The following is a 55053-nucleotide window of genomic DNA, read 5'->3' on the forward strand; positions in this document are numbered from 1 at the left end:
CGCGATCGTCAGCGTCAGCCCGAAGAACGCGGCCGGCCTGATGTCGGCGCCGAGCACGTCGACGTACCCCAGGCCCGGGTTGCTGTCGGCCAGCTTGTCGAAGTCGGCCACGCACGTGCCGGAGGCGACGTTCGGGAAGTCCTTGGCGCAGGCCGCGGTCTTGGCGACCGGGATGAGGTACGGGCCGAGGAAGACCGAGATGATCGTGGTGTAGAAGGCGGAGTTGGCCCAGTCGTAGAAGTACCAGCCACGCTGCTCGCGCCTGCGGGCGGCGGGGGAGTCGTCGAGGGCCGCGGGGGGCGCGGGTACGGGCATGGTGTCGAGTCGCTCCTATGCGGCCGGGCGGCCCGGCCTGCAGGCTTAGGGGGCTTTCTTGGCTTCTTGGGGCTGGTGCGCCGGGCTCTCGGTGCTTGTTCGTGGTGCGGGGCCCGGCCCGTCGGGTCGAGTTACGCGGCCAGGCTGCCGGGGTGCCGTCGGCTGTGGCGCTCCAAGGTGGTGCGCAGGCCGGAGACGTTGTCGGTCATGCTTGACGCGCAGCTCATTTTCGCAGGTCGTGGTTGAAATCCGCGTATCGTGCCCATGACCATACAATGATCACCTTCCCGGCGAAAGGACTCAACCCATGACCCGCTGAGGCCGTGGAACCCTCAAGAAGGTACAGGGCAACGGCAAGCAGCGTCCCCACGCCGCCACGGCCTGCCGCCATGAGTGGCGGCTCCAGCGCCAGGGCGAGAACGGCCGGCAGGGAGGGCGCCGCGCACTTGACGTATCCCTGGGCAAAGCCGTTACCCGCCAGGTCCTCGTCATCCGACAGCCAAAGGGACGGTCATTGATCCCAAACGGTGACCGGTCTTGGGTCGCCTGTCAGCGAGCGTGGATACGGCTTCGCTTCGGCCTTGCGCGGTCACTCCAGTGGACGCTTGCGTTGGGCCGGCAGTTTCCCTCTCTCGTCCCAGTAGGGCCGCACCCGACCGATGTTCTCCAGACGACGCAGGATGGGGTAGACGGTGTCGGGCCCGGGCCCGGTCGCCTGGCAGATCTGGAGTCCGTACGTGGGCATGTCCCGGGCTGCGGACGTTCCGGATCGGGGATGCCGTCGTTGCTCCGGTATCGAGTACGGCCGAAGCGTGTCCGGGCGTCTCGTGGGTGGGCCTTGAGCCCGGGGGTGCGGTGACCGGACTCTTGGTGATCACCTTGTGCGCCCGGCTAACGACCTGTGGCCCAGGGCATCACCTCGGCGACCAGGGCCTTGCTCCATGGCCGGGCGAGAGAGCGCAACTCCTCGCAGCCTGCGGCGCCGAGCGCGGTGTACGGTGCCATCCCCATCCGATCCGTCGCGTCTTCGATCTCCTCACGCCACTTGCGGCCTTCCTCGGTGAGAGACCCCTCGAAGAGCCAGCCACGCTCCTCCAGGCCCTGTACGGCGGCAGCCCAGTCGGCCTCGGGCCACCCCCGTGTACTCCGGAGCGTCTCGGACGCGACGGCGCCGGTGGCGGCGTGGGTGACGAGGGCTTCGATGCCGCTCAGGCCGGCGGCCAGGAGCGCGGCGAGATGGCCGTCGCCGCGATACTCGCGCAGCAGGGTCTGGGCGTGCCAGAGCGCCAGGTGGGGAGCCTCCGGCCAGGGCAGTGCCGCGTGCGCGGCATACAGCGGCCGCCCGCTGAGCTCGCCCGCGACGGTATCCGCCGCCTTGCGGGCCAGCGCCGCTGCCCGCGACATCTCCGGGGTGCCCACTGCGTCGCCCAGTACGCGGCGCAGCGTGGCATCGACCGATTCGAGCCGGGCGGCCAGGATGTCGGAGGGGGAGGCGATCTGCCAGGCGGCCGGGATCGCCTGCCGTACCAGATCAGGGTTGAAGTTGTAGAAGGTCGCGATCACCACTTCAGCGGGAACCGGGCCGAGAGCGGCGGCCCGGGAGGCGAAGTACCCCATCCGGCCGCTCAGCCCGAGGCTCTTGTAGGCGGCTCCCGCCTCGGGAGAGAAGTAGATCATGCCGTGCAACGGCTCCAGGGTGCGCCAGGTCTGGCGTTCCAGGGTCATGCCAGCGAAAATACCGACCAGTCAGTATGGTGTCCATACTGATCACATTCGGCGCCGACTGCCCGGCAGGTGGCGACCGATGGCATCCGACTCTGGGCGTACACGCACGGAGAGGGGTTGCGGGCGACACGAACGCCACCCAACGAGGTGACGGTGGTTGGCGGTGTTGAGGTGGGCCGCATCGCGGTCAACGAGGTGACGGCGGACAAGCTGAGACTGTGCTCGCCTTGGTGACGCGCATCGTCGCGGGCAACCCAGTCGGGTCGCGCGTGAACTCAACGGCGTCGGGCTCGAAGCTTACGACGCTTCCAGCGTGCGGACGGGGCCGTGCCGTCGGCCTCAGGCGCGGTGTCGATCGTCGGCCGACCTGTCACGGGCGTCGTCGGTTGGCGCATCATCGTGAATTCCGGCAGGTCCGTTGATCCGGAGCTGAGGTTCATGGTTGGGAGTCGGCTCGAACGAGGATCTACGTCTCCCGATCCAGGCAATCCCCACAGTGGAACTCCGGCTGGGGATGGACCGGCGTCGGATGGCTGAGGTGAGGAGGCAGGATGGGCCGTGAGCTGTACGTGGGCGGGGGTGCCTGGCCTGGATCAGCGAAGCCACGCGTACAAGGCTCCCGTTATCGAGATGGCGCAGGCGAAGACGAACATGATCACGGAAATGGGCGTGGTGAACGTCCGATGGGGGTTTCGCCGTACGAGGCGGAGCGAGTCCATGTCCAGTGTGGCGGCGAGCCGATCCTGAATCTCCGCGATCGGCTGTAAGGCCAATCGGGCGAGACCGCGAAAGCGCCACCCTGCGAGTGACGCTGCAACGGAGACCAGGGCGGCTACCAGCCCAACGGCGCCGGCTACAGTGTCGAGCTTCGCCTGAAGGGCCGCGACGTAGGCGGCGGACATCACAGCGGTTGAGACCAGGTAGAAGTTCAGGACCTGGAGCCCTTGGCTGATGCGGTACTCATACCAGCGGGTGGCATGTTCGAGGGCGGCCACGAGCGACTCGTGATCATTTCGCCCCGGTGGCGGCGGTGGAGAGGCAAGGCGGCGGCCGGGTAGCCACTGAGCGATTGCGGACTGGACAGAGAAGATCGTCTTGCCCACCAGAACCCTCCGTTGAAGGTCGGCCCACTCCTCCAATCACAGCACATCACACCGTATAGAGGGGGCCGTGTCGTGCAGGTGAGCCGCTGCGGTACGGCCCGCGTTTCGGCGGGCTGGGCCGGCACGCCGGGTTCGGGAGCACGACGTCTCCAGCCTGAGGCTCACCTGCACAGGGCGTCCACCGATGACGGCCAACTGAGTTCGAGTGCGATCCGTGACCCGGGAAGCCTCGTCGAGCTACGACAACGCGCCGGATGGCGCGTCAGGCCGCCATTCCGTGGGGATGCCACTGCCCACGGCGGTCGAGGACGTGGCGGAGGCCGGTGATGTTGTCGGTCATGATGCCGTCCACGCCCAGGTCGAGCAGGTGTTCCATGCGTACGGGGTCGTTGACGGTCCACACGTGCACCTGCATGCCGATGGCGTGCGCCGTACGGACCAGACGCCGGGTGGTCACCCGTAGCCCGCGGAAGCCCACGGGCACCTGCGCGCACGGCACGCCGGAGCGCGACACGCGGGCCAGCAGGCGGCCGTAGCCGGAGGTGGACGCGGCGGCGCGCAGCGCGGCGACGCCGCGCGGGCCGAGCGCCGAGCACACCTCTCTGCCCATCGCCGCCCTGGCCAGCGTCAGGCGTTCGTCGGAGAAGGAGGTCAGGCAGATGCGGTCATAGGCGTTGGTACGCCGGATCGCCTCGGCCAGCGGCGCGATGGCGGAGGGCTCCTTCACGTCGATGTTGAAGCGGATCTCGGGCCAGGTGCCCAGCAGGTCCTCCAGCAGCGGGATCTCGTGAACCCCGCCGATGCGGGCCTGCCTGACCTCCTGGTAGGGCAACTCCGAGATGCGGCCGCGATGGTCGGTCACCCGGTCGAGCGTGTGGTCGTGGAAGGCGAGCAGCACGCCGTCGGAGGTGGCGTGCGCGTCGGTCTCCAGATAGGTGTAACCGAGCTCGACCGCCCGTTCGAAGGCCGCGACGGAGTTTTCCGCGCCCTCGGCGGCGCCTCCGCGGTGCGCGAAAGCCAGCGGGCCCGGATGGTCGAGAAAGGCGAATCGACGGCTCAGCACGTCCTGAGTATGCCTCTCGTGGGTGAACGGATCGGTTACGGTTCGGGGAGATTCTCCCACTCCTGGCGGCGGGCCTCGGCCAGCGCGATGGCGGCGGCCACCGCCACGTTGAACGAGCCCACCCGCCCGACCTGCGGGATGTAGCAGACGTTGTCGACGGCGTCGAGCAGGGCGGGGGAGCAGCCGTGGTCCTCGCTGCCGACCACCAGGCACACGTCGCGCCCCAACCCGGCGCGGTGCAGCGGCACGGCCTCGGCGGTCAGTTCGATGGCGTGCACGGTGTAGCCCGCCTCCTTGGCGGCCTTGACCGCCTCGGTGGCGGGGATCGGCTCGTGCCAGGTGACCAGGCGTTCGGTGCCGAGGGCGGTCTTGCCCGCCTTGGGGTTGGTCGGCGGGGTGGCGTTGCCCGCGAGCCAGATCTCGTCCACGCCGAACGCGGCGGCGCTGCGGAAGATCGAGCCGATGTTGAACGGGCCGGTGACCGACTCGACGATCAGGGCGAGCCGGTGCTCGGTGTTCCTGCGCCAGGTGCGGTTGAGCCGCTTGACGTCGGTGGGGCGCAGTTGCCTTCTCATCGGGTCACCTTCAGGATCCGGTAGGCGGCCCGGCTGGCCTCGCGGGAGGCGTGCCAGCCCTGCTCGCCGAGCCAGCGCTGCAGGGAGTCCGAGCCGAGGTGTTTCTGGACGACCAGGTAGGCGACGCCGTCGGGAGTGAGCCGCGTCAGCCACCTGGTGAGCATCTCGTGCAGGGCCTGCTTCCCAATACGGATCGCAGGATTAGACCAGATTGCCCGAAATTTCACATCATCTGGCACTTCATCGACATGTACTGACCGTACTTTGTAAAGGCCCGCGGCCTCGGCATTCCTGGCGGTCAGCTCCAGACTGCGCCGGTTCACATCGACGGCCCACACCGTCGCCTCGGGCGCCCTGGAGGCCATGGTCAGCGCGATCGGCCCGTACCCGCAGCCCAGATCGAGCAGATCGCCCTCCTGAGGCGGCGGGGGGACGGTCTCCAGCAGGACGCGCGTGCCCACGTCGACCCGTTCCGGCGAGAACACGCCGCTGTCGGTCTCCAGCCGCAGGTGCAGATCGGGCAGAACCAGGTCGACGGAGCCCGGCTTGCTCGCTGCCTTCGGCTGTTCGGAGAAGTAGTGGGCCACGTCGCAAAACGTTACCGGACCGGCCCGGATCCCCGACCCGCGCGGCGGTCCCGAGCATGATCATCGTACCGGTTCGGAACGCTCACCGGCCAACGCTCGGAGCAGGTGGGGCCACTGCCACTGCTTGGGGCAGGCGGGGCCGCTATTGCCACTGTTTGGGGACAGGTGGGCCACCGCAATGGGGGGCGGGGGTGGCGGGAGGCGACGTGCGGCCCTGAGCGTTGGTGCCCGCTCCCAGGCCCCTCCCCGCCCCGCTCTCTGCGCCCGGCCCTGGAAACCCGGTCTGGCTCCGCGCGCCCAGCTTTGCGAGGCCGGTCCGGCTCCCCGTACCGGGCCCGGGATTTGAGCTGTGGCTCTTTGTTTGTGGGTTGGACGGGCGCAGAGAGCCGGGGCGGAGTGGGTCAGTGGGCTGGGGTCAGGGCGCGTTTTCTGGAGGCGTAGACGTCGTCCACCAGGCCGTACGTGCGGGCCTGCTCCGCCGTGAAGATGTGGTCCCGCTCGATGTCCTTCCTGATCTCCAGGATCCCCCGGCCCGTGTGGCGGGACAGGATCTCCTCCTGCTGGTCGCGCATGCGCAGGATCTCCCTGGCGTGGATCTCCAGGTCGCTGCCCTGGCCGCGGCCGCCCTCCGCGTGGGGCTGGTGCAGCAGGATGCGGGAGTGGGGCAGGGCGGCGCGTTTGCCGGCCGCGCCGGCCGCCAGCAGGACCGCCGCGGCCGAGGAGGCCTCGCCGATGCAGACGGTGTGGATCTCCGGGCGGATGAACTGCATGGTGTCGTAAATGGCCGTCATCGCCGTGAACGAGCCGCCGGGGGAGTTGATGTAGATGTTGACGTCCTGGTCGGGGTCGATCGACTCGAGTGTGAGCAACTGCGCCATCACGTCGTTGGCCACGGTGTCGTCGATGGGGGTGCCGATGAAGACGATCCGGTCCTCGAAGAGCTTGTTGTACGGGGTCATCTCCTTGATGCCGTACGACGTGCGCTCCGTGAACGAGGGCAGCACATAGCGGCCGCTCATATCAGTTCATCCCTTCTGCGATGTGGTCGACGATGCCGTACTCCAGCGCCTCCTGGGCGGTGAACCAGCGGTCGCGGTCGGAGTCGGCCTGGATGCGCTCCAGCGGCTGGCCCGTGTGGTGGGCGATGATCTCGGCCATCCGGCGCTTGGTGTAGAGCATGTTGTCGGCCTGGATCTGGATGTCGCTGGCCGAGCCACCGATGCCGCCGAGCGGCTGGTGCATGACGACGCGGGAGTTGGGCAGGGCGTAGCGCTTGCCCTTGGCGCCCGCCGACAGCAGCACCTGCCCCATGGACGCCGCGAACCCCATCGCCACCGTCGCCACGTCGCACGGAATGAACTGCATCATGTCGTAGAGCGCCATCCCGGCGGTCACGGATCCGCCCGGCGAATTGATGTAAAGCGTTATGTCGCGGTGTGGGTCTTCGGCCGCCAGCAATAGAAGCTCCCCGCAGAGCCGGTTGCAAATCTCGTCGTCGACCTCCTGGCCGAGGACGACGATCCGCTCTTTCAGCAGGCGCTGGCTGAGCTGGTCTGGCCAGGCCGCACGCTGGGTCTCCGTCATGAGCGGTCGCCTTTCTGTGCTGGGCATTTCCGAGAAAAACGCTAGACCCGGCGGGCGGTAATTCTGGGATCATTTCGCTGGGGGCGCATTTCTCTAAGGGCGCATTCCACCGAGAGCGAATAATCATCGACATACAATCACGGATGTGAGAAGGAACCTGCCCCGCCGGTGGGCGTGCCTCATCCTGGGCGGCGCGCTGCTGATGCCGTACATGATGGCGGGCGTCCTGATCGCGGCCCAGTGGCAGGGCCAGAGCGCCAACCTGCTGCTGCCCATCCAGATCGGCGTGTTCGTGGCGGTGCTGCCGGTGGTGGCCGTGACCGGGCTGTTCCTGCCGATCCGGGCGCTGGAGGTGAACGCGGCGCAGGGGCTGCTCGGCGCGCACGTCGAGACCCCGCCCAGGCAGGCGGGCCGCACCTGGCAGGAGCGGCGCAGGACCGCCGCCTGGTTCACCCTGCACCTGGCGATCGGCGGGCTCGTCAGCGGCTCCACGCTGGCCATCGTGCCGTTCACGCTGGTCACGCTCGCGCTGCCGTTCGCCGGGCGGGGTACGCCGATCATCGGCGTCATCGTGGAGCCGGGATGGCCCGCGGCGCTGTGGACGCTGGGCGGGCTGGCGCTGCTGGGGGCGCTGGTGGCGACCGCGGCGGGCGCGGGCGAGCTGCTGGCCAGGCTGGCTCCCGTCCTGCTCGGCCCCACCCCGGCCGAACGCCTGGCCGCCGCCGAAGAGCACGCCCGTACGCTCGCCGAACGCAACCGGCTGGCCCGCGAGCTGCACGACTCGGTCGGGCACGCGCTCAGCGTCGTCACCCTGCAGGCCGCCGCCGCCGGACGGGTCCTCGACCGGGACCCGGACACCGCCAGGAAGGCCCTGGCCGCCATCGAGCAGTCGGCCCGTACCGCCCTGGAGGACCTCGACCACGTCCTGGGCGTGCTGCGTGAGGACGACCGGGCCGGCGGCGGTCGTACGGATGTTCCTCGGGGCGGTGGCGGCAGGCCCGCCGATCAGGGCGGCCGGGGGAGGGCGCCGCAGGCCACGCTGGCCGACCTCGACGAGCTCGTCGCCGCGTCGGGCGCTCAGGTGCGGCAGGAGGTGGGCGATCTGTCCGCCGTGCCCGCCGTGGTCTCCCGCGAGGCGTACCGCATCCTCCAGGAGGCGCTCACCAACGCCATCAAGCACGGCCACGGTCCCGTACGCCTGGCCGCCGCCGTGCGGGGCGACGACCTGAGGCTCGAGGTCACGAACCCGGGACAGGGGAACGGCGGCGGGCCCGGAGGCAGGGGCGTGACGGGCATGCGCGAGCGGGTACGGCTGCTGCGCGGCGAACTGGACGCCGGTCCCACTGAGGCCGGATGGAGTGTCACCGTCCGGCTGCCACTACGGTCGAGCCCATGACGCGCAGAGCCGCTACGGTCGAGTCCATGACGCTCAGAGTCGTGATCGCGGACGACGAGGATCTCATCCGGGCCGGGCTGCGGATCATCATCGACGCCGAGCCGGACCTGACCGTGGTCGGCGAGGCCGCGGACGGTGCCGCCGTCCTGCCCCTGGTCCGGCGCGAGCGGCCCGACGTCGTCCTCATGGACGTACGCATGCCCGCGCTCGACGGCATCCAGGCGACCGAGCGCCTGCTGGCCCTGGACGAGCCGCCGAAGGTGCTGGTGGTGACGACGTTCGAGAACGACGACTACGTCTATGACGCGCTCCGGGCCGGGGCCAGCGGGTTCCTGCTCAAGCGCACCAGGCCGGACGATCTGATCAAGGCGGTCAAGCTGGTCGCGGCGGGGGAGTCGCTGCTGTTCCCGGCCGCGATCCGGGCGCTGGCCGGGCGGCGTGTCCAGGATGGCTCCGGGCGGGTGGCCGGGATCGACCGGCTGACCGGGCGTGAGGGTGATGTGCTGCGGCTGATCACCAAGGGGCTGTCCAACAACGAGATCGCCGCCGAGCTGGTCGTCAGCCAGGAGACGGTCAAGACGCACGTCGGGAACGTGCTGGCCAAGCTGGGGGCTCGCGACCGGACCCAGGCTGTGATCGCGGCCTACGAGTCCGGCTTCGTCTCACCGCGCTGAGGCCCGCCCCGGTGACAGTCGCTCTCCCGCCATACGGGGCTGGGGTCCCTCGGGGGGAGCGGGAGGTGCCCGGCGCCGCGTGGGCTGGGGTCCCTTGAAGCGGAGTGGGGCGCCCGCGGTCCAGGGCCTGGGGCCCTTGGGAGCAGTGGGGGCCTGGTGGGTTTCCCGCCGTCCGAGGGTTGGGGTGTGCGGTGCGTCAGGGGTGGAGGCCGGCGCGGCGCAGGAGGTCGGATGCGGGCAGCAAGGTCGCCTCCGCGGCCGTCAGGCCCGTGGCGGCGAGGGCCCGGTCGACCAGGTGCAGCCCTACCGCATATCCCGCCATGTCGGGAATGCCGCGCGGCTCCTGCCCGAACTTGCGTGCCGCGCTGTCCCCCAGCACGTACGCCGGCGTGTTCCACATCCCCGCCAGCCCGAAGTCCGCCATGATCCGCTCGTACGCCACCTCGAACGCCTCCCCGCTCACCATCGACGACCACGGCCCCATGGCCCCGGCCCCCGACAGCTCCCGTACGAACGCCTCGGCCAGCCCCTCGGCCACCACGTGCTCGCCCACGGTCACGGTCGCCGGGTTCCACTCGACGTTGGCGTAGCGGACGTTGTGGTGGAACTCGTGCACGGCCAGCTGCGCGATCCGCCCGATCACCTCCTCCGACGGCCAGGCCAGCAGGTACAGCCAGCCGGGCGAGCCGCCCATGCCGTAGTAACCGCCGCTCACCTTCATCAGGTGCTCGTCGTCCGGATCGCCCATCACGAACATGACCTGCAGCGACTCGCCCTGCTTGGCCTCGCGCAGCCGGTCGGAGGCGCGCTCCAGCTCCCGCCGCACCTGCCCGAGCACGTCGGCGTCGATCATGCGCAGGACGGCGGGCAGGTAGCGCGGGTCGTCGGCGTCGACGCGGAAGCCGCCGCCCTGGTGGTGGAGGTCGACGAGGTCGCCGGGCATCGGGATGGCCGGGCGCATCGGCGCCAGCAGGTCCCGCAGCGCGGCGGGCCGCCGTTCGAGCGGCTCGCGCAGCAGGGCGGCCATCGACGTGAGGGTGTCGTGAACGATGAATTCCATAGCCGCGGACGATAAAGCCTCCTGTTGGGGGAGGCTCAAGCTAATTGAACAGCGGCGACTCCTCGCCCATCTCCTCGCCGGGCGTCTGGCCGGGGGTGGCCTGCCCGCTCTCCGACGGAGAGGGCGTCTTGGACGGCGATGGCCGCGGCTCGGGGCTGGCCGGCGTCGGCGGCGGCGTCGGCACGAACACCGTCGGCGGCAGTTGCCGCGGCTGCGGCTCGCTGTCACGCCTGCCGAGCAACATCAGCAGCAGGATCGCGATCACCAGCATGAGCAGCAGCACCAGCGCCAGCGCGGCCATCAGGACCCGCTTGCGGGTCTCGGTGAGCGGCCTGCGCTGCCGCGTCGGCCCGGGCAGCGCCGGGGCGCGGTCGGTCAGCCAGTACGGGACGAAGTCGGGCCCGTGCGCCTCCCCGATGAACGTCCCGCCCACCATGACGGGATCGAGGAACCGCTCGGCGCCAGGCCGGCCGGGCACGTACGGGACCGCCGCCCAGGGCGCGTGACCGCCGTCGAAGGCGAGCACCTCGGGCGTGTCGTCCAGCACCGCGCCCCGCGAGCGCCCCGAGCGCCCGAGCCAGCCGCGCAGCCCGGACCGCTCGCCCCTGGCCTCCCTGACCGCGGTCACGAACCGCTCGCGGGCGGCGGCGTCGAGCGCGGCCCCCCTGGTGAGCACGGCGAGCGACACCGCTCGCCCGTCGGGCCCCTGGCCCAGGTACACGAAACCCGCCGGGGCAGTGTGCAGACGGGCCTGGACCACGAATGGCCCCAGCCGGGGTGGATCGCCGTACTGCAGGGGACTTGCCACGTTTGCCATGAAAGCACAGACGTGGCGTCGTGCACGTTTGCGGCGCGTTTGGTGGAATGGCGTCATGAGCGTCGCCGAAGAGTTGCCAGGCGGAAACGATGCGGCACTGCTGCGTCAAAGTCTCGACGAGGTCCGGCGTGTCATCGTCGGCCAGGACCACATGGTCGAAAGACTCATCGTGGCCCTGCTGGCCCGTGGGCACTGCCTGCTCGAAGGAGTCCCAGGCGTCGCCAAGACCCTCGCCGCCTCCACCCTGGCCACTGTCGTGGGCGGCACGTTCGCCCGGATCCAGTTCACCCCCGACCTCGTGCCGAGCGACATCATCGGCACCCGCGTCTTCCACCCCTCCAACGAGAAGTTCGATGTCGAACTCGGCCCCGTGTTCGTCAACTTCCTGCTGGCCGACGAGATCAACCGCGCCCCCGCCAAGGTCCAGTCCGCGCTGCTGGAGGTGATGGCCGAGCGGCAGGTCACCCTCGCCGGTGTCACCCACCCGCTGCCCAGGCCGTTCATCGTGCTCGCCACCCAGAACCCGATCGAGTCCGAGGGCGTCTACCCGCTGCCCGAGGTGCAGCGCGACCGCTTCCTGTTCCGCGTACGGGTGCCCCACCCCACCGCGCACGAGGAGCTGGAGATCCTGCACCGGATGAGCGTCACGCCGCCGGTCCCCGAGCGCGTGCTCGACCCCGGCAAGCTGCTGACCCTGCAGGAGGCGGCCGAGCAGATCTCGGTGCACCAGCTCGTCGCCGACTACGTGGTGCGGCTGGTCATGACCACCCGCAGCCCCGCCGAGTACGGCCTGCCCGACCTCGCCGAGACCATCGAGATCGGCGTCAGCCCCCGGGCCACGCTGGGCCTGGTCTCGGCCGGGCGGGCGCTGGCCCTGCTGCGCGGCCGCGACTACCTGCTGCCCGACGACGTACGCGACGTGGCCGTGGACGTCATGTCGCACCGGCTCATGCTCACCTTCGACGCCCTGGCCGACGGCGTCGACCCCGAGCAGGTCGTCAAACAGATCCTGCAGGCCGTGCCCCCGCCCCTCGTCGTCTGGAACCAGAACCGGTGAGCGGCCTGTGAACACGGCGGAACAGGCGCTCAGGCGGCTGGAGCTGACGGTCACCCGGCGGCTGGACGGGCTGCTGCACGGCGCCCACCAGGGGCTGCTCCCCGGGCCGGGCAGCGAGGCCGGCGACAGCCGCGTGTACGTGCCCGGCGAGGACGACGTGCGCCGCATGGACTGGGCGGTCACCGCCCGCACGACCGTCCCGCACGTACGCGACCTGATCGCCGACCGCGAGCTGGAGACCTGGGCGCTGGCGGACCTTTCGCCCAGCATGGATTTCGGCACCGCCGACACCGACAAACGCGACCTCGTGGTGGCCGCGGTCGGGGCGATCGGGTTCCTGTCGAGCAGGATGGGCGACAGGTTCGGCGCGCTGGTGCTGCACGATGAGTACGTGCACCGCATGCCCGCCCGCACCGGCCGCCCGGCCCTCTACGGGCTGCTGCACTCGCTCATGGACGCCCCGCGCGGCCGGATCGTGCCCGACGCGCCCGACCTGGCCGAGGGCATCGACGTGCTGTCGGCCAGCCGCAGGCGGCGCGGCGTGCGGCTGATCGTCTCCGACTTCCTCGACGCCCGCCCCAGCCTCGACCCCGACGCCGAACGCCCCTGGGAGCGCCCCATCAGGCGGCTGGCGGCCCGCCACCAGGTGCTGGCGGTGGAGGTCATCGACCCGCGCGAGCTGGAGCTGCCCGACGTGGGGCGGGTCGCGTTCACCGACCCCGAGACCGGGAAAGTACGCGAAGTGCATCTTTCGCCCAAAGTTCGGCAAGCGTACGCGGAGGCGGCCGCCCTGCAGCGCGAGGGCACCCGCGTGGCGCTGCGCCGCGCCGGGATCGCGCACCTCGTGCTGCGCACCGACCGGGACTGGGTGTTCGACATCGCGCAGTTCGTCCTCCGCCAGCGCCGCATGAGCCATCTCGCCCACAGGAGACCTACGTGACATTCTTGGCCCCCGGCTGGCTTTGGCTGTTCCTGCTGGTGGGGCTGCTGGTGGCCGGGTACATCGTGTCGATGTTCGCCCGGCGCCGCTACACGGTGCGCTTCACGAACCTGGCCCTGCTCGACCTCGTCGCCCCCGCCGGCCCCGGCTGGCGCCGCCACGTCGCCCCCGCGCTGTTCCTCCTCATGATGGCGCTCCTGGTCGTCGGCGCCGCCAAACCCGCCGACCAGGTACGCGTGCCGCGCGACCGCGCCACCATCATGATCGCGCTGGACGTGTCGCTGTCCATGGACGCCGACGACGTCCAGCCCGACCGGATCAGCGCCGCCAAGGCCGCGGCGCAGGCGTTCGTCAAGGAGCTGCCGGACCGCTTCAACGTCGGCGTCGTGTCCTTCGCCCGCTCCGCCAACGTCGTCATCTCGCCCACCACCGACCATCAGGCCGTGATCACCGCCATCGGCACCCTCACCACGCGCCCGGGCACCGCGATCGGCGAGGCGGTCTTCAACGCGCTCGACTCGCTGCGCTCGTTCGACCAGCAGGCCGCCACCGACCCGCCGCCGGCCGCGGTCGTGCTGCTGTCCGACGGCGACAACACCTCGGGCAGGTCGGTGAACGAGGCCATCGACGCCGCCCAGCAGGCCCGCGTGCCGGTCTCCACGATCGCGTACGGCACCCAGGAGGGCACCGTCAACATCGACGGCCGGCCGGTGAACGTGCCGGTCAACAAGCAGACCCTGCAGTCGTTGTCCGACGGGACCAGCGGCCGGGCCTACACGGCCGAGTCCGGCAGCGAGCTGCGCGAGGTCTACGACCAGATCGGCACCTCGCTCGGCTACAAGCTGGTCAGCCAGGAGATCACCCAGTGGTTCATCGTGGCCGCGATCCTGGCCGGGCTGCTGGTGGCGGGCGCGGCGGTGCTGTTCGGCTCCCGGATCCCCTGACGTCACCCCTGCCCCCGAGCCGGTTGGTGTGCGACTTGTACACTCTTGGGGTTTCTTGGGGGAAATCGGGGGAGTGGCGTGCCGCTGGAGCAGGTCCTGGTGTTGCTGGTCGCGGCGGCAGGGGCGGGGTGGGTCGACGCCGTCGTGGGCGGGGGCGGGCTGGTGCAGCTCCCCGCGATCTTGATGACCGGGCTGCCCACCGTCGAGGCGATGGCCACCAACAAGCTGTCGTCCATCTTCGGCACCACCTCCGCGGCCGTCGCGTACGCCCGCTCCACCAAGATCGACCGGCAGGTGGCCCTCCCCGGCGCGGGGCTGGCGGTGCTGAGCGCCGGGCTCGGGGCGTCGGCGGCGGCGGCGATCTCGGCCGAGGTGCTGCGGCCCGCCGTCATGGTGGTGCTGCTCGGGGTGGCCGCGTTCGTGACGCTGCGGCCCGCGCTCGGGTCCGTGCCCGTGCCGCATCTGCGGACCAACGCCCGGGTGCTGGCCGCGGTGGCGGTGGCCGGGGTGGGGATCGCCTTCTACGACGGCATCATGGGGCCGGGCACGGGGATGTTCCTCATCGTCGCCTTCACCACCATCCTGGGGCTGGACTTCGTCTCGGCCTCCGCGTCCGCCAAGATCATCAACGTGGGCACGAACCTCGGGGCGCTGGTGGTCTTCGGGGTGCAGGGGCACCTGAACTGGGGGCTCGGGCTCGGCATGGCCGTGTGCAACGTGGCCGGCGCCCAGCTCGGCGCGCGGATGGCGCTCAAGCGGGGCACCGGCTTCGTGCGGATCGTGCTGCTGTGCGTCGTGGTGGCCCTGGTGGCCAGGCTGGCCTGGCAGCAGTTCGGCGGCTGACCGCGCGCTCTAGCCGAGCAGGGAGCGGACGTACTCGCCGATCGTCCGGGTGGGGCGGCCGATGAGGTCGCGCAGCGTGCCGGGGGTGTGGTCGAGCCAGCCGCGGGCGATGTTGACGTCCACGTCCGCCATCATCTCCGCGAACGGCCCGGGCAGCCCGGCGCCGGCCAGCACGCCCGCGTACTCGTCCTTCGGCAGGTCCTGGTAGACGACCTCCTTGCCGGTGACCGCGGCGATCTCGGCGGCCAGGTCGGCCCGGCTCCAGGTCGTGTCGCCGGACAGCTCGTACACCTTGCCGTCGTGGCCCTCGCCGGTCAGCACGGCGGCCGCGCCGGCGGCGTAGTCGGCGCGGGAGGCGGAGGCGGTCCGGCCGTCGCGGGCCGCGCCGTGCACGGCGCCGAGCTGCGGGGCGGCCGTGATCGCCGACTCGTAGACCTCGTTGTACCAGTTGTTGCGCAGGATCGTGTACGTCACCCCGGACGCCTTGATGTACTCCTCGGTCGCCCGGTGGTCGGCGGCCAGGATGGCCTCGGTGGTGTCGGCGCCGGGCGCGCTGGTGTAGACGAGCGTGGCCCCGGCCTCCTTGGCGGCGTCCACGACGGTGGAGTGCTGCTGCACGCGGTTGGGGTCGATGCCGGAGATGAGCAGCACCTTCGTGGCGCCCCGCAGCGCGCTCCTGACGGTCTCGGGCCGGTCGTAGTCGGCCTGGCGCACCTCGACGCCGAGGTCGGCGCCCTTCTCCGGGGTACGCGCGGCGGCGACGATCTGCTCGGCCGGGACGCGCTTCTTGAGGTCCTCGATCACCAGCCGGCCCAGCTGTCCGGTGGCCCCGGTCACCACGATCATGGTTTCTCCTATTCAGTACTGCCTCGATGGTTAGTACTTTCTATCAGAAAGTACTAACGAACGCGTACGCTGAATTCCATGGATGAGTTCGAAGAGCTGGTGGCCGATGTCTTCTCGCGCCGGTGCACCTCGCGCTCGGTGCTGGAGACGATCACCGGCCGCTGGGCGATCCTGGCGCTCGTGGCCCTGCACGAGGGGCCCTACCGCTTCAACGCGCTGCGCCGCCGAGTCGACGGGGTGAGCGAGAAGATGTTGTCCCAGACGCTCCACGCGCTCGAACGCGACGGCATGGTGCTGCGCGTGGCCGAGCCGTCGATCCCGCCCAAGGTCGAGTACAGCCTCACCGAGCTGGGCCGGGAGGCCGCCGAGCGGCTCGTCCCCCTCCTGGAGTGGGTGGAGGAGCGGATGCCCCAGGTGGTGACCTCCCGCGAGGAGTACGCCGCCCGCTGAACGGCCGCTCGCAGGCAGGAGGCTTTCCTAGAATGGGGCCATGCGCGCCAGCCGCCTGCTCTCGCTGCTCCTGCTCCTGCAGTCGCGCGGCCGCATGACCGCGCCGGAGCTGGCCGAGGAGCTGGAGGTGTCGGTCCGCACGGTCTACCGCGACGTGGAGGCGCTGTCGGCGGCCGGCGTGCCGGTCTACGCCGACCGGGGGCCCGCGGGCGGCTACCAGCTGCTCGACGGCTACCGCACCAGGCTCAACGGGCTGACCGCCGAGGAGGCGTCCTCGCTGTTCCTGGCGGGGCTGCCCGGCCCCGCGGCCGAGCTGGGGCTGGCCGAGGTGGCCGCCACCGCGGAGCTGAAGCTGCTGGCCGCGCTGCCGCCCGAGCCGCGCTCGTCCGCCTCGCGGATGCGCGAGCGGTTCCTGCTGGACGTGCCGAGCTGGTATCGCTCGGCCGACGACGTGCCGCACCTGAGCGAGGTGTCCGAGGCGGTGTGGGACCAGCGGCCGCTGCACATGACCTACCGGCGCTGGGGGCAGCAGGAGGTCGACCGGGTGATCCACCCGTACGGGCTGGTGCTCAAGGGCGGCTCCTGGTATCTGGTGGCCGCGCCGCCGGGCGGCGGTCCCCGCACCTACCGGGTGGCGCGGATCCTGACCCTGGAGACGCTGCCCGGCCGCTTCGCCTGGCCCGAGGGGTTCGACCTGGGCGAGTTCTGGCAGGGCTACGCCAAGGAGTTCCGCGAGCGGATGTACACCGCGGAGGCCCTCATCCGGCTCGCCCCCGGCCACGGCGAGCTGCTGGCGTACACGATGGGCCCCGACGTGGTCGGCGCCGCGCTGGCCGCGGCCGGCGAGCCCGATCCGGAGGGCTGGCTGACGCTGACGGTGCCCATCGAGTCACTCACGCACGCGCGCTGGCTGCTGCTGCGGATGGGGGCCGCCGTGGAGGTGCTGGGGCCGCCGGAGCTGCGGGCGCTGATGTGCGAGGCGGTCACCGAGCTGGGCAAGATGTACGGCTAGGGCCGCCGCCCGGGGCCGGTAAATCAGGCGACTTCGGGGCGCGGTTCTGCGAACATGCCGCGCATGTACCTTCTCGCTTTCGTGGGCGCGTGCGTCCTGGTGGCCATGGTGCCCGGGGTCAGCACGGCCATCATCCTGCGCCAGACGCTGCGCGCGGGCCGCGGCTCCGGCCTGGCCGCCACGCTGGGCAACGAGACCGGCATCCTGCTGTGGGGGCTGTCGGCCGCCTTCGGCCTGTCGGCGCTGCTGGTGGCCTCGCAGCTGGCCTATGACGTGATGCGCGTGGTCGGCGCCGTGGTGCTGGTCGTGATGGGCGCGCAGGCGCTGTGGCAGGCCCGCAAGGGCGCGCCGGCGGCCAGTGGTTCGGCCGGTGGTTCGGCCGGCGGCGAAGCCGAGGGGGCGGTGGTGCCGGGCTGGCGCGGGCCCTACCTGGCGGGCGTCGGGACGTGCCTGGCCAACCCGAAGGCGGCGGTGTTCGCGATGTCGTTCCTGCCGCAGTTCGTCCCGCAGGGGCAGAACGTGCCGGTCACGCTCGCGACGCTGGCCGTCGTGTGGGTGCTGGTGGACCTGGTCTGGTATGCGCTGCTCATCTGGGCGGTGGCCAAGGCCAAGGCGTGGCTGGACCGTCCCGCCGTACGGCGGCGGCTGGAGCAGATCTCCGGCGTGGTGCTGATCGGGCTGGGCGTGCGGCTGGTGGTGGACTCACGATGACGATCTGGTACGCCGAGCGCGGCGCGGGCGAGCCCGTGGTGCTGCTGCATTCGACGTCGGTCGACTCGGGCATGTGGGACGCGCAGGTGGAGGCCCTGTCCGAGCGCTTCCGCGTGATCACGGTGGACTTCCGCGGCTACGGGCGCAGCCCCTACCGGGCGGACGGCCCGTACAGCGACGGCGACGACGTCGCGCGGCTGCTGGCCGCGCTGGAGGTGAGCCGGGCGGCGCTGGTCGGCTCGTCGGGCGGGGGCCGGGTCGCGCTGGAGCTGGCGGCGGCCGGGCTCGCCGGCCGGCTGGTGCTGCTGAATCCCATCGCCGACCTGCCGCCCACCCCGGACCTGCGGGCTTACTGGGACGAGGAGGGGCGCCTGCTGGAGGCGGGCGACGTCGAGGGCGCGGCGGAGCTGAACGCGCGCACCCTGCTCGGGCCCGAGGCGTCGCGGGAGGCCTTCGGGCGCGTGGTGGAGATGCAGCGGCACGCGTTCGAGGTGCAGCTGGCCGCCGATCCGGAGCCGTCGCAGGTCGAGAAGGAGCTCGCGCCGGCGGAGATCGACGTGCCGGCGCTGGTCGTGGCCGGCGCGCACGACCTGCCGTACTTCCGGGCCAGTGCCCGCCACCTGGCGGGCGAGCTGCCGCGGGCGCGGCTGGTCGAGCTGGAGTGGGCCGGCCACCTGCCCGCCCTCGAACGTCCAGAGGAGATCAACCGGCTGCTCCTGGACTACCTTTAGGGGCATGACGAACGACCTGGCGACCCTCCTTCGGCAGGCGCAGGACGACGACCCGCTGCTGGCACTGCACGCCACGACCGCCCTGCGCCGTGAGATCGAGCGGCTGGAGGCCGTCCAGGTGCGCCGGGCCAGGGTGGCGGGGCTGGCCTGGGCGCAGATCGCCGTGGCGATCGGGGTGAGCAAGCAGGCCGTGCACAAGAAGTACGGCCGCCGCTAGCCCTTCCACCTGCCGGCGAACCAGCGCAGCGCGATGTTCCAGGAGTAGCCGCGCCGGATGCGCCCGGCCACGTCCGGGGGCAGCGTGTCCAGGCCGCGGTGCTCCAGCATCACCTCGGTGCCGCCCTCGACCGGGCTGAAGGCCACCTCGATCTCCATCCGGCCGCCCTCGTTGAGCAGGTCGGCCCAGACGAGGCGGCGCGGCGGCTCCCAGGCGAGGATCCTGCCGGTGTCGACGTGGCCGCCGTCGGACCACAGCTCGCGCAGGAAGCCGTCCTCGAAGCGGATGCCGACCGCGCGGTCCGGGTCGACCCAGCTGTGGCGGCCGCGCACGTACCAGCTGTCGATCTCGTCGGTGAAGATCCGGAACGCGGTCGCCGGGTCGACCGGCACGGTGACGCCGGCCCGGACCGAGCTCACCGGCCCCGCTCCACGTGGTCCTTGAACGAGCCGAGCTGCTCGGCCCAGAACGCCTGCACCTGGTCCAGCCACGCCTGCAGCGCCGCGAACGGCTCCTGGCGCAGCGTGTAGAGGCGCAGGCGGGCGTCGGCGCCGCCCGCCTCGGCCTGCACGAGACCGCCCGCCCGCAGCACGCGCAGGTGCCTGCTGAGGGCGGGGGCGCTCATCTGGACGGCCTGCGCCAGCTCGCCGGCCGGCCGCGGTCCTTCGCGCAGCAGGTCGATGACCTTGCGCCGGGTGGGGTCGGCGAGCGCGGCCAGCGTCGCGTCGATTTCGTTAACGTATGTGTTAATTGTTGCCTGCTTCCGTTAGGCTGTTAATCCTTAACGCTAGCGGCAATTATTGCGGAGGTTTGTACATGAGTGCCGAGCTGGGTTACTACACGCTGTCCGTGGCGGACCTGGACCGGGCGGCCGCCTACTACGGGGGGCTGTTCGGCTGGGAGTTCAGGCGCGAGCACGAGACGTACCTGCACGTCACGAACACGGCCGTGCCGATGGGGCTCGTCGCGCGCGGGCCCTCCTCGCAGCCGAACCTCTACTACCACGTCACCGACATCGACGCGGCCGTCGAACGCGTGCGGGAGCTGGGAGGCAGCGCCGGCACGGTGTACGACAGCAAGTCGGGGCGCGGCTGCGCGTGCGTCGACGACCAGGGCACGGAGATCAGCATCTGGCAGCCCGCCCCCGGGTTCGATTAGTCGGGGGCCTTGACGGTGGCGATGCCGAGGGTGCTGGTCATCGGCAGCAGCCCGGCCTCGAAGACCGCGCCGAGGAACGGCCCGGCGAGCCCGGCCAGCCGCTCGGCGCGCTCCTCGCCGAGCAGCCGCCACGGCTCGGCGGCCAGCGCGTCGGTCATCCGCTCGACCTGGTCGCGCAGCGCCAGCCCCTGCTCGGTGGCCTGCCCGTCGGGGCCGACCAGCCCGCGGGCGGCCAGCCGCTCCCGGGCGGCGTCCCACTCCTGCTCGCTCCAGCCGCGCCCGGCGAAGTTCGCCGCGGGGGCCGCGCCGATCGCGGCGAACGACACCAGCGACTCGCAACCGTCCAGCTCCGCGGCCTGCAGCGCGGCCAGGTGGCCGTCGCCGCGGTGCTCGCGCAGCACGGTGGCGGCCTGCCACAGGACCAGGTGCGGCTCGTCGGGCCAGGGCAGGTCCAGGTTGGCCGCGGCGAGCGGCCGTCCGGCCACGCTCACGCTCTCGGCGGCCCGCCTGGCCAGCTCCGCCGCCTCCGCCGCCTCGGCCGTCGTCACCCTGTCGCCCAGCAGGTGGCGGTACGTGCGGTCGACGGCGGTCATCCGGGCCTCCAGCACCTGCTCGGGCGGGGCGACCTCCCACACGGCGGGCACGTGCTCGGCGATCGTCCGCGGGCTGAAGCTGTAGTAGGCCGCGGCGGCGAAGTGGGCGCCGGCCCGCCCGAGCGGGGCCGTGCGGTAGGCGAAATAGCTCGGCCAGCGCGACTCCACGTCGTAACCGAGTGCGGCCGCCTCCTCGAACGCCTGGGGCGAGAAGTACAGCACCGCGTGGACCGGTTCGAGCTGGTGCCACATGCGGCGGGCAAGTCTGGACGGTGCGCTCATCGCAATCCCTCACTGTCTAGATAAACTATGCCAGTGACGATAGAGGCTTGGCGCATCACTGGTCAATCGCAAATAGACAGTTATGTCGGGAGGTGGGCGGAGCTGGCCGTCCTGCTGGTGAACGAGCTGGCCGTCACCCAGGCCCGGGGCCGCCCCGTGGAGCCGCCCGCCGACCGCCGGGCCGCGCTGGAGGCGGCGTTCGCCCAGCAGGGCTGGACCCCCAGCCGCGCGCTGACCGGCGCGGACGCCGACCGGCTCGCGGACGTGGCCGCCGAGCTCCACCCGGCCTTCGCCGGCGACGTCGCCGCGCTCAACGCGGCCCTCGCACGCCACGCGGCCGTGCCCAACCTGCACGGCGACCCGCCCGTCCTGGCCTTCCACGGGCCCGGCGCCGACCTGGTCGACGCCTGGGCGGCCGACGCCGGCACGGCCCTGGCCATGGTGATCGGCGTCGGCCAGAGCCGGCGGCTGCGGAGCTGCGAGGCGGACGGGTGCGAGCTGGTCTTCTTCGACGTCACCAGGAACGCCTCGCGCAGGTTCTGCGGCCTGTCCTGCCAGAACCGCGCCAAGGCCAGCGCCTACCGCGCCCGCCGCCGCGCCTGACCACGGGAGCCCGGCAGATGCTCCCGGCTCCCAGGGCGGGCGACCTGATTCTGTCGGTCGCGGCGGGCATGATGGCGGGCATGGCTTCATGGCAGGAGTTCGAGCGGCAGGCGCCGGAGCTGGCCGAGGTGGCGGGGCGGCTGCTGAAGGCGTACCGGCACAAGGTGCTGGCCACATTGCGCAAGGACGGCTCGCCCCGGGTCAGCGGCACCGAGACCATGTTCCGGGACGGCGAGCTGTGGACGGGGTCGATGCCGGGCGCGGTCAAGGCGTCCGATCTGCGGCGCGACCCGCGGATGGCGGTCCACGTCACCTCCCGCGACCCCGAGGGGGACGATCCGTCGTCGTGGGAGGGCGACGTGAAGCTGGCCGGGCGGGCCGTGGAGATCACCGACCGGGAGGTGCTGGCGTCGTTCGGGCTGCCGGGCGAGGAGTCGGACCTGTTCCGGATCGAGCTGACGGAGGTGGTGTGGACGCGGGTCGAGGGCGACGAGCTCGTCATGGACGCGTGGCGCGAAGGGGCGGGGGTGCGCCAGATCCGCCGCAAGTGAGCGGCCCACCCGGGCGGGGCTAGTGGACGGAGAAGCCGCCGTCCACGAAGAGCATCTGCCCGGTGACGAACGCGGAGGCGTCACCGGCCAGGAAGACCGCCGCGCCCGCGAAGTCCTCGGGCAGCCCGTTGCGGCCCACCATGTGACGGGCGGCGAGCGCTTCCACCCGGCCCGGGACGGCCTGGGCGGGCTCGGTCAGCGGGGTCAGCACGAAGCCGGGGATGATCGTGTTGACGCACACCCCGCGGGCCGACCACGCCTCGGCCTGGGAACGGGTCAGGCCCGCGACGGCGGCCTTGGCCGTGCCGTACGCGCCGCTGTCGCCGAAGGCGCTGATCGACTGCTGGGAGCCGAGGTTGATGATGCGGCCCCAGCCGCGGGCGGCCATCCTCGGGCCGAAGTGCTGGCCGAGGAGGTAGGGGGCGGTGAGGTTGACGGCGATGGTGCGCTCGTAGTCGTCGAGGGTGAGGTCGGCCATGGGCTTGCGGATGTTGTTGCCGGCGTCGTTGACGAGGATGTCGATGTCGCCCGCCGTGGCGCAGACCCGCTGGACGTCGTCGCGGTCGGCCAGGTCGGCGCTGATCCGCGAGGCGGTGACGCCGTGCTCGCGCAGGCGGGCGACGGCCCGGTCGAGCTCGCTCTCCCTGCGGGCCACCAGCACGACCTCGGCCCCGGCCCGGCCGATCGCCTCGGCGATGGCGTACCCGATGCCGGAGCTGCCGCCGGTCACCAGGGCGCGCCGGCCGTCGAGGGAGAACAGCTCCCGCAGATAGTCAGACATGCTCGGACAAGCTAGCACCCCGGGATGGGCGGCCCATCGCCCGGCTCGGCTGGGCGACGACCTGGTTTCTCCCGCTTGGACGCGGCAGATTGGCGGGCAGGACGGGATGGGGGAGAATGTGAGCCCGTTCACTCACTGGGAAGAGGCCTCGGGTGCGTCATGAGCCTGGATCCGACTCGCGCGTCCGGCGGCGGCGCCGGCACCCCGCTGAGCGCCGCGATCGGGGCCGCGCGGTGGATCAGGACGGCGGCCGCGGGTGACGCGCGGGCGCGGCACTGGGTGGCCAATCCCGACCCGCGGGGCCGCTCCGCGCTGACGCCCGAGCCCGCCTCCCTGTACGGCGGCGCGGCCGGCATCGTGCTGTTCTTCCTGGAGCTGGCCGCCGCGACCGGCCGGGAGGAGTACCTGGAGGACGCCCGCGCGGGCGTGCAGTACCTGGTCGAGGCCTGGCCCGGGGCCGGCGACGTGACGTTCCACCACGGGCTGAGCGGGATCGCGGTCGCGTTGTGCGAGGCCGGGTGGGTGCTCGGCGACGGTCTGGCCGAGGAGGCGGCCATGGCGGCGCTGGACCGGGTGGCGCGGGCGGCGCGGCCGATGGACGGCGGTCCCGGCTGGTCGGGGGACCCGGCGCAGCGGGGCGACGGCGGTGTCGTGCTCGCGCTGCTGCACGGCGCCTCGATGTTGAGGACGCCCTCGTACGGGGAGCTGGCGGCCGAGGCGGGGCTGCGGGCGGCGCGGCTGGCGGTGCCGGGGCACCGGTTCGGCGACTGCGCCGGCCTGCCGGCGGACGCGGTCACGCCGGGGTTCATGGCCGGCACGGCGGGGACGGCGTTCCTGCTGGCCCGCCTGTACGGGGTGAGCGGGGACACCCGGTTCCTGGAGGCGGCGCGCAGGGGCGCGAACTTCGTCCGCGGGGTCAGCGTGGTGAGCGGCCGGCGCGCACTGGTGCCGCATCACCTGCCGCAGGGGCGGGGGCTGCATTACCTGGGGTTCTGCTCGGGCTCCGCCGGGGTGGCGCGGATGTTCGTGGAGCTGTACCGGGCCGGGGGCGATCCGGCCGACCTGGAGTGGGCCGAGCGGCTGGCCACAGGGATCGTGACGAGCGGCGTGCCGGGCCGGCGGGTGCCCGGGCTGTGGGACACGGCCTGCCAGTGCTGCGGGCTGGCGGGGCTGGTGGAGCTGTTCGTCGGGTTGTGGGCGGTGACGGGGCGGGAGGCATACCTGAGCTTCGCCCGGACGCTGGGCGCGCATCTGGCGGGCAGGGCGAGCGGCGACGGCGGGCGGCTGCGGTGGTATCAGGCCTTCGACCGGGTACGTCCGGGAGAGGTCAGCGCGGACACCGGATACATGGCGGGCGCGGCGGGCATCGGCGCGGCGCTGCTGCATCTGGAGGCGGCGGCGCGGGGGCGGCGGGTGATCCTGCTGCCAGACAACCCGTTCCCGGCGATCCCGGCACCGGCGGGCACGCTGCCCGAATAGCACCTGGAAGACGGCAATGAGGAGATTGCGCGCACGCACGCGCGGCGTTAAGCTCGATTGCCCAATTTAGGCAAAGGCTCCACAATCCTCCAGTCAGGAGTATATCAGCAAATGGCTAATCGTCAAGATGGTCTTGCGGAAGCCCTTGACAGCGAACAGCGTACTGTGTCGTGGCTGTACGGCAGGCTCGACGTCGCCAGGGAGCAGGCCCAGGCGACACTGCGGGAGGTGTACGCCAGGGCCGGCGGCACCCGCCAGGCGATGGTCGAACGCGAGGCGTTGGCCTCGGAACAGGCCAGGAGGCTGGCCCAGCTGAACGCGGTCGAGCGGGGCCTGTGCTTCGGCCGCATCGACGACGGCGCGGGGCAGAGCACGTACATCGGCAGGATCGGGCTGCGTGACGAGGAGCACGAGTCGGTCCTCATCGACTGGCGGGCGCCGGCGGCGCGGCAGTTCTACCTGGCCACGGCCACCGACCCGGGCGGGCTGGTGCGCCGCAGGCACCTGCACCTGAAGGACCGCACGGTCGTCGGCATCGACGACGAGGTGTTCGACCTGGAGGGGATGAGCGACGGCGACCGGCGCGCGCTCGTCGGCGAGGCGGCGCTGCTGGCGGCGTTGCGCCGGGGCCGGACGGGCCGGATGGGCGACGTGGTGGCCACCATCCAGACCGAGCAGGACCGGGTGATCCGCGCCTCGCTGCAGGGCGCGCTGGTGGTGCAGGGCGGTCCGGGCACCGGCAAGACCGTGGCCGCGCTGCACCGGGCGGCGTACCTGCTCTACACCCACCGCGCCACGCTCGAACGGCGCGGCGTGCTGGTGGTGGGCCCCAACTCGATGTTCCTGCGCTACATCAGCCAGGTGCTGCCGGCGCTGGGGGAGACGCAGGTGGTCATGACCACGGTCGGGGAGATGTTCCCCGGGGTGCGGGCGAGGGCGGTCGACGCGCCGGCGACGGCGGTGGTCAAGGGCGACGTGCTGATGGCCGAGGTGGTGACCCGCGCGCTGGAGCTGCGCCAGCGCGCGCCCGAGGGCGACCTGGTGGTCGAGCTCGACGGCCTGAACCTGCGCGTGCCGCACGCGACGTGCGTACGGCTGCGCAACCGGGCGCGGGCGGTGCGGCTGCCGCACAACATGGCGCGCAAGCTGTACGTCACCGAGATGCTCAAGGAACTGGCCAGGGCCGAGACGCGGGCCCTGGAGGAGTCGCTGCACATCGAAGAGCTGGTCATCGAGGGCGAACCGGAGCTGGCGCAGCCGCTCGACCTGGAGGGCGACCTGGACGAGCTGGATCTGGAGCTGGCCTCGCAGCGGCTGTGGGGCGAGCCGGCGGTGCGGCGGGCCGTGGACGACCTGTGGCCGGAGCTGACGCCGCAAGAGCTGATCTCGCAGCTGCTGGCCTCGCCCGAGACGCTGTGGTCGGTGGCGCCGTCGGGGCTGGACTGGCAGGAATTGGTCCGCCCGGTGGACGCGCCGTGGACGGCCGGGGACGTGCCGCTGCTGGACGAGGCCGCCGAGCTGCTGGGCGAGGACGACTCGGAGCGCCGGGTCGTGGCCAGGCGGGAGTCCGAGGAGCAGGCGTCGGGGGAGCTGTACGCGATGGAGGTGCTGCAGACCACGGGGGTGCTGGAGGAGGGCATCTTCGACCGGGCCGACGTACTGGCCGGGCGGCACGCCGACGACGAGCTCGGGCTGACGACGGCCGACCGCGCGGCGGCGGACCGAACGTGGGCGTACGGGCACGTGATCGTGGACGAGGCGCAGGAGCTGTCGGCAATGGCGTGGCGGATGATCATGCGTCGGGTCCCGGCGAAGTCGCTGACCGTCGTGGGCGACCTGGCGCAGACGGGGTCGGCGGCCGGGGCGCGGTCGTGGGGGGAGGTGCTGGACCCGTACCTGGAGGGGCGCTGGCGCGAGGAGCGGCTGCTGGTCAACTACCGCACGCCGGTGGAGATCATGTCGGTGGCGGCGGACGTGCTGCGGGCCTTCGCGCCCGAACAGGAGCCGCCGGAGTCGGTACGCGAGGGCGGCTCACGGCCGCGCGCGGTGCGCCTGCCGGTGCCGGGGCTGCCGGGGCTGGTGGCCGCGGAGCTGGCCTCGATCGGCGAGGGCCGGGTGGGCGTGGTCACCTCGGACGCGCGGCACGCGGCGGTGGCCAGGCTGTTCCCCGAAGGCGACCTGGACGCGCCGGTGGCGGTGCTGACGGTGGGGCAGGCCAAGGGGCTGGAGTTCGACGCGGTCGTGGTGGTGGATCCGGCGGGGATCATGGGGCAGTCGCCGATGGGGGGTCAGGATCTGTACGTGGCGGTTACGCGGGCCACTCGGCGGCTGACGGTGGTTTATGAGGGGGAGTTGCCGGGGGTGTTGGCTCGGCTCACTTCGGAATCTACAACGTAAAGGCACCGGGGCCAGGTTCGCCTCGGCCCCGCACGTCGGCCCCGCACGTCGGCCCCGCACGTCGGCCCCGCGCGTCGGCCCCGCGCGTCGGCCAACAGGCGGGACCGTCGTCGGGGCGTGGTCGTGCACCCGGCGGAAGCGCCCACCGCGCCAGGGGAGAGCTTGCCGTCCCCGCAGAGGGGGTTCGCTCTCGGCTCTCCCCGTGCGGAAGGTTCCGCGGGGGGCTCGGCTGGAGGGCCGTCGACGGTGGGGTGGTGGAAACCCGTGGCGGGGGTCAGACGTTGTAGAGCTTGTCGGCCACCGCGCGGATCGTGCGGGTGATGTGGTCGAGGGAGCGAAGGGTCTCGGTGTCGAGGTGGTCCAGGATGCGGCGGTAGTGCTCGAGCCCGGCGTTCTGGAGCTCCTCGACCAGGGCGGCGCCGGCGGGGGAGAGCTCGGCGCGGCGGACGCGGCGGTCCTGGGGGTCCTCGTGGCGAGTGACGAGGCCGTGGGCGACGAGGCGGTCGACGAGGCCGGTGACGGTGCCGAGGCTGACGCTGAGGTGGTGGGCGAGCTCCTGCCCGGAGGCGGAGCCGTTGACGGCCAGGAGCATGACGACATGCAGTTGTCGCATCGTCAGATTGGAGGTGAACAGCGGGGACTGATGCTGGGCGAACAGTCGCCCCATGCCACGCTGTGTCTCGCTGATTCGACGGATCAGGTCTTCGCGTTCGTCGCTCACACTCACCTCTCGCTTCCTGAGAAGGTTATCAGGAAAGCTCAATCTGTCTAAATATTCGTTCAAGGCGAAGTGTTAGTCTGGGGCGAACTCTTGGAGGGGACGCCTATGACCGCATTCGCCCGGTTGAGCTTGGTCAACCGCAGCCTCGTGATATTGATCGCGCTCGTGCTCAGCGCGTTCGGCGCGTTCACGATTCCGCAGTTGAAGCAGCAACTGCTGCCATCTTTGAGCTTCCCTGGCGCGTTCGTGGTCGCGGCGTATCCAGGTGCCTCGCCTGAGATCGTCGAGGACCAGGTGACGAAGCCGATCGAGGACTCGTTCCAGGGCCTGGAAGGCATGGAGCAGATGACCTCGACCTCGAAGGAGGGCCTGGCGCAGATCCAGGTGGCCTTCGAGTACGGCACGGACGTCGAGTCCTCGCTGAACAAGATGCAGCAGGCCATCACCCGGGTCGCGCTCCCTGACGGGGTGGATCCGCAGGTCGTGGCGGGCAACACCGACGACATCCCGGTGGTCGTGCTCGCGGTGGGCGACGGCGGCGACGAGCGGGCGATGGCCGACAAGCTGCGCCGGATCATGGTGCCGGAGCTGCAGAGCGTGGAGGGCGTACGGGAGGCGTCCGTCACGGGCACCCGCGACGAGGTCGTGACGATCGAGCCGGACACCAAGAAGATGGCGAAGGCCGGGGTGTCGGCCGCGCAGATCCCCGACGTGCTGAAGGCGAACGGCACGCCGATCCCGGCGGGCGCGCTGACGGCCGACGGCAAGTCGCTCACGGTGCAGGTGGGCACGCGGGTCGACTCGGTGGCCAAGCTGAAGGACCTGTACCTGACCCCGGCCCAGCCGGCGGCCACCCAGCAGCAGCCCAGCCAGGCGCAGGCTCAGGCACGCCCGCAGACCGGTCAGGCCGGTCGGCCGGGCCAGTCCCAGGCGGCGCTCGCGCAGCAGCAGGTGGTCAAGCCCAAGCCGCTCAAGCCGGTCAAGCTGGGCGACGTCGCCGAGATCAAGCAGGGGCTGGCGGACGCGACGACGATCACCCGTACGGACGGCAAGACGAGTCTGGGCGTGTCGGTGACGATGGTGCCCGACGGCAACGCGGTGTCGATCTCGCACGACGTCCGTGAGAAGCTGCCCGAGCTGACCAAGGCGCTGGGCGACGGCTCGGACACGGCGGTGTCGGTGGTGTTCGACCAGGCGCCGTACGTGGAGGAGTCGATCCGGAGCCTGACCACGGAGGGCCTGCTGGGTCTGGCGTTCGCGGTGCTGGTCATCCTGGTGTTCCTGCTGTCGGTGCGTTCGACGCTGGTGACGGCGGTGTCGATCCCGCTGTCGGTGGTGATCGCGCTGATCGCGTTGTGGGCGGGCGACTACTCGCTGAACATGCTGACCCTGGGCGCGCTGACGATCGCCGTGGGCCGGGTGGTCGACGACTCGATCGTGGTGCTGGAGAACATCAAGCGACATCTCGGGTACGGCGAGGCCAAGCTGCAGGCGATCCTGGCGGCGGTCCGCGAGGTGTCGGGCGCGGTGACGGCCTCGACGCTGACGACGGTGGCGGTGTTCGCGCCGATCGCGATCGTGGGCGGCATGGTGGGCGAGCTGTTCCGGCCGTTCGCGATCACGGTGGCGGTGGCGCTGCTGGCCTCGCTGGTGGTGTCGCTGACGGTGGTGCCGGTGCTGGCGTACTGGTTCCTGAAGGCGCCGGACCTGACGCCGGAGCAGGCGCGCAAGCAGCGCGAGGAGGCCGAGGCCAAGGAGCTGCGCTCGCCGTTGCAGCGGGCCTATCTGCCGGTGCTGCGGTTCGCGACGCGGTTCAAGCTGGTGACGATCCTGATCGGCGTGGCGGTGTTCATCGGCACGATGGGCCTGGCCGGCGGGCTGCAGACGAACTTCCTGGACTCCTCTGGCCAGAACACGATCTCCCTGTCGCAGAAGATGCCGGTCGGTACGGACCTGGCGACCACGGACAAGGCCGCCAAGCAGGTCGAGGGCGTGCTGAAGGGCCTGGACGGCGTGGAGACGTACCAGGTGAACGTGGGTGGCGGCAACGCCATGCAGGGCGGCGCGGTCGGCGGCGGCGCGGACCGGGCGTCGTACTCGGTCACGGTCAAGGAGGGCGCAGACCCGGACAAGGTGCAGCAGCAGCTGCGCGAGCGGGTCGAAGGCCTGTCGGGGATCGGCGAGGTCACGGTGGGCGGCGCCGGCGGGGGCGGGTTCTCCTCCGACACGATCGACGTGATCGTGCAGGCGCCCGACGCCGAGACGCTGCGTACGGCGACCGACACGGTCAAGACCGCGATGGGCGAGGTGTCGGGGCTCACCGAGGTGTCCTCCAACATGGAGGCCAGCGCGCCGCGCGTCGAGGTCGTGGTGGATCGGCAGGAGGCCGCGGAGCGCGGCCTGTCTGAGGCGCAGGTGGGGCAGGCGGTGGCGCAGGCCTTCCGCGGCGCGCCGCTGGGCCAGATCAGCCTGGACGGCCGCTCCAGCGACCTGGTGCTGCGCGGCGCGGACGCGCCGGACGACATCAAGGCGATCAAGGACCTGAAGCTGCCGACGGCGGCGGGCATGGTGAAGCTGTCGACGGTGGCGGACGTCAAGGAGGTGGCCGGGCCGACGCAGGTGACGCGGATCGACGGCGAGCGTTCGGCCACGGTGTCGGCCAAGGCGGCCGACTCCGGCGACCTGGGCACCGTGACGCAGGCGCTGACGACCAAGATGGACGGTCTGACGCTGGCCGCGGGCGCCACCTATGAGATCGGCGGCGTGTCGGCCCAGCAGTCGGACGCGTTCTCCGACCTGGGGATGGCGATGCTCGCGGCGATCGCGATCGTCTTCCTGATCATGGTGGCGACGTTCCGCAGCTTCGTCCAGCCGCTGATCCTGCTGGTGTCGATCCCGTTCGCGGCCACGGGCGCGATCGGGCTGCTGGTGGGCACCGGCACCGCGCTGGGCGTGCCGGCGCTGATCGGCATGCTGATGCTGATCGGCATCGTGGTGACCAACGCCATCGTGCTCATCGACCTGATCAACCAGTATCGGGAACAGGGCATGGACGTGGTGGAGGCCGTCATCGAGGGCGGCCGGCGCAGGCTGCGGCCGATCCTGATGACGGCGGTGGCCACGATCTGCGCGCTGACGCCGATGGCTCTGGGGGTGACCGGCTCCGGCGGGTTCATCTCGCAGCCGCTGGCGATCGTGGTCATCGGCGGCCTGATCAGCTCGACGCTGCTGACCCTGGTGCTGGTACCGACGCTGTACACGATGGTGGAGCGGGCGAAGGAGCGGATGCGGCGCAAGCCGGCCGAGCCCAAGCACGAGGCGAAGGTCCTGACGCCGACCTCCTGACAGCGGTAGCGCCCTTGCCCGGCGGGGTCCACACCCCGCCGGGCAGGTGGCCGAACGGCGGCTGGATCACAGATCCTGACGTGTCCGGGAGGAGCTTCCAGCGCACGATCATGGCAGCCGTCTCTTGCGGTCAGAGCGATCCTCGTCTGGAAGTACTCCCGGTTCGGCCGTGAACCGGATGGGCAACCAAGCTCAACCCAGCCAGGCTCGAAGCGGCAGGCGGCGAACTGGTCTCGGCCGCGGAAGAGGTGGACGCCACCGCTGCGGTCGGTAAGTTCACCCGCGACATGCTGATGGAGCTCGCTGGCCCGACGCAACTTCTGAAGGTGTCGCTGCCGCGTTGCAGACCCGCGCCCCGGAGGCTGCAGCCCTGTACGAGGTCGCCGGCCCCGAGCTGGAGCAACTCGCCGAGATCACCACCCGCTTGGGCGAGGCCCTCTGTGTCAGTCGCGGGGGAGAGTCGGATGGCGAGTCCTGTGAGTGATTACGCCAGATGGCGTAGGTCGTGTGCGATGCGTGGCTTTCGAACGGCTATCGGAGCCGGCCTATCGCGACACCGACGGCCAGTGCGGCTCCTGTTGCCGCAACAGCGCACCATCGCCTTTTAGGTGATGAGGTCTTCGGAAGAGATATCGGGACTGCGGCTACGCGAGTGGCGTGTGCCAGTTCTTCATCCAAGATCCGAGGAAAGGTGCGGGTTCGGACATTGCGCTGATCGGCTCTGTAGCCTTCGCTGTGCTCCATCCAATGCCGCCTGCCCGCCTCTCCCTCGAAGAGGCCTGAAGCAAGCCGACGGATTTCTGCGTCATCCATCAGCCCGAAGTTGTGCATCGAGCGCCACTGCTCGAGCCAGAGGTTGGTAAGGATGCGAAGCCGGAGGGGCAGATCGTCCTCTGGGCCGCGCCACGGGGTCCCCTCGAACTGCACCAGCTTCGGATCGTCGATGACAAGCTTCGCGAGCTCCAGTTGCGTTAGGCGCCAGGTCTGCTCGCTCGCAAGGCGGACGCTGCGGGCCTGGATGAGCGTCGATACCATGACGCCGACCAGGGACAACGCTGTGAGCAGCGCGGCGACGGACCCGTACGCTTGCCCGATGTTGCTGAGAAGTACCCAATCCAGTCCGGGGATGGATTCTGCGAGAATGCTCGCGGCAAGAGGTGAGAGAAGTAGCAGTGTTCCGCCGAGGAGCGCGCCTGCCACGGCAGAGAGCGCGAGTGTCGTTCGCCGAGCCCTACGCGTCATGGGCTGTGTCTCCCTCGGTTGAACTTAGTGGGCCTTCATGTTCTCTCCGCTGGCCCCTCTTGTGGGGACAGAACGGTAGGCCACCTCGTAATCAGCACCTGCGAGCTGGCCGAGCTCGCGACGGAGGCCCGCCGTGCGGGGCGACTGGTCGCCCCATGTCGCGGGTGCTGTGCGAGTACGTGCGGATCGTGGGCGAATGGGTCGACGACGCCATAGAGGCCGTTGGACTTGTCATAGCTTGACAACCGTGTGTGCCCTCATGATCGGTTTGGGATTCGTGTAGATATGTCTGGTTTCCTCCTGTGTATACGATTCAGGCGACGCGCTGAGAGCGTCGCTCCCGCGTGAACGTGACGCCTCCCACACCTCGGTCTGAATACCCCCAGGAACCATCAGGTCTCAGATTCCTTGATCACGAGCTAGGCCCCTGGAGCCCTCTGTCTCCAGGGGCCTTTCGCATGCCCTCACCAGCGCCGAAAGGCCTCTCTCCGGCTTGGACAAGGGCCCTCGCCTGCTGACGTACCGCCTGCATCCAACCCTGCGGATCCGCATCGTAGAGCTCGCACTTCTCCTGCCAGAGGGCGAGTCCATCACGGATGTCGTCGAGCGAATGAACCCGTCCGCCTTCGCCGGAGGTTCCGTGCCATACGACGCCGGGACGGCTTGGATCACGACAAAGATCGAACCCATGCAGGTACTGCAGAGCCATGAGGACCAGGGGAGGGCAGTCGGCGGATGCTCCCTCGCCCTCCACCCAGGAAGCCGCCCATGCATGTACGGCCTCACGGGTCACGTCACCCGCTGCCAGCGCTCGCCATCGAGCAGCCACATCCTCACGGCTTGGCGGTGGCAGCGGAGTTTCGGGATCGCTCATGCGCCCACCATTTCAGCCATGCAAGCCATGGGGCCACACCGCTCAACCTCTTGATCACCCAGGGCAACCTGCTTCTGAAGCGGTTCGAGCTCGGCCAGCCGTACACCAGCGACCTGTACGGCCCGAGTTCATCCGGGCGATGCGCGAACTCGGTGCGTTCAGTGGGGACCGGGCCCTGGCCGGATCATCCGACCGGCACCCTCGGCGGCGAACTCGTCATCGGCCGGACCTTTGGCGTCTTCTCCGCCGAGATCGCGATCGGCACCGCCGGCGCAGATCACACGCTGGCCGCCCACCTGCGGGTGTGGCCGTTCGGGGCGCTGTACCTGCACACCAATCACCTCGGCGTATGACTGCAACGCCGCCTCATCCCCGAGTGCTTGACCTCCCGCGTGCTCAACCTCTCGATCGGCGAGTGGGAGATCCGCTGGCAGTGCCGGGCCGGAGAAGGCGAGTGGTCGCGCGATGACCCGTGGTGGATGCACGGCCGTATCAGCCTCGACCTGCTCCGGGTGCTGTTCGGTCCGAGGCGGTACTCCTACGAGACGGTGGACGGGCCAGTGCTCGGCTGGGTGGAAATGCCCGAGGGTGACACCCATCAGGTACAGCAGACCCTCCAACGCCAGCGGCTGGGCCGACCCCGCCTCAAGCGCGCGAAGTGGGCGTGAGTCGTGAAGTTGGACACCCCGAACGGCGGCATCCCCACCAAACCGCACAGCCAGAACCGCGTCACCAGCTCGGCCGTGAAGGTGTCCGATGAGGCGGTCGAGAGCCGGCCTTGGGACGTGCTCGCCTGTGCGCTCCTCGCTCGCAAACTGGGCGAGGACCGCACCCGTTATGGCTACCGCAGCGTGGAGACCGGACGAGGCGGCCATGGCTGACGTCTGATATCTGGGTCGCCACCCGTACGGCTGGCTGCTCGGCTTGCGAGGGTCACCGGGTGGGCGGCCCGCCTGAGAACTGCCAGAGTCTTCAGCGATCAGCTCAAAGGCTCTGGACCTCGGCCTGCCAGGCATCTATAAGAGCGGTGGGCGTGAAGTCTAGAGCGATGTTCGACTATCGCCAGATAGTAGGGCTATATCCGGTGAATACCACCTTACGATTGTCGCCGACATGCACTTGCGCGACCGCATAATAGCGATACTCGGCCTGGCTCATCCCGACGCGAATGGGGCCATGGTGGCCAGGATCGCAATAGTATGTGCCCGTTGGTGCGACCGGGTCTCCCCCTGGCCCGAAGATCCGCAATGTGATGTAGCAAAGGCTGCCACGATCGCCCAGACGGTTAACGTAAATGTCTGGGTAGGCCCATGCGCCGTCCCGGCTGACGCAGACTCCGATACTCCAACCGTTCTGGGTGGTGTCGCGGCAGCCGCCACCGCCGGCTGCGAGTGCTGGGCCGGCGGCAACAATGGTTGCTGGCACCACAAGCGCTATTCCCGTAGCCGCCGTGGCGATCCTGCGCGTGATGACAGAGAAGGCTCTGATCCTAGTCAACTTGAGCGACATCCCTTCTGGATCCGATCCGCTGTCATTGCGGTTCTTTTTGTGCATTGGAAACCCTCTTCCCTGGCAGGGTGCCGGGGGAGTTGGCAGCATCATCGTACGAGGGATAAGGGAAGGTAACACCCTTTGCACAGAGGCGAGAAGGTGCTGGCCACGGCGAATTTCAGCGCGCTACCCGGGGCACCCTCTATACCCTCTCAGCGATTGCCGCTCAGCTTGCCAGAAAAGTGCGCCGTACATATGTCCGTGCCGCAGCGCCCGCGCGCAGCTTTCGAAGCAACTCTCTGAGGGGTGCGGTGCGCGCCGAGATCACAGTTTCATCTCCGGTCAAGCGGAGTGTACGAGTTCTTCAACTCCAAGGGCTGTTCGATGTGCCGCTCGACGCCAGACTGGCCAGCTCGTGGAGAGTGCACCTGCCCATCGAGGTGCGGCCGTGGAACGTCGGCCTGCTCGTTGGCCCGTCCGGCGTAGGGAAGAGCCCGATCGCCCGCGAGCTCTGGCCGGACGCCCTTGTTGGCGCCCAGAGCCGGCGTGACCAGGCGCTGGTGGGCGACTTCCCCAAAGGCATGTCCATCAAGGACGTGGTTGAGCTTCTCAGTGCGGTCGGCTTGCCGTCGCCGCCGGCGTGGCGCAGGCCTTATGCGACGGGGAGGCGTTTCGTGCCGGGCTGGCCAGGGCAGGCGGCAGCTCGTCGCGGTGACATGCCACTACGACATGACTGATTGGCTGTAGCCGGACTGGTGTACGACGTCGACACTGCGGAGTTCTCGCGGAGGTCGGTTCAACCCCGGCCTCGGCTCCGGCTCGACGTCCACGAGGTCGACCGATCGATCTGGCGGATTTTAGCCGCCATCACTATCTGACATCCGAGCTGTACCGCGGAGCGCGGTGCTACGCCGGATATATCGCCGGAAACCCGGCCGGGTTCGTGTCGTACCGGCATTTTCGCCACCCGCACACCCGGAACCTGGAAATGGAGCATCGGCTGGTCGTTCTGCCCGTGCCGACGCTGTACACGATGGTGGAGCGGGCGAAGTAGCGGATGCGGCGCAAGCCGGCCGAGCCCAAGCACGAGGCGAAGGTCTTCACGCCGACGTCCTGACAGCGGTAGCGCCCTTGCCCGGCGGGGTCCACACCCCGCCGGGCAGGTGGCCGAACGGCTGTGGGAGAGTGATCGTTTACGGTAGGTAAGCGCGCGTCACTTGTTCCAGGCCACCAGGAACTCCGCCAACGAGATGCGCCCGTCCACGTCCCCATCGTGCTCGTCCGAGACCTTGAAGATCGAGTCGAGTTCGGCGTCGGTGACCTCCTCGCCGCGCGCGTTCATGGCGAGTGCGAACTCCGCGCGCGTGATATATCCGTCTCCGTCGCGGTCGAACTCCTGGAACGTGGCGGTTGAGTCGTCAAGATCCGGCATGGGTGACCTCTCATCGTGCGATTCATGCGACGTACGGACAAAGCAACATCGAAGCACGAGCTGGTACCCCACACGAGGATGACGGGCCCGAAGACGCCGCTCAGCCGAGGTCGGCGCAGATCACGCACCGGCTTCACCTCCCGCGTGATCAACCTCTCGATCGGCGACTGAGCGATCCGCCGGCAGTGGTGGGCCCGCGAGCACGAATGCTCCCGCGACGATCCCAGACCGTACAGCCGGAACGCGTCACCGGCTCGGCGGTGAGGGTGCCCCATGAGGCGAAGGCCCGTTCGTGACGCGGCCTACTGCTGGCAGCGTCCGAAGGTCACGACGAAGGTGCCCCCGTCCTTCAGCCCGACTTCGTCCCTGTGAGCGGATCGTCCCGTTGCCCAGTATCCGAAGTGCGTCATCGAGGGATCCAACACGATCTCTCGGTGACCCCGATCGCTGACGTTCACCCACCAGTTGACGGCCCGGCTCGGCGTACCCCTGCCTTGCGCGCCGGCGTAGGTGATCTCGGAGAAGGCCCACGAAGTGGGGTTCGGGCAATAGCCCGCGGCTCGGATGCGGGTCTCCGGCGTCGACTTGGTCGAGGGGTTGTTGTGGGTTCCTCGGCCGTCGTTCTTGTCCCACCACTGCAGGGCGGCGGATTCACGCGCATGTTTCTGTGCCGCACGGTCAAGGGGTGTCTTTGCGACCAGGGCCGGGAGCCCCTGCCTGGCGCGCTCAGCGTTGATGAGACACCCCACCGCCTGACTCATCCGTGAATTCGCCCCTACGGCGATCCTGCTTCTGGGATTGGTGACCTCGTTCCAAGGCGACTCGTTGGAGTAGCGCTGCAGGTTGAACGTGCTGTCACACGTTGGCGCCGCCGCCACCGGTGCGGCTGTGGTTCGTGTCGCGGCCTTGGCGAGCTGAGTCGGCGCCGTGGGCGCGAGCGCCACGACTATGAGAGCTCCTGCGGCGAGTCCGGCCTTTGGTTTCCGCACGGCGAGCTCCTTTCGTATGCGGGAGGCACATTGATTGCGTCCCGTGACTGACTGAGCTCAGGGCCGACGGTCGTCCAAGCGACCATCGGCCACCGCGCACTGTCCCCGTCAGGTCCAGGAGCATGCGGATTGTCCGGCGTATTTCCACAGGTCAGGATCGATTTTTTGTGGACCGTTGCATCCGCCCGCGGCTACCACAGACGAGCAATCTGTCAGAACTTCACCTGCTCGTGGTGCACCGATTTGAGCGCGCTCACCTGGCAGGCAGGATGACCGAGCACGACGCTGGGCGGGCGCTTTCGTAGGTCCGCACCCCTTGTTGGAGGAAAACCCATGCGCGGAGAGTCCATCGGCTACTCCAAACCCGCGGGTCACCGCGGCCACCCTCTTGTCTCGGTGTGCTCGCGGTCCTGAACGTTCTGCAGGCGATCAACGCCTCTCAGCTACGCATCGGGATATGCGGCCAAGCACCACCTCTGCGAGCGGGCGGCACGCCGAAGCGGACGGCCGAGCAGGGCCGCTGGAAGGCGCCGACCAGGGGGCTTACCGCCTTGGCGAGCGTCCTGGCGGCTCGGCAGGACGCTACGCCTGGTCGACAGGCGTGAGCAGGCCGAAGATGCGTACCGCGAGCCTCCCGTGGGGTAGCGGTGCCTGGCTGCCCGCGACCAGCGCCTCGCCACCGGGCCACTGCTCGCTGTCCAGCAGCACCTCGTTGGTCTGCAGCCGGCCGTCGTGGTAGGCGATGAACAGGCGTAGCCCGTGGACCTTCCGCGTGAGCGGTTCGGCGCGCAGCACCTCCAGCAGCCGGTCGAGCAGTGGCCCGACGGATGGCACCGACCGGTCGGTGAACAGGTTCATCTGGGCGCCCAGCACCAGTTCGAACGTGCCGCTCGGGTGTTCGTAACGCTCGCGTTCGACCTGGTCGGGGGCGGCGCCGGGGCATAGGAGGCCGTCGACGATCGGGTGCAGCGCGCCGAGCCTGAACCTGTTCACCGCTTGGCCGATCGCCTCGCGCCAGGTGGTGCCGTGCCCGGCGAAGCTCTCCACCAGCCATGGCCTGGCCAGCGCCGGGTGTGAGACGGCGAAGTCGACCTGAGCCATCACCACGCCGGCCGGTGCGGGGTGGACGAACAGCTCCGCGCCGACCTGCGTCTCGCCGTTGAGCGGTACGCCGTGCCCGCGGAGGAAGTCCTCGAACGCGGCCTGCGGCGAGGGTATGCCGCCGTCACCCTGCTCGACCGGTTCCAGGTCCTTGACCAGGGTGGTTTCGCCCAGCATCAGGTCCGACAGCTGTGATCCGGCGTGCAGCGCGTTGTTGATCGTGTTGAACTCGCTGCCACGCATCGCGATCCGCCCGACCTCGTCACGGCCGGCCCGCTGCGCACGGCGCAACGCCACCATGAACACCGGTTCGGCCGAGAGGCTCACCCGCCCGCCCGGGGCCATCAGCCCGTCCGGGTACGAGACGTCCGGCAGCAATCGCCGTGTGTACGCCATCGGCAGGAAGGTCAGCAGCCGCTCGGCCAGCCACGGCTCGACGCCGGCCCCGGTGAGCCGCTCCCATACCTCCTCGTCATGCGGCGGCTGCTCACCCGCGCAGAACGCGGCGATCCCCACCTCGACAGCGGCATCAAACCCCGTTGATCCGATCATGGTGCAACGCTACGGCGTGTGGGCGGCACCCCGGGCCAGAGGTGGCGCCCTTGCGCGGTGGGGTCCGGACCCTGCCGGGCAAGGGTTTTCGGCATTCCTGCGGTTGCGTGCTCCGTGATCTCCCGCCGTAGAATTCGGGTATGTCCGCTCGGAGCGCCACGAAATGGGGCGCGGCCCTCGGTGTGGCGGCGCTGACCCTGGTGACGGGGTGCGCCAACGACGATGAGATCTACGTCTCCAACTTCAGCGATTCACACGGCAGAGCCTGCACGTTCGTCTACACCGCCCGCGAGGGTGAGGGGTGGACCGGAAGCCGCGATGTGGACGTCAGCCAGCTCGACTGCGAATACCCGCCGGCCGGCCGCACCCCGGGCCCGCCGACGACCACCCACCTGGAGGCCACTCCCAGTCCCGGGAAGTGAGGCCGGAGCCCGGTTCGTTCGTTCTTCCGTCGCTGGTCGTGTCTCCTCTGGCGGACAGCTGCAAGGCCCCCTGCTGGACGCGTACGTCGCCTGCCTGCGGGCCGGACCGTACCTGGTGGGCGTGGCCGGGCAGTGTGAGTTCCAAGGGGGTGGAGGCCGTGGGCGGGCTATCGCGGCTGCCAGCGGCCGATCTTCTTGGGGATGAGGTCCGCGCCTATGCGCGCGTAGAAGCGTTGCGCAGCCACGTTCGCCTCGGCCACCTCCCAGCGGATCAGCCGCCCCTTCGCGGCCTCGGCGGCCGCCCGCATCAGTTGCTCGCCCACGCCGCGCCCGCGTTCGGCGCCGGTCACGTACAGGTCGTCCAGCGCGAGGTAGTCCTCGCCGGACCAGAAGCTGATGCGCTCCAGCCAGGAGACGTAGCCGACGGGCCGGCCGTCCCGCTCGGCGATCAGGTAGGTGATCTCCGGGCGGGTCAGGATCCGCTGGAGGCCGGCGACGCTCACGGTGATGGCCGAGGACTGGCCTTGGTGGTCGGCCAGCCCGCGGATGAGGCCGTGCACGGTGGCGGCGTCGTCGGAGGTGGCGCGGCGGATGGAGAGCACGGTGGTCCACTCGGGAGCGGTGCTCATGCTGAGGTGACCTCCGGTGCGGCGGCGGCGCGGTCGAGCAGTTCGTGGATCAGGGTGACCACCTCGCCGGGGGTGAAGTCCATGGAGTTGTCGCCGACGCTGATCTCGAAGCTGCAGCGGCCGGGATCGGGCGCGGAGCGGACCCGGCCCCAGAGCTGGATGCCGTGCTCGGCGAGGATCTGTTCGCCGCCCCGTTCGACGGCGCGCCGGCCGGCCGGCAGGTGGACGTGGAACAGCGGCGTCTGCGGCGGGTCGGGGTGGGCGCGGGCGGCGCCGTCGGCGTTGATCGCGGCGGCGATGGCGATGGCGTGCTCCCGGTAGGCGGGCATGCGCGTGGCCAGGGTGTCGAGGCCGACCAGGGCGGCCAGGGCGAGCGGCCAGGCGTCGCGGATGCCGCCGCCGAGCCGCTGGCGCCACACGCGGGCGGCGTCGATCGTGGCGGTGTCGGAGGCGAGCACCGCGCCGCGCACGCCCTGCAGGCTCTTGTAGAGGGAGACGTAGACGGTGTCGAAGAGCGCGGCGATCTCGTCGAACGGCCGCCGGTAGTAGGTCTGCGCCTCCCACAACCGGGCGCCGTCCAGGTGCGCGGCGGCGCCGGTCGCCCGTACGAGCTCGACCTGCGCGCACAGCTCCTCCCATCCGGGCAGCAGGCCGCCGAGGTCGCGCTGCGGCAGCTCCCAGACGACTGCGGCGAGCGGCTCGCCGATCGCCGCCAGGTCGGCGAGGGTGATCAGCTCGTGCGGATCTCCGGCACGGCGCACCCGCAGGCCGTGCACGGCGTTGTAGCCCTGCTCCTCCCACACCTCCAGATGCGACTGCGGGTGGGCGGCGAAAGTGCGGCGCCCGCGGCCGTCGGCGTGCAGGCGCAACGCCACCTGCTGCGCCATCGTCCCGCTGGGGAAGAACAGCGCGCTCTCCTTGCCGAGCAACTCGGCCAGCCGGCGCTCCAGCACCGCGACCGGGCCGTCGGGGCCGTCCGCCGGAGTGTCGTCGTCCACCAGGGCCAGCATCTGCTCCAGCATCACGCGTGGTCTGCGGCGGATCGGCGCGTGCAGGAACAGTGACCGGCGCACGGGCGGGTTGGCGTCACTCATAAGGCATCCCCTTCGTAGTTGCGACCTATGTGCAACAATAGTGAACCTTACCGGGGTTGGGTATACCTTCTTGCGATCAAGGTTGCCGCCGCGGCTCTCAGGCGCCGGTGGCGGCTTCGTCCGGGAGGGTCGCCAGGATTCCGCCGGTGATGAAGGCGACCAGCCGCTCGCGGTCGGCGGCGCGCGGCCGGTCGGCCGGCGGGGTGCGGTCAGGCCCCGGCTGCCAGTCCACCGTCCGGAAAGTACCGGTCTGGTGCAGGCTGAGCAGGCCGAGCATGCACGTGAAGGCGAACCGGACGTGCTCCTCGTCGACGCCGGGCAGGGCGCGGCCCAGCGCGGCCAGGTAGCGTCCCTCGACGGGGCGGACCTGATCGGCGAAGATCTGCCGGGTCTGCGGATCGGGCTCGCTGATGACCCGCCCGATGAAGCGGGCGATGTCGGGCCCGCTGGGGCCATGCCGATCCGCCAGGTCCGCGGCGGGTTCGACGAAGGCGCGTACCAGGGCGGCCATGGAGGGCGGCTCGGGCGCTGATTCGAGCTCGTCCAGGAGGCGGCGGCGCTCGTCGTTGACCGCGCGCATCGTCCGGTCGATGACGGCGCGCAGCAGGCCCTCTTTGGACCCGAAGTGGTAGTTGACCGCGGCGACGTTGGCTCCGGCCGCGTCGGTCAACGCCCGCAGCGAGGTGGCCGCGATCCCTTTCTCGCCGAACAGTCGCACGGCCGTCGCGATGAGCCGGTCCCGGGTGGAGGCCGCTTCTCGCGTCCTGGGGTCGCGGTCGGCTTGGACCACTGCGTCTCTCCTTCGGGACGGCGCCGGATGGAGGAACCATGCTATAACACTCGTTTCAAGCGATAGTTTGAAACGAGTGTTTGACCCATGGAGGTGCCACAGTGAAGACGGCGATCATCGTCGGCGCGGGGATCGGGGGCCTGACGGCGGCCCAGGCCCTGCTACGCACCGGGTGGAACGTGGCGGTCTACGAGCAGGCGTCCGCCGTCGCCCCGGTCGGGGCGGGCGTGGGCATCGCGCCCAACGCCGTCAAGGCCCTGGACCACCTCGGCCTCGGGGAGGCCCTGCGCGATCGCGCGCAACGCCAGGTCAGCCTGGAGATCCGCCTGCGCGGGGGTGCGCGCGTCGCCCGCATCCCGGCCGCGAGCTTCGAGAGCCGCTACGGCACGCCGTTCTACGCCCTCCACCGCGCCGAACTCCACCGGCTCCTCATGGCCGGGCTCGACCCCGCCGCGCTGCACACCGGACACCGGGCCACGGGAGTCGACCTGCACGCCGACGCCGCCACGGTCACCTTCCAGACCCCGCAGGGCGCGGTCTCGGCGACGGCGGACCTGGTGGTGGCCGCCGACGGCATCGGCAGCCTGCTGCGTACGGCCCTGCTGCCGGACTACCCCGGCTCCACCTACGCCGGATACACCGTCTGGCGCGGCATCGTCCCGGCGGAGCAGACCGCGGCCCTGGGCGTGACCCCCGTGCTGTCGGAGACCTGGGGGCGCGGCGCCCGGCTGGGCATGGCCATGATCAACGACGGTCAGACCTACTGGTTCGCCTGCGAGAGCGTCCCCGAGCACGCCACGCCGGAGCACGATCTCGGCCTGCTCGCGGCCCGGTTCGCCGACTGGCACGACCCCATCCCGGGGCTCATGACGGCCACGCCGGAGACCACGCTGCTGCGCCACGATGTGTACTACCTGCGGGACAGGCTGCCGGGGTTCGTGCACGGCCGGGTGGCCCTGCTGGGCGACGCCGCCCACGCCGTCACGCCCGACATCGGCCAGGGAGCGTGCCTGGCCATCGAAGACGCCGTCACGCTCGCGGCGGCGATCGAGGACGGCGGGATCGACGCCGGGCTGCGCACGTACGACGCTCTGCGGCGACCGCGGACCGAGCGGATGGCACGCACCTCGGGCCGGCTCGGGCACATCATGCAGACCCGCAACCCGGCCGCGGCGCTGATCCGCGACGCCGTCGCCTCGGCGCTGCCGGACTCCCTGCTGATCGGCGCGGCGGGAGCGGCTTTCACCTGGACGCCGCCCCTGGGCGCGGCCACCTGAGACGCTCGCGTGAAGTCGGTCAGAGCCACCCTCGGGACTCGGCCACGCGAGCGGCCTCGACCCGGTTGCGGGCTCCCGTCTTGCCGATGGCGGAGGACAGGTAGTTGCGTACGGTCCCCTCGGTGAGGAACAGCCTGCGGGCGATGTCCGCCACGGTGCTGCCGTCGGCCGCCACGCGCAGCACCTCGGCCTCCCGCTGGGTGAGCGGGCTGGGCCCCACGGTCAGCGCGCTCACCGCCAGCCGCGGGTCGATCACCCGTTCGCCGGTCATCACCCGCCGCACGGCGGCCGTCAGCTCGGTGACCGGGGCGTCCTTCACCACGAAACCGGCCACCCCGGCATCCAGCGCCCTGCTGAGGTAGCCGGGCCTGCCGAACGTGGTCACGATGATCACCCGGCGGCCGCGGAGGCGTTCGGCGACGTCGAGGCCCGACAGTCCGGGCATCTCGATGTCGAGCAGGACCACGTCGGGGTCGTGCTCGGCCACCGCGGACTCGACCAGGTCCCCGCGCCCGACCTCGGCCACCACCTCGATGCCGTCCTCCAGCGAGAGGAGCGCCGCCAGGCCGCCCCTGACCAGGTCCTGGTCGTCGGCGATCAGCACCCGGATCATGACACCTCCAGCGGGACGCGCACGAACAGCCGATATCCCCCGCCGGGCGGCACCCCCGCCTCCAGCCGCCCGCCGGCCTCCGCGACCCGCTCGGCCAGCCCGGTGAGCCCGTGCCCGGCCCGCGCCGCGCCGGAATCGTCATTCGAGGGAGTGCCGTCGTCGCGGACCTCCAGGCCCGCCGCCGTGCCGTCCACGCTCAGGTCGATCCGGCAGCGTCCGGCCCGGCTGTGGCGCAGCACGTTGGTCACGGCCTCCCGTACGGCCCAGGCCAGCACGATCTCGGCGGAGGCGGGGATGGGCCCCTCGGCGGGCGAGACCTCCAGCTCGATCCCGGCGGCCCGCAGACCGCGGGCCGCCCTGTCGAGCTCCTCCGACAGGGCGGGCGCGCGGTAGCCGGTGACCGCGTGCCGCACCTCGTCGAGGGCCTGGCGGGCGGCGTGCTCCACGTCGGTCATCTCGCGGGCGGCGCGGTCGGGGTCGGTACGGGCCAGCCGCGCCGCGAGCTGGCTCCTGATCGTGATCGACGTGAGCGTGTGGCCGAGGATGTCATGCAGGTCCCTGGCGAAACGCAGCCGCTCGTTCTCGACGGCCATCTGCGCGACCTCGGCGCGGGCCGCCTCCAGCCGTGCCACCAGCACCCCCATCTGTTTCAGGCTCTGCACCACGACCGCCTGCACCGCGATGACGAGCGGCACCCACCAGATCCCGGCGAACGTCGCTCCCAGCACCCACAGGACGACCACGTCCACGACCGCCGCCACCACCGTCGCCGCGACGAACACGACCGGCCGCAGCGAGGCGGCCAGAGCGGAGACCACCAGCACGAAGCAGACGTACGCCCACGGCCGCCCCAGCACGGGGAACAGGGCCAGCGTCGCGCCGAGCAGCCCGGCCAGCGCCCACGGCCGCGGGCTGCCCGCCCGCGCGCTGAACAGCCGCCACGTGATCAGCAGCCAGCAGCCCGCGAACAGCGCCACGCCCCCGGACGCCCACGCCACTCTCGCGATCCCCGGCTCCGCCTCCAACAGCGACCAGAGCGGCCAGCACAGGAGCAGCAGCCACGCGGCGGACCCGCCCCGGGCCAGGGCGCGGGCCCGGCCGTCGGCCAGCTCCGGCAGCGCCGTCGTCACCGTCACAAAGCCCGACGGTAACGCCACACGCCCAGCGCGGCGAACAACAGGGTCCAGGCCGCCAGCACACCCACCCCGGTCCCGGTCGGCCACTGCCCGTCCAGCGCCCGCCAGCCGAGCGATCCGGCCTGATAGGCGGGGCTGTACTCGGCCAGCGCGCGCAGGCCCGCGGGCATGGCGCGCACCGGCAGCCAGAGGCCGCCCAGGACGGACAGGCCGAAGTAGACGGCCATCATGGCCAGGTTCGCGGCCTGCCCGGTGAGGGTGTAGCCGAACGCGACGCCCAGCGCGGCGAAGGGCATGACGCCCAGCCAGATCAGCACCACCAGCGCCGGCCAGGTCCACGGGGACAGCCGCACCCCGCCCAGCACCGCGCCCGCGGCCAGCACGACGAAGATGCTCGGCAGCACGCCCGCCATCCCGCTGACCAGCTTGGCCACCACATAGCCGTGCGGCGGCAGCGGCGTCACCGCGAGCTGCCGCGACCAGCCCTTGCTCCGCTCCAGCGCGATGGCGCCCCCGATGAACAGCGCGCCCCCCATCGCACCGTACGTGGCCATCGAGACCATGGAGAAGGCGGCGAAGTCGCCGCGCTGCCCCGCCGGCACCACGTCGAGCACCTTGGTCCACAGCAGGTAGAGCACCAGCGGGAACCCGGTCAGCATGATCAGCCCGGCCGGGTTGCGGAAGGCGCGCCGCAGCTCGAGTCTCAGGTACGACCCCATCATCCTCCGCCTCCCGTCAGGCTGAGGACGGCGCTCTCCAGGTCGGTGCTCATGGTGCGTACCTCCCGCACATCGTCGAACGTCGCGAACAGGGCGCGAAGCGTGGCGTCGGAGTCACCCGTGCGCAGCGCGACGGCCCGCCCCTCGATCCGCACCTGGCGCACGCCCGGCAGCGTTCCGAGCCCGTTCACGTCGGCCCGGTCGAGGACAAAACGCACCTCCGTGCCGCCGACCAGGGATTTGATGGTGTTCACCGGGCCGTCGGCGACGATCTTTCCGCCGGCGAGCAGGACGACCCGGTCGGCGTAGTCGTCGGCCTCGGTGAGGTAGTGGGTGGCGAAGACCACCGTGCGGCCCTCGGCCGTGCGGGCGCGTACCTCCTGCCACAGGGCGCGGCGGCTCTCGACGTCCAGGCCCACGGTGGGCTCGTCGAGCACGAGCAGCTTCGGGTCGCCCGCCAGGGCCAGAGCGAACCGTACGCGCTGCCGCTGGCCGCCGGACAGCCGGCCGACACGCCGGGTGGCGAGCTCGGCCACGCCCGCGGCCCGCATCACCGCCTCGACGGGATGCGGGCGGGGGTACATCCCCGCGATGCCCGCGACCAGCTCCTCCACCCGTACGTCCTCCAGCAGCCCGGAGTCCTGCAGGAGGACGCCGACCTCGCCGGCGTGCAGCGCCTCCAGGGGCGTGCGGCCGAAGACCCTGGCGGTTCCCGAGCTGGGGCCGAGGAGCCCGAGGGCGATCGACAACATCGTGGTCTTGCCCGCGCCGTTCGGCCCGAGAACGGCGACCGTCTCCCCTTCCCCGACGGTCAGGTCCGCGCCGTCGAGCGCGACGGTGTTGCCGTAACGCTTGCTCACGGCCTTGAGTTCCACTGCTGTTCGCATGGCCACCAGCCTGACCGAGGGCACATGACCGGCTGAAGTGCCAAAGGTCAGTGCGGACGATGTGACACATGTCAGCCCAAGGGCGCCACGATCCGGTCGCCGCCCCGCACACCTTCGGACGTCGGGTCTCAGCCGAGGAGGTCGAGGTGCTCGGAGACCGGGCCCAGGGTGAGGAGGCCGCTGCCCGCGCCGGCCAGCTCCGCCGCCGCGGGTGCGAGCGCGACGCGGGCGCGGGCCATCGTCTCCCTGTCGCCGACGGCGACGGCGGCTCGCGCGACCAGGCACCACATGGCCTCCTGGAGCAGGTCGCGTGGCGGGTCGGGCACGTCGCGCAGCTTCGCCGCGGCCTCGCGGCGGTGCCCGTGGCCGAGCAGGACCAGCGGACGCGTCCACGGCTCGTAGGGTCCGAAGCCGGTGCTCTCGTCGGCCGGTGCGGGCAGGGCGTGGCGGACGCGCAGGCACAAGAGGGCGAGCGGCAGGAGCCCGTCCTCCAGGCCGGGCATGCCGGCGCCGTCCAGCCGGGCGGCGGCGGCCCGGTAGGCCGCCTCGACCTCCCGCGGCGGGGCCTGGCCGGTCGCGTCGAGGCGCAGCGCCCAGTACCACTGGGTGAACACGCCCACCAGCGGCAGCTCGTGCCGCGCGGCCAGGCGATCGGCGGCGCTCGCGTGGGCGTCGGCTCCGGCGAAGTCCGCGAGCGCGCCGCGGGCCTGGAGGCGGATGAGATGGCCGAGGACCTCGTACGTGGTCAGGCCGTGCCGGGCCGACAGCGCGATCAGCTCGGCGCCGATGGCGTCCCGGCGCGGCGCCAGGCCCGTGCGGTGGAACGTCTGCATGAACACGCCGTTGAGCGCGAACGCCAGCAGCCCCGGATCGTCCAGCCGGCGCGCGAGCAGCTCCGCCTCCCGGGCGGCGGCGGGTCCGCGCGCCGCGTTCGTTCCGCGGGACTCCAGCGCGATCGTGGCCAGCAGGCGGGCGCGCAGCGCGTCGCGCGCCGTGCCCGGTGGGATGGCGACGGCGAGGGCTGGCGGGAGGGTAGCGGCGGGGCCTGGTGGGAGGGCGGCGAGGGTGCGTTCGGCGGCTGCGATCACGTGTCCCGCCTGGCCGGGGTCGTCGAGGCGGGTCCAGATCGCGGGTACGTCGTAGGCGCCGATGACGCGGGCCGTCAGCTCGACGTCTCCCAGTTCCTCGGCCGCCGCGACGGCCGCCACCCGGTGCTCCCGGGCTGCCCGCAGGCCGCCGCCCCCCGTCACGGCGAGGTCGCGCATCAGCCCCACCGTCGACTCCAGCCGGGCCCGCGCGCCCGAAGGCACGCTGCGGTCGTAGGCGGCGCTCGCCCGTGCCCACACCGTGTCCGCCGGGCCCTGGCGGCCGGCGTCGAGGTGCGGGGCGTGGTGGAGGATGTCCGCCTCCAGGCGGCGCAGGCCGGGGCCGGGGTCCACGCCCAGCTGCTCGACCAGCAGCTCCCGCGCCCGGCGCAGCACCGCGAGCGCGTCGCCCTGGCGGCCGGTACGGTACAGCGCCAGAGCCAGCAGCCGCCAGCCCTCCTCCCGCCAGGGGTGTTCGGCGACGTGCGCGTCCAGGTCCGGGACCGCCTCCCCGGCCGCCCCCAGGGCCACGCGGGCCTCGGCCAGGCGTTCGACGGCGTGCAGCCGCAGCTCAGTGAGCCGGGAACGTTCGGCGCGGGCCCAGGGCTCGTCGGCGAAGTCGGCGTAGGCGGGCCCGCGCCACCATCCCAGCGCCTCCTCGACCCGGGGGAGCACGTCCTCGGGCGGCCCGGGGGCGGCCACCGACCGTTCGAAGCGCCAGGCGTCGACCGCGTCGGGCTCGGCGCGCAACGCGTACCCCGGACCCTCGGTGACCAGCAGCCGGGCCGGGGACCTGGGCGGGCGCTGCGGCTCCAGCGCCCGGCGCAGCGCCGCCACGAACGTGCGCAGCGCGCCCACCGCGTCCGGCGGCGGGTCCTCCCACAGGTCCGTCACCAGGTGGGCGACCGGGACGACGCGGCGACGGGCGACGATGAGCCGGGCCAGCACGGCGCGATGGCGCGGCCCCTTCAGGCCGATCGCGACCCCCGCGCCGTCCCAGGCCGTCACCGGCCCCAGCACGCCGAACGTCGTCAGCTGCACTTCTCCCGTCACCCCCCGAGTCCTCCTCTGCCCACGCCTTCCGGCCGATTCACGCCTCGCCGCCCTGCCCGCCCACCGGCGGGGCCTCGCGGTCGCCGGCCGGTGGCCCGGCAACCGAGCCCGGCAACCCGCTGGTCACGGTAGCGCGCTGATCGGATGCTCATTCACGCCCGGCACGCTGGAGCCCGACCAGCCGAGCCAACCGGAGGAGAGCACCGTAGTGATCATCGAAGGCTTCACCTACCACCGCGTCCCCGTAGCCGACGGCGTGTCGCTCAACGCGGCCGTCGCGGGCGAGGGCAGCCCGATCGTGCTGCTGCACGGCTTCCCGCAGACGCACCTCATGTGGCGGCACGTCGCCGCCGACCTGGCGGCCGGCCACACGGTCATCTGCCCCGACCTGCGTGGGTACGGCGCCAGCGACAAACCCGCCGAGACCGGACCGGACACCTACGCCAAGCGCACCATGGCCGCAGACGTCGTGGCGCTGGCCCGCGCGTTCGGGCACGAGCGCTTCGCCCTGGCCGGACACGACCGCGGCGCCCTGGTGGCCTTCCGGGCCGGGCTCGACCACCCTGCCGCGATCACCCACCTGGCCTGCCTGGACGTGCTGCCGACCGCGGACATGTGGGCGGTGATGCGCGGGGCGTCGGCGGCGGTCGGCTTCCACCTCTACCTGATGGCGCAGCCGCCAGGGCTGCCGGAGGCGATGATCGCGGGCTGCCCGGACCTGTTCTTCGGCCACTTCCTCGACGCCTGGACGGGCGACGCGCAGGCGATCCCCGACGGCGTTCGGGCCGCGTACCTGGAGGCCTGCCGGGCAGCGATCCCCTCGATCGTGGCCGACTACCGCGCCTCGGCCGGCATCGACGCCGACCACGACCGGGCCGACCGGGCGGCGGGCCGGCGCCTGGAGATGCCGGTGACGGTGCTGCAGCAGGACTGGGGCGCCGCCCTCGGCTACGACGCGGCGGCGCTGTGGCGGGCGTGGGCGCCGGACCTGCGGCACCTCACCGTCGGTCACGGTCACTTCATGGCCGAGGAGGCGCCCGCCGACGTCGCCAAGGCCCTGCGGGAGCTCTTGGCCAACTGAAAGTTTCAGCTCGTTGTGACGTGCGTACGGCGAGGGTTCCCCGGTGGACGCGTCAGGCGTTCGGGCAGTGGGGCGGGGTCGTGCCGTAGGCGTACTGGAGGAAGTCGGTCAGCATGGCGGGCCAGGAGTTCCAGTCGTGGCCGCCCGTGCCGTAGCAGTAGCGGTGGCCGACGCCCGATGCCGTGGCCGTCCGGCTGGGGGAGCGTGGTCGAGCACGTCTCGGCGTACGCCGTCGTCGCCGGCGCCACGAGCGCCCCAGCGAACAGCACGGCGAACAGGAGCACGGCGGCCAACCGTCGCATCGCATCTCCTCTGACGACCGTCCCGATCATGGCACCAGGCTTCGGCGGCGGCGTCAACACTCGGCCGCATTGACAGTGAAAACAACCAAGCGCATGCTTGCCGTCATGGTCGAATCCAGCCTCACCCCCCAGGGCCAGAGCCGGCGCGCCCTGTTACGCGGGGCCGCCGTGGCGGGCGGCGCAATGGTCGCGGGCGCCGCGCTCGGCAGCGCGCCGGCCCGTGCCGAGGTCGAGTACGACGTCGTGGTGGTCGGCGCCGGAGCCGCCGGGATGACCGCGGCGCTGACGGCGGCCAAGCGCGGGCTGCGCGCGGTCGTCGTGGAGAAGGCCCCGACGTTCGGCGGCTCGGCCGCCCGTTCGGGCGCGGGCATCTGGATCCCGTGCAACGAGGTCATCCTCGCCGCCGGCGTCCAGGACACCCCGGCCAAGGCCGCCGCCTACCTGGCCCACGTCGTCGGCGACACCGTGCCGATCGAGCGACAGCGGGCCTTCCTGTCCGCCGGGCCGGCGATGATCTCGTTCGTGATGCGGAACAGCCCGCTGCGGTTCCGGTTCATGGAGGGCTACTCGGACTACTATCCGGAGTTCCCCGGCGGCATGCCGAACGGGCGCTCCATCGAGCCCGCCCAGCTCGACGGCCGTATCCTCGGCGCCGAGTTGGCCCGCCTCAACGGCCCGTACATCCAGACCCCCGCGGGCCTGGTGGTCTACAGCGCCGACTACAAGTGGCTGACGCTCGCCGCCGTCAACCCCAAGGGCCTCGAGGTGAGCGCCGCGTGCCTGCTGCGCGGCACCGAGGCGGCGCTGCGCGGCGAGAAGCCGCTGACCATGGGCCAGTCCCTGGCCGCCGGCCTGCGCGCGGGGCTGCTCTCGGCCGGCGTGCCGGTCCTGCTGAACACCCCGCTGCTCGACCTCAAGGTCGAGTCCGGCCGCGTCACCGGCGTCGTCACGCCGGACGGCCTGATCAGGGCCAAGCGCGGCGTGATCGTCGGCTCGGGCGGGTTCGAGCACAGCGCCGCCATGCGTACGGAGTTCCAGCGCCAGCCCATCGGCACGAGCTGGACCGTCGGCGCCAAGGAGAACACCGGCGACGGCATCGAGGCCGGCGAACGGGTCGGCGCCGCCCTGGACCTGATGGACGACGCCTGGTGGGGCCCGGCCATCCCGCTGCCCGACGAGCCGTACTTCTGCCTGGCCGAACGCACCCTGCCGGGCTGCCTCCTGGTCAACGGCAACGGCGTGCGCTTCGTCAACGAGGGCGCCCCCTACAGCGACGTCGTCCACGTCATGTACGACCGCAACACCCCGTCCGCGTCGCACATCCCCGCCTGGCTCGTCGTCGACCAGAACTACCGCAACAAGTACCTGTTCCGGGACGTCGCGCCGCTGCTGCCACTGCCCGACGAGTGGTTCACCAGCGGCGCCGCGTACAAGGCGTGGACGATCGAGCAACTCGCCCAGAAGATCGGCGTCCCGCAGGCGGCGCTGCGCGGCACCGTCGACCGCTTCAACGGGTTCGCCGCGACCGGCAAGGACCTCGACTTCCAGCGGGGCGACAGCGCCTACGACCGCTACTACGCCGACCCGCTGGTCAAGCCGAACCCGTGCCTCGCGCCGCTGTGGCTGCCGCCCTTCTACGCGTTCAAGATCGTCCCCGGGGACCTCGGCACCAAGGGCGGGATGCGCACCGACGCCAAGGCACGCGTGCTGCGCGCCGACGGCTCGGTCATCCCCGGCCTGTACGCCGCCGGCAACGCCAGCGGAGCCGTCATGGGCCACAGCTACGCCGGCTCCGGCTCGACCATCGGCCCCGCCATGACCTTCGGATACGTGGCCGCCAACGACATCGCCGACACGCCTTAAAACGATTGCCGTCCCCCGCCGCGGGCCAGCAGCATGGCGGGATGCACTTCTCGATCAACATTCCGAACTTCGGCGACTTCGCCGACCCCAGGACCGTCGCCTCGGTGGCCGTCGCCGCGGAAGAGGCGGGCTGGGACGCGCTGTTCGTCTGGGATCACGTCGTCCACGTCAAGAGCAAGCGGCGCGCGTTCGGCGACCCCTGGATGCTGCTGACCGCGGCGGCGCTGGCGACCACCCGGATCAGGCTCGGCACCCTGGTCACCCCGGTCGCCCGGCGCCGGCCGCAGCAGCTGGCCCGCCAGGTCGCCACGCTCGACGTGCTCAGCGGCGGCCGGGTGATCTTCGGCGCGGGGCTGGGCGGGCCGGTCGACGACGAGTACGGCAGCTTCGGCGAGCCCACCGACCCGGTCGTGCTCGCCGAGCTCCTCGACGAGGGACTGGACCTGCTCGCCCGCTACTGGAGCGGCGAGCCGGTCACCCATCACGGGCGGCACTTCCAGGCCGAGGACGTGGCCCTGCTGCCGCCGACCGCGCAGCGCCCCCGCCCGCCGGTCTGGGTCGCCGGGTTCTGGCCCAACCGCCGGCCGATGCGCAGGGCCGCCCGCTGGGACGGCGCGGTCCCGCTGTTCGGGCCGGGTTCGCACGGGTACGGCCCGCCCGTCGACCAGGTGCGGGAGCTGGCCGCGTACGTACGCGAGCAGCGCCGCGCCGACGACGGCCCCTTCGAGCTCGTCGTCGGCGGCGTCAGCCCCGCCGGCGCAGCGCAGTCACGCGACCTGCTCGGGCCGCTCATGGACGCCGGCGCCACATGGTGGGACGAGCGCCAGCCGATCGACGGCGCCGACCTGGACCGGCTCGCCCCCGTGCTGCGCCGCATCGAGCAGGGCCCGCCCGCCGTGCGGTGAATCGAGGAGTCTCTGCGGTCTGCCATGATTCAAACGCACTTCGTGACCGTTGTCCCCTGAGGAGTTCCCCCCTTGGACCGCAGACGTTTCCTCGCTCTGACCGGCGGCACCTTGACGGGTGCCGCGGGCCTGACCCGGCCGGCGCTGGCGGCGAGCTACCCGTTCGCCGACGCGGGCGTGCCCGCCGAGCTGCATGCCAAGACGGGGGAGCTGGCGCCGTACGGCATCACCACGGTCGCGTTCACGCCGTCGAACGGCTGGGTGGTCGTCACCCAGGACGGCCGCTATTTCGCCCGTGGCGTGCCCGACGCGTGTTTCGCCGAGCTCGGAAAGATGGTCAAATCCGGGGCGAAGATCCACTGTGTGGCCTTCCCGCCGGAGGGCGGCGACCGCTGGGTGATCACGAGTGACAAGGGGATGGCGGCGCGCGGCCTGCCCGAGGCGTGCCACCAGCGCGTCAGCGACTCCTACACCGCCGGGCGGCAGGTCGTGCACGTCGCCTTCCCGCCGGCCGGCGGCGACCGCTGGGTGGTGGCCGACACCACGGGCTTCTACGCCCGGGGCGTCGACGACGAGTGCTACCAGATGATGCGCAACCTGACGCAGGGCGGGCGCCGCGTGACCCGCGTCGCCTTCCCCAAGAGCGGCGGGTGGGTGGTCGTCGCGCAGGACGAGTTCCACGCGCGCGCCGTCGACGACGCCTGCTTCAAGAAGCTGAACGAGCTGGCCGCCGCCGGCTGGCAGCTGCACAACGTCGCCTTCTCGCCGGCCGGCGGCTGGTCGGTGAGCACGCGCGGCAAGGTCCCGGCCCTGCCCGCCGACCGGGTGCGCCAGGTCGAGAACGCGGTCGGCGGCGCGACCGTCTGGCAGCGGATGAACGCGTGGAAGACGCCCGGCGTGGCCGTCGCCGTGGTGGTCGGCAACAAGATCGCCTGGTCCACCGGGTACGGCTGGCTGGAGGCCGGCAGCGGCGCCGCCGCGCACCCCGAGACCGCCTTCCAGGCCGCCTCCATCAGCAAGGCCGTGGCCTCGGTCGGCGTCCTGCGCCTGGCGCAGACGCTCAAGCTGCCCCTGACCGGCGACATCCGTCCCCACCTGGGCTGGACCCTGCCGAGCCGCGCCTGCCTCTCCTCGACGGCGGTGCCGACCATCGACCGCGTGCTCACGCACCGGGCCGGCGTCATCGGCCGCGGCTCCACCTCCCCGGCCGAGGCCTGCTCCGGCTTCGACGCGGGCGGCGGCGGCTTCGCCGGCTACGGCCCCGGCGCGACCGTTCCCTCGCTGCTGCAGGTCATGAACGGCGCGGGCAACTCCCCGAAGATCGAGCTCACCACCGCCCCCGGGGCCGAGTTCCACTACTCCGGCGGCGGGTTCGTGCTGTTGCAGCGGATGGTGGAGGAGCAGGGCGGCGTGTCGCTGGCCTCGTACATGGACAAGGAGGTGTTCGGGCCGCTCGGCATGAAGAACAGCTCCTACGCGCTGTCGCCGGGCTTCGAGCTGGCCGCCGGCCACACCGCCACCGGCACGGTGATCCCCGGCAAGCGCAACCGCTACCCGGAGTCGGCCGCCGCCGGCCTCTACACGAACGTCCTCGACCTGTGCCGCCTGGTGTGCTACCTCAACAAGGCGTGGACCGCCGCCGGCGACATCGCCGGGCCGCTCACCAGGACGTCGGTCCGCACCCTGCTCACCGCGGGCCCCGAGCCCACCATGGGGCGGGGCTTCTTCATCGCCGGCTCCGGGACGAAGAGCTTCTCCTACACCCACGACGGCTCCAACTACGGGTTCAAGTCCGTGTTCAAGGGCTACCCGGAGCTCGGCGCCGGGTACGCGATCCTGTCCAACGGCAACAACATGAGCCTGGTCAACGAGGTCGCCGCCGCCGTCCGCTCGGTCTACGGCTGGGCCTGACCGGCTACCGCCTCCCTCGGGAGCAAGACGGCTTCTTCGCGACCTTCACGGTCTCGAGCCTGATCGACCCGTCGGTCGGAAGGGCGATGGCGCGGGCATCGGGGGCGGTGCCCCAGCAGTAGGGCACGACGAAATACTGCTGGTTGGACTCGATCAGGAGGCGCAGGCCGGTGTACTGGTAGGGGAACTCCGCATTCGGGTCCCGGAGCGAGGCCTCCTTGATTCCCGGGGCATACAGATTCAGCCGCTGTTGCGCGTAGACCACCACGGCCACCAGTTTTTGTTCCGGTTGTTCCCGGATCGCCTTGGCGTCCGCCTTTCCCATTGTCCTCGCGCGGTCGTCCATGTACCAGAGCGTCGGGAGCAGCAAGAGGGCCACGAGGGCCGTGCGCTGGACGATCTGACCCGCGGAGGAAATCACCAGGCCGGAGCTGAGCGTGGCGTACAGGTAAAGGCTGTAGACCAGCAAGATCGCGCCGAGGCTCAGGAAGAGGGGCTTGGCGAAGGGGGGCGGATTCGAAGATCTGGGCCAATGATCCGCAATGGCCACCAGGGCCACTACGAGGCTGACGGCTCCGAGCGTGACGAGGACCCAGACGGTCCGCGTCAGAGCGGCGCGATGCCAGGTGATGAACCGGATCAGCATCCCGTGCACGAAGGGCGCCAGCAGGAGCACTATGAGGGCCACCGCCAGTGGCTCGTCAGCCACCTGCACGCTACGCATCACGTACTCCTGGAAGGTGAAGCTCAGCATGCTGGTGTTGACCCCGAGCTCCGTGTACATGGTGTTGAGGCGGATATTCCCGATATACATCAGGAGCGAGGCGATGAAGGTGGTCGGCGCGACGATCTGGGCGATTATGCGACCCACCCGGGCGATGTCCTGACCGAGCCTGTCGTCGTCGCCCGCATTCGCCACTGGACCCCCTCCCCTAGATCCCTCGCCGACCTCCTCTTACCGCGCCGGGATCCACCCCACTCCGGAGCAACCCGCGGATGACCGTGAACTGGCGAACAATTGCCGCGGAACCGCAGGTCAGGCGCT

The 55053-nt window shown here is 71.2% G+C and carries 57 protein-coding genes (2 of these 57 running past the window's edge); 27 read left to right on the forward strand and 30 right to left on the reverse strand.

What is annotated here, in order from left to right:
• The 8 genes from ABZS69_RS15745 to ABZS69_RS15780 all read right to left on the reverse strand — a co-directional run.
• A protein-coding gene (locus tag ABZS69_RS15745) for an MFS transporter (protein ID WP_355371933.1) crosses the window boundary here: on the reverse strand, positions 1–315 show its 5' portion. The gene continues 1119 nt to the left of window position 1, outside the view; 315 of the gene's 1434 nt are visible here — the first part of the coding sequence; it begins with the start codon at positions 313–315; its stop codon lies off the left edge, out of view.
• Between the two features lie 891 nt (positions 316–1206).
• Positions 1207–2040, reverse strand: a complete 834-nt coding sequence (locus ABZS69_RS15750) for a hypothetical protein (protein ID WP_355371936.1) — start codon at positions 2038–2040, stop codon at positions 1207–1209.
• Positions 2041–2633: 593 nt separating this feature from the next.
• Positions 2634–3143 carry a hypothetical protein gene (locus ABZS69_RS15755; protein ID WP_355371939.1) on the reverse strand — a complete coding sequence of 170 codons (510 nt, stop codon included), beginning with the start codon at positions 3141–3143 and terminating at the stop codon, positions 2634–2636.
• Between the two features lie 262 nt (positions 3144–3405).
• A complete protein-coding gene (locus tag ABZS69_RS15760; RefSeq protein ID WP_355372510.1) occupies positions 3406–4203 on the reverse strand; it encodes a glycerophosphodiester phosphodiesterase in 798 nt (265 codons plus the stop codon).
• Positions 4204–4241: 38 nt separating this feature from the next.
• A complete protein-coding gene (locus ABZS69_RS15765; protein WP_355371942.1) occupies positions 4242–4781 on the reverse strand; it encodes a TrmH family RNA methyltransferase in 540 nt (179 codons plus the stop codon).
• Entirely contained in the window at positions 4778–5368 is a 591-nt protein-coding gene (locus ABZS69_RS15770) for a methyltransferase (RefSeq protein WP_355371946.1), read from the reverse strand. Before ABZS69_RS15770 ends, ABZS69_RS15765 begins: the two co-directional genes overlap by 4 nt.
• A gap of 401 nt (positions 5369–5769) precedes the next feature.
• Positions 5770–6387, reverse strand: coding sequence for an ATP-dependent Clp protease proteolytic subunit (locus tag ABZS69_RS15775; protein WP_355371949.1), 618 nt, complete (start codon positions 6385–6387; stop codon positions 5770–5772).
• Between the two features lies 1 nt (position 6388).
• Positions 6389–6952 carry an ATP-dependent Clp protease proteolytic subunit gene (locus tag ABZS69_RS15780; protein WP_355371952.1) on the reverse strand — a complete coding sequence of 188 codons (564 nt, stop codon included), beginning with the start codon at positions 6950–6952 and terminating at the stop codon, positions 6389–6391.
• A gap of 145 nt (positions 6953–7097) precedes the next feature.
• On the opposite strand from ABZS69_RS15780, the gene ABZS69_RS15785 reads away from it, so the two are divergent.
• Together ABZS69_RS15785 and ABZS69_RS15790 are read left to right on the forward strand one after the other, a co-directional pair.
• A complete protein-coding gene (locus ABZS69_RS15785) occupies positions 7098–8348 on the forward strand; it encodes a histidine kinase (protein ID WP_355371955.1) in 1251 nt (416 codons plus the stop codon).
• 26 nt (positions 8349–8374) lie between these two features.
• Positions 8375–9022, forward strand: coding sequence for a response regulator transcription factor (locus tag ABZS69_RS15790; protein ID WP_355371958.1), 648 nt, complete (start codon positions 8375–8377; stop codon positions 9020–9022).
• A 196-nt stretch (positions 9023–9218) separates the two neighbouring features.
• Here ABZS69_RS15790 and ABZS69_RS15795 read toward each other — a convergent pair whose 3' ends face one another.
• On the reverse strand, positions 9219–10082 hold the full coding sequence (locus ABZS69_RS15795) for a DUF2268 domain-containing putative Zn-dependent protease (protein WP_355371961.1): 864 nt from the start codon (positions 10080–10082) through the stop codon (positions 9219–9221).
• A gap of 40 nt (positions 10083–10122) precedes the next feature.
• Complete coding sequence (locus ABZS69_RS15800) at positions 10123–10899, reverse strand: hypothetical protein (protein ID WP_355371964.1); 777 nt, start codon at positions 10897–10899, stop codon at positions 10123–10125.
• 55 nt (positions 10900–10954) lie between these two features.
• On the opposite strand from ABZS69_RS15800, the gene ABZS69_RS15805 reads away from it, so the two are divergent.
• From ABZS69_RS15805 to ABZS69_RS15820, 4 genes are all read left to right on the forward strand, one after another.
• Positions 10955–11956 (forward strand): AAA family ATPase, encoded by a 1002-nt coding sequence (locus tag ABZS69_RS15805; protein ID WP_355371967.1) that lies wholly within the window; start codon positions 10955–10957, stop codon positions 11954–11956.
• 7 nt (positions 11957–11963) lie between these two features.
• Entirely contained in the window at positions 11964–12896 is a 933-nt protein-coding gene (locus ABZS69_RS15810) for a DUF58 domain-containing protein (RefSeq protein ID WP_355371969.1), read from the forward strand.
• Positions 12893–13840, forward strand: a complete 948-nt coding sequence (locus tag ABZS69_RS15815) for a VWA domain-containing protein (RefSeq protein WP_355371972.1) — start codon at positions 12893–12895, stop codon at positions 13838–13840. Before ABZS69_RS15810 ends, ABZS69_RS15815 begins: the two co-directional genes overlap by 4 nt.
• 78 nt (positions 13841–13918) lie before the next feature.
• Complete coding sequence (locus ABZS69_RS15820) at positions 13919–14683, forward strand: TSUP family transporter (RefSeq protein WP_355371975.1); 765 nt, start codon at positions 13919–13921, stop codon at positions 14681–14683.
• A 9-nt stretch (positions 14684–14692) separates the two neighbouring features.
• On the opposite strand, the gene ABZS69_RS15825 is transcribed toward ABZS69_RS15820, so the two are convergent.
• The gene (locus tag ABZS69_RS15825) at positions 14693–15529 is read right to left on the reverse strand and encodes an SDR family oxidoreductase (protein WP_355371977.1); all 837 of its coding nucleotides are present in this window, start codon (positions 15527–15529) and stop codon (positions 14693–14695) included.
• Positions 15530–15607: 78 nt separating this feature from the next.
• On the opposite strand from ABZS69_RS15825, the gene ABZS69_RS15830 reads away from it, so the two are divergent.
• The 5 genes from ABZS69_RS15830 (at position 15608) to ABZS69_RS15850 (ending at position 18650) form a co-directional block, all read left to right on the forward strand.
• On the forward strand, positions 15608–15979 hold the full coding sequence (locus tag ABZS69_RS15830) for a helix-turn-helix domain-containing protein (RefSeq protein ID WP_355371979.1): 372 nt from the start codon (positions 15608–15610) through the stop codon (positions 15977–15979).
• Between the two features lie 40 nt (positions 15980–16019).
• Positions 16020–16991 carry a YafY family protein gene (locus tag ABZS69_RS15835; protein ID WP_355371982.1) on the forward strand — a complete coding sequence of 324 codons (972 nt, stop codon included), beginning with the start codon at positions 16020–16022 and terminating at the stop codon, positions 16989–16991.
• A 63-nt stretch (positions 16992–17054) separates the two neighbouring features.
• Positions 17055–17702 carry a LysE family translocator gene (locus ABZS69_RS15840; protein ID WP_355371985.1) on the forward strand — a complete coding sequence of 216 codons (648 nt, stop codon included), beginning with the start codon at positions 17055–17057 and terminating at the stop codon, positions 17700–17702.
• Positions 17699–18433 (forward strand): alpha/beta hydrolase, encoded by a 735-nt coding sequence (locus ABZS69_RS15845; protein WP_355371987.1) that lies wholly within the window; start codon positions 17699–17701, stop codon positions 18431–18433. Before ABZS69_RS15840 ends, ABZS69_RS15845 begins: the two co-directional genes overlap by 4 nt.
• Positions 18434–18437: 4 nt before the next feature.
• Positions 18438–18650, forward strand: coding sequence for a hypothetical protein (locus ABZS69_RS15850; RefSeq protein ID WP_355371990.1), 213 nt, complete (start codon positions 18438–18440; stop codon positions 18648–18650).
• On the opposite strand, the gene ABZS69_RS15855 is transcribed toward ABZS69_RS15850, so the two are convergent.
• Entirely contained in the window at positions 18647–19069 is a 423-nt protein-coding gene (locus ABZS69_RS15855; protein WP_355371992.1) for an SRPBCC domain-containing protein, read from the reverse strand. The two genes, ABZS69_RS15850 and ABZS69_RS15855, sit on opposite strands and share 4 nt — an antisense overlap.
• A complete protein-coding gene (locus tag ABZS69_RS15860; protein WP_355372513.1) occupies positions 19066–19401 on the reverse strand; it encodes a metalloregulator ArsR/SmtB family transcription factor in 336 nt (111 codons plus the stop codon). The genes ABZS69_RS15855 and ABZS69_RS15860 overlap by 4 nt, the downstream gene beginning before the upstream one ends.
• Before the next feature lie 65 nt (positions 19402–19466).
• On the opposite strand from ABZS69_RS15860, the gene ABZS69_RS15865 reads away from it, so the two are divergent.
• The gene (locus ABZS69_RS15865; protein ID WP_355371994.1) at positions 19467–19808 is read left to right on the forward strand and encodes a VOC family protein; all 342 of its coding nucleotides are present in this window, start codon (positions 19467–19469) and stop codon (positions 19806–19808) included.
• On the opposite strand, the gene ABZS69_RS15870 is transcribed toward ABZS69_RS15865, so the two are convergent.
• The gene (locus ABZS69_RS15870; protein ID WP_355371997.1) at positions 19805–20683 is read right to left on the reverse strand and encodes a hypothetical protein; all 879 of its coding nucleotides are present in this window, start codon (positions 20681–20683) and stop codon (positions 19805–19807) included. The two genes, ABZS69_RS15865 and ABZS69_RS15870, sit on opposite strands and share 4 nt — an antisense overlap.
• Before the next feature lie 33 nt (positions 20684–20716).
• Here ABZS69_RS15870 and ABZS69_RS15875 point away from each other — a divergent pair, with 33 nt between their 5' ends.
• Both ABZS69_RS15875 and ABZS69_RS15880 read left to right on the forward strand, forming a co-directional pair.
• On the forward strand, positions 20717–21286 hold the full coding sequence (locus ABZS69_RS15875; protein WP_355371999.1) for a CGNR zinc finger domain-containing protein: 570 nt from the start codon (positions 20717–20719) through the stop codon (positions 21284–21286).
• A gap of 17 nt (positions 21287–21303) precedes the next feature.
• On the forward strand, positions 21304–21837 hold the full coding sequence (locus ABZS69_RS15880) for a pyridoxamine 5'-phosphate oxidase family protein (protein ID WP_355372001.1): 534 nt from the start codon (positions 21304–21306) through the stop codon (positions 21835–21837).
• A gap of 19 nt (positions 21838–21856) precedes the next feature.
• On the opposite strand, the gene ABZS69_RS15885 is transcribed toward ABZS69_RS15880, so the two are convergent.
• Entirely contained in the window at positions 21857–22618 is a 762-nt protein-coding gene (locus tag ABZS69_RS15885; RefSeq protein WP_355372004.1) for an SDR family oxidoreductase, read from the reverse strand.
• A gap of 159 nt (positions 22619–22777) precedes the next feature.
• Here ABZS69_RS15885 and ABZS69_RS15890 point away from each other — a divergent pair, with 159 nt between their 5' ends.
• Both ABZS69_RS15890 and ABZS69_RS15895 read left to right on the forward strand, forming a co-directional pair.
• Positions 22778–24097 carry a lanthionine synthetase LanC family protein gene (locus ABZS69_RS15890; protein WP_355372007.1) on the forward strand — a complete coding sequence of 440 codons (1320 nt, stop codon included), beginning with the start codon at positions 22778–22780 and terminating at the stop codon, positions 24095–24097.
• Positions 24098–24208: 111 nt separating this feature from the next.
• Complete coding sequence (locus tag ABZS69_RS15895) at positions 24209–26494, forward strand: UvrD-helicase domain-containing protein (RefSeq protein WP_355372010.1); 2286 nt, start codon at positions 24209–24211, stop codon at positions 26492–26494.
• Between the two features lie 274 nt (positions 26495–26768).
• On the opposite strand, the gene ABZS69_RS15900 is transcribed toward ABZS69_RS15895, so the two are convergent.
• Positions 26769–27107: a MarR family transcriptional regulator gene (locus ABZS69_RS15900; RefSeq protein WP_355372013.1), complete on the reverse strand. Its 339-nt coding sequence runs from the start codon at positions 27105–27107 to the stop codon at positions 26769–26771.
• Positions 27108–27320: 213 nt separating this feature from the next.
• Here ABZS69_RS15900 and ABZS69_RS15905 point away from each other — a divergent pair, with 213 nt between their 5' ends.
• On the forward strand, positions 27321–30560 hold the full coding sequence (locus ABZS69_RS15905) for an efflux RND transporter permease subunit (RefSeq protein WP_355372016.1): 3240 nt from the start codon (positions 27321–27323) through the stop codon (positions 30558–30560).
• 531 nt (positions 30561–31091) lie between these two features.
• On the opposite strand, the gene ABZS69_RS15910 is transcribed toward ABZS69_RS15905, so the two are convergent.
• A complete protein-coding gene (locus ABZS69_RS15910) occupies positions 31092–31760 on the reverse strand; it encodes a DUF6082 family protein (protein ID WP_355372018.1) in 669 nt (222 codons plus the stop codon).
• Positions 31761–32642: 882 nt separating this feature from the next.
• On the opposite strand from ABZS69_RS15910, the gene ABZS69_RS15915 reads away from it, so the two are divergent.
• From ABZS69_RS15915 to ABZS69_RS15930, 4 genes are all read left to right on the forward strand, one after another.
• Positions 32643–33029, forward strand: coding sequence for a hypothetical protein (locus tag ABZS69_RS15915; protein WP_355372021.1), 387 nt, complete (start codon positions 32643–32645; stop codon positions 33027–33029).
• Positions 33030–33056: 27 nt separating this feature from the next.
• The gene (locus tag ABZS69_RS15920; RefSeq protein WP_355372023.1) at positions 33057–33344 is read left to right on the forward strand and encodes a hypothetical protein; all 288 of its coding nucleotides are present in this window, start codon (positions 33057–33059) and stop codon (positions 33342–33344) included.
• Positions 33345–33347: 3 nt separating this feature from the next.
• Positions 33348–33557 (forward strand): hypothetical protein, encoded by a 210-nt coding sequence (locus ABZS69_RS15925; RefSeq protein ID WP_355372026.1) that lies wholly within the window; start codon positions 33348–33350, stop codon positions 33555–33557.
• A gap of 921 nt (positions 33558–34478) precedes the next feature.
• Positions 34479–34904 (forward strand): hypothetical protein, encoded by a 426-nt coding sequence (locus tag ABZS69_RS15930; protein ID WP_355372029.1) that lies wholly within the window; start codon positions 34479–34481, stop codon positions 34902–34904.
• A gap of 476 nt (positions 34905–35380) precedes the next feature.
• Here the strand turns inward: ABZS69_RS15930 and ABZS69_RS15935 are convergent, their stop codons facing one another.
• From ABZS69_RS15935 to ABZS69_RS15945, 3 genes are all read right to left on the reverse strand, one after another.
• The gene (locus ABZS69_RS15935; protein ID WP_355372032.1) at positions 35381–35599 is read right to left on the reverse strand and encodes an EF-hand domain-containing protein; all 219 of its coding nucleotides are present in this window, start codon (positions 35597–35599) and stop codon (positions 35381–35383) included.
• Positions 35600–35901: 302 nt separating this feature from the next.
• Positions 35902–36543 (reverse strand): CAP domain-containing protein, encoded by a 642-nt coding sequence (locus ABZS69_RS15940; protein WP_355372035.1) that lies wholly within the window; start codon positions 36541–36543, stop codon positions 35902–35904.
• A gap of 627 nt (positions 36544–37170) precedes the next feature.
• Positions 37171–38241, reverse strand: a complete 1071-nt coding sequence (locus ABZS69_RS15945; RefSeq protein ID WP_355372038.1) for a DUF6348 family protein — start codon at positions 38239–38241, stop codon at positions 37171–37173.
• Between the two features lie 140 nt (positions 38242–38381).
• Here ABZS69_RS15945 and ABZS69_RS15950 point away from each other — a divergent pair, with 140 nt between their 5' ends.
• Positions 38382–38663, forward strand: coding sequence for a hypothetical protein (locus ABZS69_RS15950; RefSeq protein ID WP_355372040.1), 282 nt, complete (start codon positions 38382–38384; stop codon positions 38661–38663).
• A gap of 167 nt (positions 38664–38830) precedes the next feature.
• Here the strand turns inward: ABZS69_RS15950 and ABZS69_RS15955 are convergent, their stop codons facing one another.
• The 3 genes from ABZS69_RS15955 to ABZS69_RS15965 all read right to left on the reverse strand — a co-directional run bounded on the left by ABZS69_RS15955 (position 38831) and on the right by ABZS69_RS15965 (position 41176).
• The gene (locus tag ABZS69_RS15955; protein ID WP_355372043.1) at positions 38831–39292 is read right to left on the reverse strand and encodes a GNAT family N-acetyltransferase; all 462 of its coding nucleotides are present in this window, start codon (positions 39290–39292) and stop codon (positions 38831–38833) included.
• Positions 39289–40386: a beta-eliminating lyase-related protein gene (locus ABZS69_RS15960; RefSeq protein WP_355372046.1), complete on the reverse strand. Its 1098-nt coding sequence runs from the start codon at positions 40384–40386 to the stop codon at positions 39289–39291. Before ABZS69_RS15960 ends, ABZS69_RS15955 begins: the two co-directional genes overlap by 4 nt.
• A gap of 97 nt (positions 40387–40483) precedes the next feature.
• Positions 40484–41176 (reverse strand): TetR/AcrR family transcriptional regulator, encoded by a 693-nt coding sequence (locus ABZS69_RS15965; RefSeq protein WP_355372048.1) that lies wholly within the window; start codon positions 41174–41176, stop codon positions 40484–40486.
• A 101-nt stretch (positions 41177–41277) separates the two neighbouring features.
• Here ABZS69_RS15965 and ABZS69_RS15970 point away from each other — a divergent pair, with 101 nt between their 5' ends.
• Positions 41278–42453, forward strand: a complete 1176-nt coding sequence (locus ABZS69_RS15970) for an FAD-dependent monooxygenase (protein WP_355372051.1) — start codon at positions 41278–41280, stop codon at positions 42451–42453.
• 19 nt (positions 42454–42472) lie between these two features.
• On the opposite strand, the gene ABZS69_RS15975 is transcribed toward ABZS69_RS15970, so the two are convergent.
• The 5 genes from ABZS69_RS15975 to ABZS69_RS15995 all read right to left on the reverse strand — a co-directional run bounded on the left by ABZS69_RS15975 (position 42473) and on the right by ABZS69_RS15995 (position 47946).
• Positions 42473–43066 (reverse strand): response regulator transcription factor, encoded by a 594-nt coding sequence (locus tag ABZS69_RS15975; RefSeq protein WP_355372054.1) that lies wholly within the window; start codon positions 43064–43066, stop codon positions 42473–42475.
• Positions 43063–44202 carry a sensor histidine kinase gene (locus ABZS69_RS15980; protein ID WP_355372057.1) on the reverse strand — a complete coding sequence of 380 codons (1140 nt, stop codon included), beginning with the start codon at positions 44200–44202 and terminating at the stop codon, positions 43063–43065. Before ABZS69_RS15980 ends, ABZS69_RS15975 begins: the two co-directional genes overlap by 4 nt.
• A complete protein-coding gene (locus ABZS69_RS15985) occupies positions 44199–44924 on the reverse strand; it encodes an ABC transporter permease (protein ID WP_355372059.1) in 726 nt (241 codons plus the stop codon). Before ABZS69_RS15985 ends, ABZS69_RS15980 begins: the two co-directional genes overlap by 4 nt.
• Positions 44921–45808: an ABC transporter ATP-binding protein gene (locus tag ABZS69_RS15990; RefSeq protein WP_355372062.1), complete on the reverse strand. Its 888-nt coding sequence runs from the start codon at positions 45806–45808 to the stop codon at positions 44921–44923. The genes ABZS69_RS15985 and ABZS69_RS15990 overlap by 4 nt, the downstream gene beginning before the upstream one ends.
• Before the next feature lie 128 nt (positions 45809–45936).
• Complete coding sequence (locus ABZS69_RS15995; protein ID WP_355372065.1) at positions 45937–47946, reverse strand: BTAD domain-containing putative transcriptional regulator; 2010 nt, start codon at positions 47944–47946, stop codon at positions 45937–45939.
• A gap of 208 nt (positions 47947–48154) precedes the next feature.
• Between ABZS69_RS15995 and ABZS69_RS16000 the strand changes: the two genes are divergently transcribed.
• The 4 genes from ABZS69_RS16000 (at position 48155) to ABZS69_RS16015 (ending at position 54008) form a co-directional block, all read left to right on the forward strand.
• On the forward strand, positions 48155–49027 hold the full coding sequence (locus ABZS69_RS16000) for an alpha/beta hydrolase (RefSeq protein ID WP_355372068.1): 873 nt from the start codon (positions 48155–48157) through the stop codon (positions 49025–49027).
• A 407-nt stretch (positions 49028–49434) separates the two neighbouring features.
• Positions 49435–51192, forward strand: coding sequence for a 3-oxosteroid 1-dehydrogenase (gene kstD / locus ABZS69_RS16005; RefSeq protein WP_355372071.1), 1758 nt, complete (start codon positions 49435–49437; stop codon positions 51190–51192).
• 41 nt (positions 51193–51233) lie between these two features.
• Positions 51234–52097, forward strand: coding sequence for an LLM class flavin-dependent oxidoreductase (locus tag ABZS69_RS16010; protein ID WP_355372074.1), 864 nt, complete (start codon positions 51234–51236; stop codon positions 52095–52097).
• A 72-nt stretch (positions 52098–52169) separates the two neighbouring features.
• On the forward strand, positions 52170–54008 hold the full coding sequence (locus tag ABZS69_RS16015) for a serine hydrolase domain-containing protein (protein WP_355372077.1): 1839 nt from the start codon (positions 52170–52172) through the stop codon (positions 54006–54008).
• A 4-nt stretch (positions 54009–54012) separates the two neighbouring features.
• Here the strand turns inward: ABZS69_RS16015 and ABZS69_RS16020 are convergent, their stop codons facing one another.
• Complete coding sequence (locus tag ABZS69_RS16020; RefSeq protein WP_355372081.1) at positions 54013–54927, reverse strand: hypothetical protein; 915 nt, start codon at positions 54925–54927, stop codon at positions 54013–54015.
• A gap of 117 nt (positions 54928–55044) precedes the next feature.
• Positions 55045–55053: the 3' end of an MDR family MFS transporter gene (locus ABZS69_RS16025; RefSeq protein WP_355372516.1), read on the reverse strand. The gene runs 1524 nt beyond the window's last position; 9 of the gene's 1533 nt are visible here — the last part of the coding sequence; its start codon lies beyond the right edge, outside the window; it ends in the stop codon at positions 55045–55047.

This window comes from Nonomuraea sp. NPDC005650 (assembly GCF_040605375.1).
Lineage (GTDB): Bacteria > Actinomycetota > Actinomycetes > Streptosporangiales > Streptosporangiaceae > Nonomuraea.

Excerpts from the sequence above, each read along its gene's own strand:
- ABZS69_RS15750 (WP_355371936.1), bottom strand. The coding sequence starts at position 2,040 with ATGACCCTGGAACGCCAGACCTGGCGCACCCTGGAGCCGTTGCACGGC.
- ABZS69_RS15765 (WP_355371942.1), bottom strand. The coding sequence starts at position 4,781 with ATGAGAAGGCAACTGCGCCCCACCGACGTCAAGCGGCTCAACCGCACC.
- ABZS69_RS15775 (WP_355371949.1), bottom strand. The coding sequence starts at position 6,387 with ATGAGCGGCCGCTATGTGCTGCCCTCGTTCACGGAGCGCACGTCGTAC.
- ABZS69_RS15780 (WP_355371952.1), bottom strand. The coding sequence starts at position 6,952 with ATGACGGAGACCCAGCGTGCGGCCTGGCCAGACCAGCTCAGCCAGCGC.
- ABZS69_RS15790 (WP_355371958.1), top strand. The coding sequence starts at position 8,375 with ATGACGCTCAGAGTCGTGATCGCGGACGACGAGGATCTCATCCGGGCC.
- ABZS69_RS15795 (WP_355371961.1), bottom strand. The coding sequence starts at position 10,082 with ATGGAATTCATCGTTCACGACACCCTCACGTCGATGGCCGCCCTGCTG.
- ABZS69_RS15800 (WP_355371964.1), bottom strand. The coding sequence starts at position 10,899 with ATGGCAAACGTGGCAAGTCCCCTGCAGTACGGCGATCCACCCCGGCTG.
- ABZS69_RS15805 (WP_355371967.1), top strand. The coding sequence starts at position 10,955 with ATGAGCGTCGCCGAAGAGTTGCCAGGCGGAAACGATGCGGCACTGCTG.
- ABZS69_RS15825 (WP_355371977.1), bottom strand. The coding sequence starts at position 15,529 with ATGATCGTGGTGACCGGGGCCACCGGACAGCTGGGCCGGCTGGTGATC.
- ABZS69_RS15830 (WP_355371979.1), top strand. The coding sequence starts at position 15,608 with ATGGATGAGTTCGAAGAGCTGGTGGCCGATGTCTTCTCGCGCCGGTGC.
- ABZS69_RS15835 (WP_355371982.1), top strand. The coding sequence starts at position 16,020 with ATGCGCGCCAGCCGCCTGCTCTCGCTGCTCCTGCTCCTGCAGTCGCGC.
- ABZS69_RS15840 (WP_355371985.1), top strand. The coding sequence starts at position 17,055 with ATGTACCTTCTCGCTTTCGTGGGCGCGTGCGTCCTGGTGGCCATGGTG.
- ABZS69_RS15845 (WP_355371987.1), top strand. The coding sequence starts at position 17,699 with ATGACGATCTGGTACGCCGAGCGCGGCGCGGGCGAGCCCGTGGTGCTG.
- ABZS69_RS15850 (WP_355371990.1), top strand. The coding sequence starts at position 18,438 with ATGACGAACGACCTGGCGACCCTCCTTCGGCAGGCGCAGGACGACGAC.
- ABZS69_RS15865 (WP_355371994.1), top strand. The coding sequence starts at position 19,467 with ATGAGTGCCGAGCTGGGTTACTACACGCTGTCCGTGGCGGACCTGGAC.
- ABZS69_RS15870 (WP_355371997.1), bottom strand. The coding sequence starts at position 20,683 with ATGAGCGCACCGTCCAGACTTGCCCGCCGCATGTGGCACCAGCTCGAA.
- ABZS69_RS15880 (WP_355372001.1), top strand. The coding sequence starts at position 21,304 with ATGCTCCCGGCTCCCAGGGCGGGCGACCTGATTCTGTCGGTCGCGGCG.
- ABZS69_RS15885 (WP_355372004.1), bottom strand. The coding sequence starts at position 22,618 with ATGTCTGACTATCTGCGGGAGCTGTTCTCCCTCGACGGCCGGCGCGCC.
- ABZS69_RS15890 (WP_355372007.1), top strand. The coding sequence starts at position 22,778 with ATGAGCCTGGATCCGACTCGCGCGTCCGGCGGCGGCGCCGGCACCCCG.
- ABZS69_RS15895 (WP_355372010.1), top strand. The coding sequence starts at position 24,209 with ATGGCTAATCGTCAAGATGGTCTTGCGGAAGCCCTTGACAGCGAACAG.
- ABZS69_RS15900 (WP_355372013.1), bottom strand. The coding sequence starts at position 27,107 with ATGCGACAACTGCATGTCGTCATGCTCCTGGCCGTCAACGGCTCCGCC.
- ABZS69_RS15905 (WP_355372016.1), top strand. The coding sequence starts at position 27,321 with ATGACCGCATTCGCCCGGTTGAGCTTGGTCAACCGCAGCCTCGTGATA.
- ABZS69_RS15935 (WP_355372032.1), bottom strand. The coding sequence starts at position 35,599 with ATGCCGGATCTTGACGACTCAACCGCCACGTTCCAGGAGTTCGACCGC.
- ABZS69_RS15945 (WP_355372038.1), bottom strand. The coding sequence starts at position 38,241 with ATGATCGGATCAACGGGGTTTGATGCCGCTGTCGAGGTGGGGATCGCC.
- ABZS69_RS15950 (WP_355372040.1), top strand. The coding sequence starts at position 38,382 with ATGTCCGCTCGGAGCGCCACGAAATGGGGCGCGGCCCTCGGTGTGGCG.
- ABZS69_RS15955 (WP_355372043.1), bottom strand. The coding sequence starts at position 39,292 with ATGAGCACCGCTCCCGAGTGGACCACCGTGCTCTCCATCCGCCGCGCC.
- ABZS69_RS15960 (WP_355372046.1), bottom strand. The coding sequence starts at position 40,386 with ATGAGTGACGCCAACCCGCCCGTGCGCCGGTCACTGTTCCTGCACGCG.
- ABZS69_RS15975 (WP_355372054.1), bottom strand. The coding sequence starts at position 43,066 with ATGATCCGGGTGCTGATCGCCGACGACCAGGACCTGGTCAGGGGCGGC.
- ABZS69_RS15985 (WP_355372059.1), bottom strand. The coding sequence starts at position 44,924 with ATGATGGGGTCGTACCTGAGACTCGAGCTGCGGCGCGCCTTCCGCAAC.
- ABZS69_RS15990 (WP_355372062.1), bottom strand. The coding sequence starts at position 45,808 with ATGCGAACAGCAGTGGAACTCAAGGCCGTGAGCAAGCGTTACGGCAAC.
- kstD (WP_355372071.1), top strand. The coding sequence starts at position 49,435 with ATGGTCGAATCCAGCCTCACCCCCCAGGGCCAGAGCCGGCGCGCCCTG.
- ABZS69_RS16010 (WP_355372074.1), top strand. The coding sequence starts at position 51,234 with ATGCACTTCTCGATCAACATTCCGAACTTCGGCGACTTCGCCGACCCC.